This window comes from Flavipsychrobacter stenotrophus (genome assembly GCF_002954265.1).
GTDB lineage: Bacteria > Bacteroidota > Bacteroidia > Chitinophagales > Chitinophagaceae > Flavipsychrobacter > Flavipsychrobacter stenotrophus.
In genome coordinates this window covers 461,372-519,042 of the sequence record NZ_PPSL01000001.1, presented here as the reverse complement: position 1 = coordinate 519,042, position 57,671 = coordinate 461,372, and the positions used below count along the sequence as shown (strand labels likewise).

Here is a 57,671-nt window from a genome sequence, read left to right as displayed (position 1 = left end):
CCGAAAACGAATACGTCCAAACGTGAGATTGCTTCGCGAAGCGCTCGCAATGACACGCCTATTTTTTGCTTCCTGTCATTGGATCATGATTGTGGGGCCACCCAAATACCCGCTCGCAATGACTGATCAAAGTGGGATTCAATTCACGGATCGTCATCTCTCTACAGTATCAATGAGCGTCGATCAAAACAAATGACTCAATGATTAATCCAAATGCACATCAACATCTACATTCAATCCCGGACGGAGATCCTTCAGGTACTGATCATCCATAGTAAACTCTATTTTAATAGGCAGACGCTGAACTGTCTTTACGAAATTACCTGAAGCATTATCCGGTGGAAGCAACGCAAAGCGTGAGCCCGTAGCAGGAGACAATGAAGTAACCTTTGCCTGGAAATCATGACCAGGGTAAGCATCGATATGTACTACCACTTTCTGACCTACATGTATCTTTTCGAGCTGCGTTTCTTTAAAGTTGGCAACTACCCATGGAGCACCTGCGCCTACCACTGTGAATAATGACTGACCTGCTGATAAGAACTGACCTACCTGCGCATTGATCTTAGACACAACACCATCGCTTGGCGCAAGTATAGCAGTGTAAGAAAGATTCAATTTTGCATTTTCAAGATCTGCCTGGCGCTGCTGAATAGTAGCGTTAGCTACACCGATCTGCTGACTGGTAGCATTGCTCTGCGATGTTGCTGCACTTGTCTGGCGCATAGCAGCATTCTTCTGTCCACGCAATACTGCCAACTGGCGCTCTGCACTTTGTTTTGCAGCTTCTGCCTGCTCAAACTGCTGCTGAGTGATCGAATGGTCCTTGATCAGATTAGCATAACGGTCGTAGTCCTGAGATGCACGACGCAGCGTCACCTGTGCCGCTTCTATCTGTGCATCAACTGTTGTTATGTTAGCTTCGTAAGAAGCAATATTAGCTTTAGATGAGCTGGTATTAGCCTGCGCAACACCAAGGCTGTTCTGCGCTGCTGTTAGCGCTGCCTGGGCCTGCTCTACTGCTATTGTACCTGCACGATTATCCAGTATAACCAATGTATCGCCTGCCTTTACCTTCTGATTATCCTTTACACGGATCTCGGTTACATAACCCGATATGCGTGGTATTACCGGGCTGATGCTGGCATCTAACTGTGCATCATCGGTTTCTTCATGGTGCTGTGAGTGTATATATTTGGTCAAGCCAAATCCACCACCTACTACCACCAGTGCTGCAAGCACTATAATAAAGCCTTTACTCTTTTTCTTAGGTGCTTCGGCTTCAGGTGTTTGCTGTGCTGTATTTATTTCGTTCTGTGCCATATATGTTTGTGTTATTCGTTTATGTTTTGAGTGGTATGTTGCTATTTACTAATTACTATCTACTATTATCTTGTTGCCTGAAAATCGTCTGCCAATGTACCGGCTGTCTGCTGCAGCTTCTTGTATGCTACAACAGCATCAGCCTTTGCAAATGTATAATTCAGTTTTGCCTGTAACTGTGCAACGTCGGCATCAAGCAGATCTGTTGTGTTCACCATGTGATTATCATACTTATTCTTGGTAATGCGGTAATTCTCATTGGCCTGTTCAATTGCCTTTGCATAGACATCTATCTTTCTGCGGCTTAATATATAATTCTGATAAGCCTGATTGATCTGCAGATGTAAGCGATCATTCATCAATTCTTCAGACGCCTGCAACTGATGCAAACGGGCAGTAGCCACATTAACTTTAGCGCCTGTCTTCCAGATACTACCCAGGTTATATTGCAAGCCTACACCTACATTCAGTGCTGCTTTCAAGGTAAGCACATCAGGTACATAAGCACCAATGTAGCCGCCGGTCAATGCCACACCCGGATAATACTCACCCTTGGTAGCTTTGATACCCGCCATTGCTGCCTTCTCTTTAAATCCAAGAGACTGGAGGTCTTTCCTGTTCTTCAATGCCGATACTTCCCAGTTGGCAATTGTACCATCTTCATATTGTTTGGCATATGCCGCAGAGTCAGGGATCAGCTGAGCATCTTCAGGTAAACCCAGCATCAGGTTCATATTGATGCACGCGATATTGTAATTGTTCTGTGCATCCAACAATGTCAGTTCAATGTTCGACTGCTGCAACTGCACCTTCAACAGATCGTTGCGCGCTATCAAACCATTCTTTTCCAGGTTAGAGAAATCTGCTACACGCTGTTCCTGCTGTTTCAGATTTTCTTTAATGAGATCAATGGTCTTCAATGACTTGTACAAGTTACTGTAAGCATTGATCGTATTCTGAATCACTTCTTCTTTGTCGGTTTCTGCATCTAGCTTAGCAGCCTGTTCCAGATACTTGGCTGACTCTACGCCGTACTTGATACGCAGACCTGAGAACAAAGGCATTGTAGCTGTAGCCATGGCGTATGCAGCCTGGTTTACTTCCACACCCTTACTTGTTCCAGAGGTTTTAGTGGTGTCGGAAGAACTACTGCCGGGCAATTTAATTTTTAGGTCTATCGTCGGATTATTCAACCTCAGATAAGTTGCCGAAACTTTAAGATCGGGCAGGTGATTATTCCACATCTCATGCCTGTTGGCTACAGCCTCATCTACTTTTGCCGCGCTAAGCTTTAATTCCTTGCTGTTCTTAAGGCTAAGATCAATAGCCTCGGTCATGGAAAGGTTCCTGGTGGTTTGTGCTGAAACATTACCGCCGGCTATAATGGCCAGCGCTGCGGCAATACTCAGTTTATATATGCTATTACTCATTGGTAATCATTTGTTTAAAAAGGTTCTTTAAATGTGTGCTTAACTTCTTTCTTATATGGCGCTGAAACTCCATGTCGTCCATGTGCTCCATATTATTGAGCGTTCGGTAAAAGTGCTGTGAGGTGAGCATCTGGCTAACAGTACCTACCATCGTGGTCATCATCAGCACTATGTCAATGTTCTTTTTGAAAGCGCCTGTTTTTTGCCCTTCCTGTATCAGCGTCCTTATTGATTCCAGGTTTTTCTTTTTCAGTTCGTGAATAAGTGCCGCAACGGGAGTATGCTTATTGATCATCTGTTCCCTCATCATGATCTTATGAAACTGCTGCTGATGAATGAATTTATCTACGTAGTCATCAATAAGAATATACACCTTTTGTATTGGGGTTATACTCTTGTCCTGCAACAGGTTCTCTACTTTGAGTTTGATATTCACCGTCCTTTCTTCGAAAACGGCTTCCATCAGTTTTTCTTTGGAACCAAAATAATACGATATCATCGCCACATTCACATCAGCCTCCTGAGCTATATCCCTCACCGATGCGCCGTCGAAACCCTTTTCAGCAAACAGCTTCTCAGCAGCGTTAATGATCGCTATCTGCTTTTCGCTATATTCTATTGGAGTTCTCATTTCGGACACAAAACTAAACAAACGTTTAAAACTAAACAAACGTTTAATTAATTTTTCGGATAAAATTTTGCTAATAACGCTATAGTAAAAACCTATTCTTTTAGAAGAAATTGATTTTCAATTATTTACGGGAGCAACGCTATTTCTGATAATGATAACTTAATTTTAGACCAATAAATCCTGTATCATATCAGCGACTTACTGACGCAATTGAGGAATGGTAATGAAAGTGCCTTCAGACAACTGGTAGAAACGTATCAGCAGAAGGTGCTTAACACCGCTGTGGGCATGGTGCAGGATATGGGTGCAGCAGAAGACATATCGCAGGAAGTATTTGTAACTGTTTACAAGAATATTCTTTCATTTAAGGAACAATCGTCCCTATCGACCTGGATATACAGAATTACTGTAAACAAGTGCCTGGACCATATGCGCACCAAAACCCGTCAGAAAAGAGGGGGACTGTTATCTCAACTATTCAACCGGGCAGACGGCACCCTCCCCGACAACCCCGACTTCGTCCACCCCGGCGTGGTACTCGAAAACCGCGAAAAAGCAAAATACCTATTTAAAGCCATCAATACCCTACCCGAAAACCAACGTACAGTATTTGTATTGGTTCACATAGAAGATCTTCCCCAAAAAGAAGTAGCCGAAATAATGAACATGACCGTCAAAGCCATTGAATCGTTGTTGCAAAGAGCTAAGGCTAATTTAAGGAAGGTGTTGGGAGAGATGAGGTAATGACTTAATAGTATGCTGTTCCGCTCATTAATTAATGATGAATAAAATAACCAGAGTGACATAATGAGTCAGATAGCACTACCACAAAATATTAAGGAAATATTCTTTAAAACTATCAAAGGAGAGATAGCCATCCTCGATTTTGAACAGTGGTTATATGCCGACAAAGAGATCGAAAACTATCTGACTGAAGACGACTACCTCGACTTAATATCATTAAATTTCAAAAAGAGCGGCGCAAAATATGAGCTTTGGGAACTGCTCAAAAAACATATTGATCTTGGCGAATTCGAAACATACAAAATGCTTAGGCTTCTGAAGGACGCACAAGAAAAAAACAATAACCTTCCGGAAATATTAATGGATTTTTATGATCTCTATTGTAGAGGGTATAATTTTCTGGATGATTTGGGAATGGGATTCGGTCTTGCTTTGGAAGTTCCGATGGTAAGAAACATTAATGCTGAAACATGGGATGAACTCACACCTACCCAACAACAGAATTTATTAGATAGCTTTTCACCACGATTAGAAAAAAGTATAGAAAACGCAATTAATTGGCTGGAAACCGGCAAGATCATCTTAACCGGTAAAATTGACGAAATTGGACATTATGGATATAATGACCATAGAACAGAGGATGAGAGAAAATCGATATTTCAAGTAAAAGTGCCGGAACTTAAAACTGCTGGCAGTTGTAAAAAATGGTGGATGTTTTGGAAATGATATTTGCTATTATTGAGACCGCTTGCAAATATGAGAATGTCTCCTCTTTTCTTCATTGTCTCTATCTACCAGAATACTGAATACCATCAAATAAATTATTTAAGATAGCTTCGTCTTCTTCATTTGTATATGTAAATACACAAACTAAAACCTCATTACCATTCGGCTTATGGCCTTTAAGATGCCAACAATCATCAGCATACATAATTGATGCTTTTGAATTAGAAAAACTTGAGCCTAATAGAGAGTTATTCCCCTTGACAATAAGAATGGAGAAATACAAAACACGGCTTCCATCAGCGTTAGTAAACTGCACAGACTTATCATTGTCAATGCGTTCGTACGACAGATCGATAGGTATGCGCCAATTACGAAGGATATCCTTATTCTTTTCTACTTTCTTGAAAAATTTCGCAATCTTACCAAACATAAAATAAAGGTAAAATAATTTTCGCCGATGTCTGTCTTCTGACCGACCTCCAACCAGACGTATTCGTTTTCGGACACAGTGCATTGATGACAATAACCTTTTTGTAAAGCCAAATATTCTCTAGCTTTACATAACTATGCGTTTCTTCCTCATCTATATTACTCTTAGTTGCATTATCATATCCTGTGGCACGAAAAAGACCACCAATGATCTGAGAGCTCTTTTAGCTAATCACTCGCATGAAATAAACGGCACTTCATTGAAGTTGGAGGAAGATGATGACATAAAGAAACTGACACCTGCCGATACCGTCTTTGTTCGTTTGCTCGCTAAGTTTGGCGTATTAGAGCCCGACCACCTTAGAGATGAAGGTTGCTTTAACCAGTTGTATTATTATGGCCATTTCAAAATGGATAACGAATTTACAGGACTGGTTTTCGCCTATTCAATTTGTAATTGTTGTGGTGATGATCAGTTAATATTAGCCATCGCCGACAACAATGGAATGATCGTATCTGCCATAAAAGCTGCCGAATTTACTCACCCATCAGAATGTATCATAAAGACCGCCACAAAAGTGCAAGCATCTTCTTTAGTTATAGCAACAACCGAAGACTGCGCCATTCTTGAAGGTGCCGACGAGGGCAAAGCCAGTTTTGACAGTGTTACCAATTATTATGACGTTACCCAAAGTGGACAACTAAAATTTGCAAAAAAAGACAGTGTAAACCTGACAAGATAACAATACCAGTCCGCTCAAAATGTTTAGTCAAATTACCATCACAAACAGTCAAGTTGACTACAACTTAACAAACCTGCCCATTTGCGAATGATTAATTCTTACATGATACACACCAGCTGGTAACCTATTAATGTCCAATTATGCGCTATTTCTATTATTACCGCTTTGCATAAATAACTTTCCTAGCACATCTAAAACCTCCCCCCTGGGTTATGTCAAATGGAGCGGAAATTGTCAACTGATTATTCGCAGGATTTGGAAATATCGAACAAATCGATGTCCCATATTACTATACTTTGTCCACCTGTCAACAAAGCTTGAAATATTCAACTATCGCTTCCTACTTCTTAAACCGAATAGTAAAGATAGTCCCCACATTTTCTTCACTACTTATTTCCACAGTACCATTCATAGATTCGATCTGTGAGCGGACCAGATATAGGCCTATTCCGGTAGCATCCGTGTTACCATGGAATGTCTCATACATACCAAACAGTTTTTCGCCATTAGTTGCCAGATTAATACCTCTCCCATTATCCGCTATGGTCAAAACCAGTTCACTTTCTGTGTTTTGTGCATCTACCGTTATTATGGGGTCACGGTCTGCATGTTTATACTTGATTGCATTACTAAGGAAATTGAGGAAAATACTATCCATGTACGCCGGGTTACCATCAAAAATTAAATGGCTATCAACATTATTCGCAATCGTGGCATTTGAGTTCTTTATTTCTATGTGTAATGTATCGATCGCTCTTTTGATATAATCATACAAAACAAGCGGCACCCTTTTTATTTCAAGTCTGTTTTGCGTATCAACAATATCTGAGAGATGAACAATCGTTGTGGTAAAACCCTCAGCGATCTCCTGCAGAAAGCCAAGCATCCTTTCCTTTTCAGATTGCTTATCTGCTATAATGTACAATTCCAGAATCACACCCAAATTATGTGCGTAAGATTTTAGATTATGCGTAACAATGTTTGCAAAGTTGACCAACCTTTTATTTTGTTCTTTCACCTTGTCGCTGGTCTCCCTGATCTCGACTTCCAGTAGTTTTTGCGGTGTAATGTCTGCAACGTGTACAAAAAAACCGTTGACTTCTCCGCCTACAATATGCGGAAAATAATTGGCCAGTGAATATCGGGTGCCTTTCCCATCAGGAAGAGGAATTTCTCTTTCAAATGTCTGCACATGACCTGCCAGAACACCGTCGATGTAGGGCTTATTCTTCTCGTACAGTGGCCCTAGTAATTCTATAATGGTGATCTTGTTGATCATCTCTTCCCTCGATCTTCCAAACCATTGCAGATAGGCACTGTTAGCAAAACGACAAACCAGGTCTTTATCCCAGTAAGCCAACATCGCTGAAAGATTATCTGCAGTCAATGCCAATACTTCCCGGCTATCAGACAGTGATTTCACTTCCTCAAAACTGGCCTTTAGTATTTTTTCTGTTTTCTTCTTTTCTGTTATATCCTGTACTGTGCCTCGTATCGCCAGAGGCTTACCCTTACTGTCAAACGTAAATTCCTTTGTTATGAACATGGTCTTCCGCACCCCATCAACAGTAATTATATCGATCTCATCCATACCCGACGTAAGATCTCCATTTACTACATTCTTTAATGAAGCTTCGGCAGATGCGCGATGTTCAGGTACAATGTAGTCGCTAAGCGATGGGATACTATCAGGATTTGTAATCTTGTCAAAACCAATTAGCGCATACAAGCCTTCAGACCAATATCTCTTGCCGTTAAGCAAATTGATCTCCCAACATCCCAGACGTGATAATTTTTCTGCTTTATGAAATCTGTCTATCAGCTGCACCACTGAAGTGGCATCTACTCTGATAGTGAACAGTTTGATGATCTCTTTACTTTCATTCAAGTATGGGATCACTGATAGGTTACTCCATGAAACATCCCCCTTCTTACTAATGTTCTTAATTGTATCCCTGAAGATATTCCCCTTTGAGACTGCATCAAATATTCTTTTGTTCACATCCTCTGAAATATCTGCCAGGGCGATAGCACTATAATTCTTACCGACTATTTCATGTTCGGGGAGCCCGGTAAGGGCGCAGTATTTCTCGTTAGCGTATTCAAAATTGCTCTCTTTATCAAAGACAGCCACCGCAGCTATCTCATCCAGAGCACTCCTGAAAAAGTTTGTCTGCTTTTGGTTAAGCTTCAACTCTAACAATGTCATTACCGATCTTGACAATATAGCCAATGATCGTTTCTGACTGTCTGTTAATTGATGAGACTGCGTATGTATGACACACAATGTTCCTAACGATTGACCGTCGCTGGTAACTAATGGCGCTCCGGCGTAGTATCTTATATTTGGATACCCGGTGACAAATGGATTATCAGCAAAGGAAGGATCGTTGACCGGGTCAGTAACTTCAAATAGCTCGCTACCTTCAATAGCACGTGCGCAAAAAGAAACATCGCGGCTTGTTTCAGAAATATCAAGCCCGATCTTCGATTTGAACCATTGTCTGTTTTCATCAACGATGGTAATAAGCGCTATAGGAGTTTTACAAATTTCTGCAGCAAGCGTAGCAATATCGTCATATTCCTGTTCTTGAATAGTGTCTAATATTTCGTACAACTTTACTGCCTCAAGCCGCTTGTTCTCCCCCTCAATTCCTTTATGTAACATGCTTACTTGCCTTTGATAGCAAATCTATGTGTTACGGGTCGAAATACAAATTATCTATTTGCATAAAATGTGCCACATACTACATATACTGCCCCGTATAGCTCTCCTTCACCTTCTTCAATCCGTCAGGCGGACCTTCATACAGTAGCATACCACCACCCTTGCCCCCTTCCGGACCGAGATCTATTACCCAGTCTGCACACTTGATCACGTCAGTATTATGCTCTATTACAATTATGGAATGGCCTTGATCTATCAGTGCATCAAAAGAACCCAACAATTTCTTTATATCATGCATGTGCAGACCTGTAGTGGGTTCATCAAAGATGAACAACACCTTGCTGCTTGGCCTGCCCTTACCCAGGAATGATGCCAGCTTCACACGTTGCGCCTCACCACCGCTCAGGGTATCACTGCTCTGTCCCAACTTTATATAGCCCAGCCCAACATCGCTCAATGGTTGCATGGCAGCGGCCAGTTTCTTCTCATCTTCAAAGAACTGTATCGACTCATCAACACTCATCTCCAGCACATCATAAATGCTCTTGCCCCTGTAGGTAACCTCCAGCACTTCATCCTTAAAACGCTTCCCCCTGCACGATTCACACAGCAAGTGTACATCAGCCAGGAACTGCATTTCTACTATCACTTCACCTTCTCCCTTACATGTATCACAACGGCCACCATCGGTATTGAACGAAAAATGTTTCTCAACAAATCCCCTCATCTTGGCTACCGGTTGCTTGGCATACAGCTTACGGATCTCGTCATACGCTTTAATGTAGGTAACCGGATTACTGCGAGATGATTTACCTATCGGATTTTGATCCACCATTTCTATATGGCCTATGCTCTTCAGGTCGCCATCCAGCTTACGGAAAGCCCCCGGCCTGTCTGCACCTTCACCATAATGCTTTTGCAACGCAGGATACAACGTTTGTTTCACCAGCGTGGTCTTACCACTACCGCTCACGCCTGTTACTACACATAGCACATTCAGCGGAAAATCTACACTAACATCTTTCAGGTTATTCTGCTTACAACCCTCTATACGGATCTTACCCGTTGGCTTTCTCCTTACCTTAGGTGGCGTTATCTCCATTGCCCCGCTCAGGTATTTGCCGGTAAGGCTTGCCTTATTTTTGATCAGTTCTTTGTACGGACCTGCCGCCACAACCTCACCACCCAGGTGACTGGCCAACGGCCCCATATCTATAATATAGTCGGCCTGGCGCATCATCATTTCATCATGCTCTACCACCACTACCGTATTGCCCAGGTCGCGCAGGTTCTTCAATACATTGATCAGTCGCTCGGTATCTCTGCTATGCAGGCCTATGCTGGGCTCGTCTAATATGTAAAGAGAATCAGTAAGATTGCTGCCCAAAAATTTGGTCAACTGTATACGTTGGCTCTCGCCACCAGATAAAGTATTAGCCAGTCGGTTCAGGTTCAGATAACCCAATCCCACATCCAGCAATGTCTTCATTCTCTGGTTGATTTCCAGCATGATACGCTTGGCTATCGTCTCTTCATTTTCTGTCAGCTTCATGGTAGTGAACCAGGTGTATAACTCATCGCATGGCTTAAACATCAGCTCGGCAATGGTTACCCCGCTCACTTTCACAAACATCGCTTCCTTTCTTAATCTCGATCCTTTGCAAGCCGGGCAAACTGTCCGACCACGATAGCGCGCCTGCATAACACGGTATTGCACCTTATACAGGTTCTGCTCCACCATCTTAAAGAAGTCACGAATACCGCCTACTCTGCTATTACCTTCCCAAAGTAGTTCCAGTTCCTGGTCACCCAATTCAGCCACAGGCGTATGAATAGGGAAACCCAACTTACCGGCACTACGCATAAAGTCATCTTTCCACTCACTCATCTTCTCACCGCGCCATGGTGCTACTGCACTCTCAAATACACTCAACTGCTTATTAGGTATCACTAGCTCTTCATCTATCCCCAGCACCTGCCCAAAGCCTTCACATACCGGGCATGCACCATATGGGTTGTTGAAAGAAAACAGGTTGGGTGTAGGCTCATCGAACAAAATGCCATCGGCCTCAAATCGATTATTAAAGGTGGTTATCTTACTGCCGTCTACCTCTACCAGGCATTCCCCTTCACTCTCATAAAAGGCGGTCTGAATACTGTCGGCAAGGCGGTGCAGATCATCTTCATCAAATACATCCTTTACTACTATACGGTCTATCAGCAGGTTGATGGCGGCATTACCCACACTCACAGTGCCTGCCAGCACATCTTCTATTCGTATTGGCTTTTCATCGGCAGCGGGCGCATAGATACGGCTAAAGCCCTTCTGCATCAATATGTTCAATTCCTCCTCTACCGTGCGCTGATAGCGGGTAACAAGCGGGACTATAAATTGCACCTTACTACCCTTCGGCAAGCCCTGCACAAACTGCACCACATCCGTCACCGTATCTTTCTTAACCTCACGGCCACTTACCGGTGAAAACGTCTTACCCACACGGGCAAACAACAACCTCAGGTAATCATATATCTCCGTCATGCTACCCACAGTACTGCGGGGCGTGCGCGTAGTTACTTTCTGTTCTATAGCTATAGCCGGACAAATACCCCTTATGTAATCCACATCAGGCTTATCCATACGCATCAGGAACTGGCGGGCATAGGCACTCAGGCTCTCGGCATACCTGCGCTGCCCCTCGGCAAACAAAGTATCCATGGTCAGCGATGATTTACCACTGCCGCTCACCCCTGTTACCACCACCAGCTGATTACGTGGAATATGCACATCCACATTCTTCAGGTTGTGCATACGCGCGCCCTTTATGAATATGCTGTCCTTCCCGTCCTCCGGGTTACTTTCGTCATTGGGGTCATGTTCCACTTCAGGCTCAGAGATACCCTCTATCCCATGTATAGGTGCCATGCTTTTTTCCAATACCTCTTTCTTCTTACTTTTTGCGGTGGTAACTTTCTTTTCTGCCATAAAAACTCCTGTGCCAAAGTTAAGATATTGGCAGGTGAAAGATTATGCCATGATATTAATTTGGTGGGGAGGGAAAATTGCATTTTCAATAAATACCCCAATTTGGTAGAGGACGCAATGTGATCCTGAGCTCGCAGAAGGATTGCGTCTTTTCATCTGGCGAAAATTTCATCATGTACTTAGGCGGCAGCTACACTTTTGGTGTCAATACGCTGGTTATGTTGTATGGTACAGGCAGTCTGTTTTGATCGTCAGCTATTTTAACAAACCTTTAAATTTGGCATAGCATTTGTAAGGTAATAATGAACTGAAGTTTAATTCAACTATTAAATCCTACAATATGAAACACTTTATTCGCACGTTCGTTTGTTTGCTCCTCGCATTTTCTGGCAATAGTTCCTATGCATCGCATATTGTTGGAGCAGATCTGTACTATACACACATTAGTGACAGTACCTATAAAATCTCAATAGCCTTATATGGCGACTGCGGAGCAGGTAGTTCAGCAGCTTTTTCATTATTACCAACTGCAACTCCCCGCATCTGCCTTTATGATGGTTCGCTATCAGACACTACCTTATATCTGGCCATTGACACACCAACAGCAGGTATCGAAATTACAAATGCTTGTTCCGGTGCTTTTATTACACAATGCACAGACGTCTCATCTACACTCCCTGGAATAAAAAAATTCACGTACAGCCGGGTATACACATTACCCCACAATTCCGCAAACTGGCAATTCAAATTTTCCGGAGACCTTGGTAGCACTACAGCCGGGCGGGCAGCAGCCATCACCAATATTAGCAATGCGGGTGCGACCACAATGTTCCTCACAGCATCGCTAAATAGTAATTTGGGCAATTCCAGCCCTTCGCTTACCGTATCTCAACAAAGCTATTTTTGTTTAAATATTCCGCAAACATATGGGCCTGCTGCGGTTGATCCCGATGGAGACCTGCTATCAATTCATTTGGTATCTGCCACCAATGGAACAGGCTCCTCATCTTGCACAAGCGTCACTGCTCCGGTTACCTATGCCACTCCTTATACCGGTGCAGCCCCCCTGTCCTGCACCGCCGGCTCATTCATATTCGACACTTTAAGCGGAATAATGAACTTCACTGCAGATATATTGCAAAGAGGGGTGATCGCTTATAATATCGAAGAACGCAGAGGAGGAATATTGGTAGGTACAAGCCAAAGAGAAATGACAGTACATATTATAACCTGCGCAGGCGGACCTTGCGGCAGCAGTGCGGGCACGAATGACGTAGTTAAAGAAAATGCGGTGATCATGTACCCCAATCCTGCTAACGACGATTTAATTATAGAAATGATAGGCGCCGACTATAATGAAATGACAATCACAAATGCAATTGGTAGTGTTTTATTTAGCCAGACGCTTTCCGCAACAAACACCACCATCGCTACAGATAGGTACCCTGCCGGCATATACCATCTGTCGTTGAAAGGACCCGCTTCAACTAAAATACTGAAACTCATCATTAGTCACTAAAGGGTATAATTTTTCCTGCGTGATCCATTGGGTATATTGTGGCATTTTGGAGCGTTTTGTACGACTACTTGATTGTCCGCGTTAAAAAACACATGATGGGTGGGTAATGTAAATTGTAAACAATTGGAATAATAACAGCGTCTTTCCTTTTCTTGTTTCTTCCATTTCCCCATCCATCCTTATCTTAGCAACATGTTTATTAAAAAAGCACTGCTGGGTGCCGCATTGTCGTTACTTGCTTTCACCAATACTTATGCACAGAAAACAGATTTCTGTGATGCGGTGAGCGCCATACTCAAAGACGGACCAAACGAATTCAAAAACATTCGCCACCCCGACGCTGAGCGTAGCGGAGGAAATGGACTGGTGTACAAAAGCAACATCAATGTCCCTGGATCGATCATATCGAGGTTCGTTGCATCTATGGGATTGTTCTATGAAGGCGCACTAAAACAGGCACCAACAACCGATCTGATCAAACCGGAGTATGATCGCATTATAGCTGAACTGAATAGTTGCCTTGTACCAAAGGGGTATGTAATGAGGTCTGTACCCAATTACATTAAAGGACTGGAGAGCTTTAAGAAGATCATGTTCATGCCCGATTTTAAGGCCACCTCTCCACCGGTAGGCCACATAACCCTTGAGGTTGACTATAATAAGGATTCCAAACAATACACACTTATCCTATACATATTTCAAAAATAAGACCCATGCCTGAAAACATAGATTACGTAGCCACCAATAAAGCCCTGTGGAACGAAAAAACGAAGCACCACATTACGTCTGACTTTTACCGCAACGAGCTGTTTATGGCCGGTGAATCTTCGCTCAACGACATAGAATTATCACTACTGGGAGATGTGAAGGGTAAGACCGTCCTGCACCTGCAATGCCACTTTGGACAAGATTCTTTGTCACTGGCACGCATGGGGGCTAAAGTAACTGGTATCGATCTATCTGACGCAGCCATAGCGCAGGCCCGCAAAATGAATGATGAACTGGGACTTGATGCGGAATTCATCTGCACCGATATCTTCAAACTTCCGGAGGTACTGGATCGTAAGTTTGATATTGTCTTTACCTCATATGGCACCATCTGCTGGTTGCCCGACATGGCTAAGTGGGCTTCTATAGTTGGTCGATATGTACAACCGGGTGGTATGTTTGTGTTTGCTGACTTCCACCCTACACTTTGGATGTTCGACAATCACTTTAAATATGTACAGTATTCTTACTTCAACAGGCAGGAGATAAATGAAGTAGAATCAGGTACTTATGCAGACCAGTCAGCACCCATCAACCTTAACTCGGTTACCTGGAATCATGATCAGGCGGAGGTGATACAAAACTTGTTAGATCAGAACCTGCAACTGGTAAAACTGGCTGAGTACGACTATTCTCCATACGCCTGTTTCCCCGAGACAATTGAAATTGCCCCACGCAAATACCAGATACCCGGCATGGAAGGTAAACTGCCTATGGTCTATGCGTTGAAAATGATAAAGCGGTAATGAGTGTTCGACAGTTAACTTATTATCTTGAAGATATAACAATATAACTTCCTACTGATTATTGAGTAAATTGCACACGAATATAATATTACCCGAAAAATATGCTATTTAATTCTATTGAATTCTTTATCTTCTTAGTACTGGTTTATGCAATTTACTGGTTTGCGTTTTCAAAGAATTTAAAATTACAGAATACTTTCCTATTAGTTGTCAGCTATATTTTCTACGGTTGGTGGGATTGGCGTTTTGTATTCCTGTTAATGCTATCCACTATCATAGATTACACGTTCGGCATACTCATACATACTAAGAAGAATAAGAAACTATACTTGTGGCTAAGCATATTTAATAACCTTGCGGTGTTGGGCGTCTTTAAATATTATAATTTCTTTGCACATTCTTTCCAGGATATGGTGGCAAACATAGGTTTTCATGTAGATCCTTACTTCCTGGCAATAGTGCTTCCGGTCGGCATCTCTTTCTATACATTCCACGGCATGTCATATGTTTTTGATATATGTCGGGAACGATCGGTACCGGAACGGAATTTTGTTGATTACTCACTATTCGTATGTTTCTTCCCTTTATTAGTTGCAGGCCCTATTGAGCGCGCGTCACATCTGTTGCCTCAAGTAGTTAAAAAAAGGAATTTTGACTACAAACAATCGGTTCATGGTCTGCGACTCATGCTTTGGGGTATGTTCAAAAAAGTAGTGATAGCAGATGGTTTGGCTCCATCAGTAAATAGCATTTATGCCGACTATTCTCATATGTCGGGTCTTTCACTGCTCATTGGTGCCTTTTATTTCGCATTCCAGATCTATGCCGATTTTAGTGGTTATTCAGATATAGCACGTGGTACTGCCAAATTATTCGGATTTGAATTATTGATCAATTTCAGATTTCCATATTTTTCCAGAGATATAGCAGAGTTCTGGCGAAGGTGGCACATATCACTGTCCTCATGGTTTAGAGACTATTTGTATATTCCATTAGGTGGTAGCAAAAACGGGTTGGCTAAGTCAGTAAGAAATACATTTATCATATTTATAGTAAGTGGTTTCTGGCACGGCGCCAACTGGACGTTTATAATATGGGGAGCGCTTCATGCACTATATTTTTTACCGCTCTTATTGGGTAACAAAAACCGCAGAAATACCGGCGAAATCGCTCCGGGCAGGTTCCTCCCCGGAATAAGAGAAGGGTTCCAGATGTTGCTTACGTTCGGGATGGTATGCCTTGCATGGATATTTTTCAGGGCAGCAAACTTCAGCGAAGCCATACATTACATCTCTTCCATCTTCACCAACAAATTCAGATCAGGAATGGAGGTAAAGCAGTTTATTGCTCCTTATGTATTCCCTGTTATTGGTTTTATGCTGCTGATAGAGTGGCTAAGTCGCAATTCCGACGTCGATGCATTTTTCGATACTATATCCAACAAAACACTGCGTTATTCTACCTACTTCCTTATATTTTTTATCATATTGATGTTTGGCTCTTTCCAGAAAGCATCTTTTATCTATTTTCAATTTTAAAGTATGAAAAAATTTCTGTTAAAAGCAGTCAGCTTTTTCGCAATTTTCATAATCGCATATGTCGTTTGCCTGTTTTGTTTTTGCAACATAATGCCAAAGAAATTACAGAAAAATGTACTCTACCTAAAAAATAGCACCGGACACCTATCTACACGGCTTGCAGAAGCCGATACTTGTAGTCAAGTAGACGTTCTGGCACTTGGATCTTCACATACTTATAGGGGATTTGATCCCAGAATTTTCAGAAGACACGGTATCTCGTTGTTCAATCTAGGTTCTTCAGCCCAATCGCCGATACAAACGGAATATCTGGTTAAAAAGTATATAGATAAGATTCATCCACGAGTCGTTGTTTTTGATATGTACTATACCATACTACAATGCGATGGCACTGAAAGCGCCCTGGATCTTTTTTCAAATTCTCCAGGAATTGATAAAGGACTGTTTGAAATGGCTCTAAAGGTAAATACCATTCCTGCTTACAATACGTTTGTTTACTCATGGTTTAAAACACTTAATAGACAAAATATTAAAGAGCCGGCAATAAAAAACAACGACACTTATATACCTGGCGGATTTGTTGAAAGGACAATAAATAACAATCAATATCACGGACAGCATATTGCACCTGCTCATTTTGAGATTAACGAGTTGCAACTTAAGTCTTTGCAGAACATTGTTAAGATACTCAAAGAAAAGAACATAAGATTGATATTGGTGCAGACACCGTATGCACCTGATAGTTACAGGTCGGTGGTCAACCGCGATAGTTTGGATCGTTATCTTTCGTCATTAAAAGACGCTGAATACTATAACTTTAACGATACAAATATTTTCAAAAATGATTACTTTTTTGACTTTAGTCACCTCAACTCTAAGGGAGTGGAAGTCTACGATAGTATCCTTATTAATAAACTGTTCCCGGGAGGGCATTTATAGCTGTTTATGATGCCAATAGGCCTGCCAAGCACAGGTAGATAAAAATTCAATATTAAAGGCCAATAATATCATTTTTGAGGACAATTTCAGTGATGATACGGTAGGGAAATTACCACAAAAATGGGAGGAGACCAAAACAAAACCTGCCACTAAAGTCTTTGTAACGGCTAATGATGGTGAGCATGGGCATACCTGAAGAAGGAAATAGAGCTCCACCCTTTAATTCAACCACTGTCCAATACAGGTGATGGATTAAAACAGTAGTTTGATTGATTATAAACCAGATTCTTATTGTTGGTATTTTAGGTATTGCACTGTTCGGACAGGACGGATCAAAGAATGGCAACTTTCTTTATTTATATAACTACGAAAGTGTAACGTTTCAGGTGTTCAGGGGTGAACATATTTGAAAAACAGAAAGTTTACTCAGTTGGCTGCCAACAAGTGGTATAAGATTACATAATTTATTAAAAAAGAACTACTGCTCGTATGTATAGATACAACTTGTTACTATCTACAAAATGACCGGGTGAGTATAGCAGAGATATCGAAAGTCAAACTAGGTTTTGGAGTGCAGTCTACCGTTAAAAACGTAAAAATTTCTGCAGTTTATAAAACTCGTGATTTTAGCACGCCTGTTTTCCTCAACCTTAGAGATAGCCCCACGCAAATACCTGATACCCGGCATGGAAGGAAAGCTGCCGATTGTCTATGCGTTGAAAATGACCAGATAATTTGACAAATGGCAAAAAAATTGCGCACCCAATACTTCTGCGATATAAAGGGTTAACTTTATATTCATGAAACGAAGTGCCCTCATGCTTTTAATTTGTTCCCTGATCGGAATCACCGCCAAGGCACAAAACCGCTTTGGTATTGACGTGGGTATAGGCTGCCCGCCAGGATACGGACCTGGACTTAATTTTTCTTCTGATTCACATGAGATACAAACATCGAAGCTGTTGCCTTGCGCCGGAATATACTATGAGCGGAAGATAACACAGCATTTATACCTTGGAGGTAAACTATTTTTCCAGCGCTATAATTTTAATAATAACAGAAGTACAATAAGTAATTTATTTGACCTGATGTTTGGTGGCACGACCGACACCACCAACGGTGTCCAGGTAAACTGTAAAAGCAGTTACATCTGTCTGGCACCAATATTGGATATAGGGCTAGGTAAAAAGCAGGTCATTCACCTGTTTTTTATGCCGGGTATAGGCCGAATGATAGACGGCACTATGACTACAACATATTACAGAACTTATAGTGCGGGTAAATTTGTGGATTACAGTTACACCTACAATACCACTTCAGCACTTCATCCTGTCATCTTTCCAGTAAGTTATGGGATGGCCGAACATATTACGCTCTCAAAACTCTGGCATCTTACATTTACGGAGACCATATGCAATATGGTCGGCAACCCAATTGCTGATGAAAAATGGACAGACCAAGTACCACTTAAACCTAGTTATGTGAGCTTGCAGGTTGGGGTAATGCGCAAACACCATCCTAAAAAATTAAAAGAAAAAAGCTAGCAGCTGAGTATCACTACCGCAGTTATCCTTATCTTGTAACCACAATTTTATACTATGAAATTTCTGAAATTGGTGATAGTGTTTATAGCTATGGCTATCGTTGCCCAGGCACAGGTAGATAAAACTTCAACACTAAAGGCTAATAATATCATTTTTGAAGATGATTTCAGTGGTGATACGGTAGGGAAATTCCCGCAAAAATGGGAGGAGACCAAAACAAAACCTGCAACTAAAGTCTTTGTAACGGCTAATGATGGTGAGCATGGGCTATACCTTGAGAAGGAAATAGAGCTTCACCCGTTAATTGAACCACTTTCCAATACAGGTGATGGATTAAAACTGGAGTTTGATTATAAACCAGATTCTATTGTTGGTCTTTTAGGTATAGCACTATTCGGACAGTACGACTCAAAGAATGGCAGCTTCCTGTATTTATATAACCACGAAAGCGTAACGTTTCAGGTATTCAGAGGCGGGCATGTTTCAAAAACTGACAATTTTACGCAGTTGGCACCCAGCAAGTGGTATAAGATTACATACTTTATTAAGAAAGACCTGCTGCTATTATGTATAGATTCATCTTGTTACTATATACAAAATGACCTGGTGAGTATACCAGAGATATCGAAACTCAAACTTGCCTTTGGAGGGCAGTCTACCATTAAAAACGTAAAAATTTCTACAGTGAATAATACCCGTGAGTTTAGCATCATTAATACTGAAAAGAAACTGGTTACTCATGCAATTGATTTTGAAAAAGGGACAAAGACCATCACTCTTTTCAGCAACGCTTACATTAAAGATCTGGCTTACTGGATAAAAGCTAATCCTACCGCAGAATTGGAAATAGACGGACATACAGATGATGATGGTAACAAAGAACTGAACGCTGCTTTATCGCTAGCAAGAGCCAATGAAGTAAAAATAGCATTGATAATAAACGGCGTTGCTGCTTCAAGGCTCACCACACAAGGTTACGGATCTGACAAGCCAATAGGACAGTGCCAATACACCGGCAGCTAAGCCAATGAATAGAAGAGTTGAGTTTATAAAGACTAAATAATAACGTAGATCTATCGTGTATTTGGATATCAATCCTTTCCCCAATTATCTTCCATATACCGGTAAGATTCTTTGCTTACAGTATACTCACATGCTTCGCGAGATATGGTTTTATCACGGCGGAGATGGTTGGCACTTACTGTCAAGCTCTTTATGCCTGACTTAATTTTATTGTCCCTGGTCGACTTCTTTGCTTCCTTACCCATGGCGCATGATTTAATTTATAGTTAATAAAACTATACCATAAATATATAAACAAAAACTATAAATCAGGTATTTCCATTAAAGAATAATAAACGGGCTTACAATACAATTTCCAATATCAATGCTTCCACAGTGTATAGCAAGTTGCCTTGTCTTCTCCCAACCAATGTATCTTAAGCGTATCCTTATTTAAAGCAACAATGTTTCCTTCCTGAATGAAATCATTATAATATATTTTCAGTTTACTACCAGATAACACATACGGCATAGCGGCGTCACCTTCATAATCAACCACAAAAAAAGATACTCCTGAAAATACGAAATCGGCATGAGGTCCATTTGGGTCACTTGTCCATATTCTAAATAGCAGAGACGTATCAAGTGTTGTACTTATCGTGCATGCCGTCGGTCGTTGAATATTTTCACTACCCATGTTGTCCTGATTGTACTCTGACCTAGTAAATGCCTTACGCCCGGCTGAGTTAGCTAGTTCATTATATCCATGATCAGCAGTATCTACCGTACCTTTCGGGGTTTTGTTATTTGTGTTATTACATGACAACAGCACTTGAAATGCAACCAAAATAAAAACCGGTAATATTAGCCTCATAATACACCTCATTTATCTCATTGCCTGCTCCAGATCCCCAATTATATCTTCCACATTTTCAATGCCCACACTCATACGTATCATACCATCAGTAATGCCGAATTTAAGGCGTTGCTCGCGGGCTACACCCATGTGGGTAGTAGATGCAGGGTGAGAAATAAGCGTGTCGCATGTACCGAGCGATACTGCATTCAGGCATATCTTCAACGAGTTCATGAACTTTACACCTGCATCAAATCCACCCTTCAGCTCAAAGCTCAGCATAGCGCCGGGGTGCTTCATTTGCTTCATGCCTATTGCATGGTCGGGGTGGTCAGCAAGGCCAAGATAATTGACCACTCCCACCGCAGGATGATCGTGCAGGAACTGTGCTACTTTTTCAGCATTAGCACAATGTCTATCCATACGCACACTAAGTGTACGGAGTCCATTGACCAGCAAGAACGCATCAAAGGCATTACTGTTACCACCCAGCAGGCGGTGCGTTTTGGTCAACGCAGTGCTCATTCGCGCTATGTCTTTACCCACCAATATACCGCCAATAGCAGTACCATGGCCATTAAGGAATTTGGTTGTAGAGTGTACCACATAGTCAGCTCCAAATGCAAAAGGCTGCTGCAGGTAAGGCGTCGCGAAAGTATTATCTACACACACTACTACCCCATGTGCCTTTGCCAATGCTATAAGTTCTGCAAGGTCCACACACTGCAAAGTGGGGTTTGCAGGCGTTTCTATATGCATCATTCGGATCGTCTTATCTGTCTGTAGCGCTTGCTCCACGGCCTTCAGATCATGAAAGTCAACTATCACCGCACCAATACTAAAATCGGGCAGTATCTTTTCTATGATCTCATGCGTACCACCGTACAAGGATTGATGCGTGAGTATCTTCTCCCCAGCCTTCACATTGCCCATGAAAGCTGTAGATATGGCCGCCATACCAGAAGCATGGAGGATTGCTTTTAGCTTCAACTGCTCACCATTAGCGTCTTTCAACCCAAAGGCTTCCAGCATGGCTATGCGCTCCTCGGCTTCTGCAATGGTAGGATTACCCCAACGGCCATAGATATATCCCTTCTCTTCTCCTCTGAAAATGGCTGCCGCCTGTTCCGCACTGTCGAACTCGTAAGTGCTCGATGCATAGATAGGCGTAAGGTGGGCGCGATTGCTTTCGGTAACGTGGCCGCCATGCAAACAAAGGGTATCAAATCCCGGATTGGTGTTATTATCAGTCATGTAATTGAGTATTTTCGCAGATAAAGATACAAGTTACCATGAAGCAAATACTCACCCAATACGCGCAATATAATCTATGGGCCAATAGGCTCGTTATTGAAGCCATGCTGGCATTACCTACCCGCTCACTGAACATTGAAATAGAAAGCAGCTTCCCTACAATTAAGGAAACCGCTCTGCATATATGGAGCGCAGAATATATATGGCTGGAGCGACTGAAACAAAACCCCGAACCACTTTGGGTACAAGGTATATTTATAGGACTGGCCAAAGAAATGTGCAACAATTGGCAGCGCACATCAACTGAATTGATGACCTACATAGAAGGGCTGGACGACACCTCACTAAACGCTATTTGCTCTTATTCTGATCGCAAAGGAAATACCTACACCACACCTGTATGGCAGGTACTACATCATGTATTTAACCACTGCACCTACCACCGTGGCCAGCTCATCACCATGCTCCGCCAGGCCGGTGCAACAGCCATACCGGGAACTGATTTTATTGGGTTTGTGAGGATGCAGTAGATAGTAGATAGATCTGATATAAATTAGTTCTAAGTATCCTACTTATCAAGGGCAATTAACCATATTTCCCGACAAGTAAACGATCGTTTTATGGTCAATTAAAAAATACACACAAGCAGGAGCCCATTGCGGTTTGGTGCTATTGTGAGATTGGAAGACTGTGTTCATGTTATATTTATCAGTTACTCCGACAACCTCATAAGCAATACTATTAGGACCAAATGTGCAGTTGCCGGGAAATTTTTTAAGCAACCCGTTATAGGTTACACTGTCCACCTCCTTAGCAAACGCCACATCGTCCCAGTCAGTAGTCTTATGTACGATCTTCCCATGCTCCGGGAATTTGACCTTCATATCATTATAAAAGGCGTCCTTATAATAACTATCGTATGGCCATATTTCCCCAACAATTTCATACACCAGAAAACAGGAAACAGCCAAAAAGCTAAATCCGACAACCTTTGCCGATCTCAACTTGCCTTTATCTTTAAGGCGGTAATACCATCTATGAATTAACGCTGGAATTAATACGATTATAAATACTATTACGATGATGCAGATAACTACCAATAATGTACGCCAATCCATATGCTTCTCTTATTGGTCTGTTGCGATTTTTATAATCATTTACAACCATCTGTTCTAACTACTATCCCCTACCTCCCACCCAACTCTATCACCTCACAGTCCTTCATTCTGTCACCATCTATCACAAAACGGATAAGGGTCCGCACCTTGTGCCAGCCATGCTTACCGGCCGCACCGGGGTTCATGTGGAGGCATTGCATTTTTTCGTCGTAGAGTACTTTAAGAATGTGGGAGTGACCACAGATAAATAGCTTAGGTTGCTCAGCCAATAGTTCTGCCCGCACGCCAGGCACATACTTAGGTGAATAACCGCCTATATGGGTCATAAAGACTTTCACATCTTCACACTTCCAGATCAGTTTTTCAGGGTATTCATCTCTTATATCGCGGCCATCAATATTACCATATACACCTTTAAATGGTTTGAATGCCTTGAGCTTGTCTGCTACCTCGGCTGCAGTCCCAAAGTCACCCGCATGCCACACCTCATCACATTGATCAAAGTGTTTGAAAACTGCGTCGTCAAGGTAGTTATGGGTATCAGATATAAGGCCTATACGGGTCATAGCGCTGTGTTTAGGCCATCTCTGCCTCACGAGCGTAGAATGTCCGGATATCATCAAAGATGTGCTCAATCTCATCTACACTATCTGTGGTGACCAGGCGGGTCCTGAACTCACGTACATGATTCAGCCCCTTAAGATAGCTGGCATAGTGCGGGCGCATTTCGCATACGCCTGTCCTTGTACCTTTCCAGGCAAGCGCGCCATGCAGGTGTTTACGCACTGCGGTTAAACGTTCTTCAATAGTTGGCGGCGCGAGCACTTCGCCGGTAGCCATATAGTGCTTAATTTCTCTGAATATCCAAGGGTATCCTATGGCGGCACGGCCTATCATTATACCATCTACACCATAACGGTTCTTATACTCAACAGCCTTTTGTGGACTGTCAATATCACCATTACCAAAGATGGGTATATGTATTCGTGGGTTGTTCTTTACTTTGGCAATCAATGTCCAGTCTGCCTCTCCGCGATACAATTGTGCACGGGTGCGGCCATGTATGGTCAGTGCCTTTATTCCCACATCCTGCAGGCGCTCGGCTACTTCTTCAATATTTTTGGTATCATCATCCCAGCCGAGACGGGTTTTTACGGTTACCGGCAACGATGTACTGCGTACACACGCTTTGGTAAGGCGTACCATCAGGTCTATATCTCTCAACACACCCGCACCGGCACCCTTGCAAACCACCTTCTTTACCGGGCAGCCGAAATTAATATCCAGCAGATCGGGAGCAGTACTATCTACGATCTTAGCAGATAGCGCCATTGCATCCTCATCACCGCCGAATATCTGTATACCAATTGGTTTTTCGTAATCGAAAATATCCAGTTTCTGGCGGCTCTTTATGGCATCACGTATCAATCCCTCAGAAGAAATGAACTCGGTGTACATAAGATCTGCACCATTTTCCTTACACACTGCCCTGAATGGCGGATCACTAACGTCCTCCATAGGTGCCAGCAACAACGGAAATTCCCCCAACTCTATATTATCGATCTTTACCATAAATAAGGCCGCAAAGTTAGGGCATTTTTTGTGTAAACAGAAGTGCCACACCTTTTGGGTGTGGCACTTCTACGCAATTATTAATTTCACTTATTTATGACAAACTGCACGTATTCAACTGCTACGCTGCTTCGCAAACGGAGTATATAATGACCGGAAGCAACACTGACCGAAGACATCTCCATTTGATGGTGAATTACTCCATTAACAGGAATAGAAGCACTGCTGTATAAAACCTTCCCTGTCATATCCATTACGTCAACATGGACAGCCTCATTATCAGATGAACTGATCATACCTGATAAAACAAAACAGCCATTATTAGGATTAGGATACAAGGAAAGATTGCCAGTTGATGATTGAGTTGCATGAATTCCCGTAGTCAGATAATCTGCGTAAATAATTAATGTATTACTGGTGTCGATATTGGTAGTTGCACAAGGTGAGTTACAATGATTCACACAATAAAAAGTGTCGTTAGTGAAAACAGCAGCGGAATAAAAAGTGTTAGTAGCGCCCAAAATAATTATCCCATTTTTATACCATTGATAAGTACCCGATACACAATACGAAATAGTGGAGTTGATGGATACTATTTGCCCTGAATAACTGACAGAGTCTCCGATAGAAGTAGAGATCACGTCAGTTGGGGTAACCGTTGGAATCACCAGCATAGCAGTGTTTGTAGACGCAACTGTATCTGGTGCCGGGCATTGCTCACTACTTATTAAAGTGCAGCTGATAACATCTCCCAATGCAGGAACATAACTATAGGAAGAACCGGATGCCACAATAGCTGTGAACCTTTTCCACTGGTAAACCGGCGTAGCACCACCATTGACTACTGTTGAAGTAAAGGTTACTGAATCTCCGGCACAAACAGTATCACTTGGGTGCACAGCGGTAGTAATAGAAGGTGTAACCAATGGCAATATGGTTAGTGCACGACGAGCTATTGCCGCACCACACATGTTGGTAACAGTGTAGACAGCGGTATCCACACCTACTGTGACTCCGGTAATTGAAGCACTAGAATGGGATGCATGTGTATTGGTAAGCGTCCAAATACCACCGGTTGCAGGATTGGACAGGGTAACGGAAGCCCCGAGGCATACTGATACAGGACCGGTAATTGTACCTGCAAAAGGCAATGGGTTGATAGTGATCGGGAATGTTGCAATTGAAGTACCGCATGCATTGGTAACGGAGTATAAGACAGTGTCGGGGCCGGCAGTTACACCGGTAATAGTGCCTGACGACATCGTTGCATGGCTATTGGTAATACCCCATGTACCTGGAAATACAGTTTCAAACACTGCAATAGAATTAGCGGGGCAAACCGAAACAGGCCCCGATATAATACCGGGATTTGGCAAGCCTCTGTTGACGAGCACTATCCTGTTTGATGTTGTATGGATACTATCATCCATTATGCTGGTCATGATACAAATAACTGTATCGCCACCCATACCTACTGGAAGTGTGAAGCCCGTACTATCTGTCCCCATGCTGACGGCATTAACATACCACTGAAAATGAGGTGTATTAACTGAATGTGGAATAGCATTGAAATGCGCGGAATTACCATTGCATATAGTATCGCTAATGCTGGATGCAATAACTACATTAGGAACGAGTATTTTATTAAAAGCTGTATCTGTAAGTACAACAGGATTATCGTCAAAAAATATACCGGCATGAGTAAGCAAGTCTGTGCCATCGCTGAGCCCTGTCTTTGTATTGATGGTATACATCACCTGCCCGGTACAATGGCCATGGTGGGTGCTATCTGGTAATTTAATGCCGGGAAAATCAAATTTTATAATGTTATGACCACCAGAATGCAGGATCGCGATTTTCATCGCAGCACTGGCACCCACCATACGCAATGAGGAAAGATTAAGGGCATCGGAAAGGGTGTCCATTACATAGATATTTTGTGCAGTGTCGTTTCCGTCGTTCTCAAACTCTATTGTAAAATGTAGCTTCGTGCCGTTGAGTACGTTGCCCTGTGGTGACACCTCTACATGATTAGGATCGAAAGAAGATTTCACTGTGTCAATTCTGATTCTGATATTATTGGTCGTATCCGCATCGCCTGTATTAGGGAATACAGATATCGTGTTATGTACGGTATCTCCCGGAATAAGCCATGTTGGGGTTGCTACTTCAAGATTATATACAATAAACGGCGGGATATTACTTGCATCTACTCCCGTAAAATTCCATGTTACTCGATTACCTACTACAGACGTAGGGGTTGGCGATGTCCAGTAGGCAACAGGGTTAAGGATATATTTGGGGCTGATATCCAGTGTCACTATGGCGTTCTGCGGCGTGCACCGATTATTAGCTATTGCTATAGAACCATACGCTTTGTGCCTTCCCGCTACAATGAAGGTTTGCTGCGACAGATCGAAACCCGGCAGTGAAGAACAACTTAACGCTATATTCTTGTTTTTTGTTCCGGTGCCTGACGATAGCAAAGTGTCAAATACTATACCTGATGCAGGACAGGAAAAATGTAACGGAGAATCTACTCCAAACACCCGAAAAGAATACACTGCACCTGTGCTGCCCCAGGTAGAATAATAGATACCGCTTGTTGCTGAGATAGTGTCTTTTGGAACACCATTTGAATCTATCGCAACGCGCAGTGGCAAGTAATTGAGATGCTCACTCGCAGTGTCGAAAGTACAATTGTCATTGTTGTCTATATAGAGCGACACCGCTATATCATGGCACAAGAAGTGTTGGTATGAATAGTTGACCGAATCTATAGCTATCGCACCATTGTACAATACCTGGCGAATACTATACATACCTGAAGTATTATAGCCGTGAGTAAATGTAGTAAGTGCATCCACACCCGATGATGGAATAGTAGTAGTGTCTATATGATTGTCGCCATAGTTAGTTACCAATTTGAATGTGGTACCATGAGCAGGAACACTAACCCCAAATTGCGGTGCTGCACAAGCTCTGTTTACAAAGGCTGAGAATCCGGTAGAAATAGCACCAATTTCGGGAGGGGTTACTGTTATAACCCTCGAATCATATGATCCGCCACATGAATTGTAGGCATTATGATTTAGCGTAGCACTCCCAACGGCTAAACCAGATACCTGAACCGATGGTCCTACCGATGCAATTGAAGTATTACTAATGGTCCAGCTTTCTGTTGTTGGTGAGCCATTCCAATAATAGGATTGAGAGTAAGGTTGGGTTGTACCCAGCATTATGCTTGCTGGCCCGGTCATGGCAAATAAATGTGGTTGGGCAGCAGTAACTACATATGCCTGAACAGCTGATGCACATCTAAGTAAGCTGTAAACCGTATGATATATAGGTATATAAGTACCATATCCTGTCATATAAGTATTAACTACACCGGTATTACCGCCGGGTCCTGATCCTGTAACGGTTGCACTCCACAAATCTCCACACGTCCAGGTAGGCGTAAAACCCATTGCTCCCGTACTTAATAAATTAATAGTTGCGCCCGCACATACAGTAACCCCTCCACCTGTTATTGTGCCGGCATACGGCAATGTATCCATGTGTACCCTTACAGAATCACATATCAAGTTACAATATTGCGACGCAAAAATGATCTTGGTAACACCTTGCCCCACTCCATATACCAATGTACTATCCGTATATGGGTTTAATATTTTAGCTACCATTGTATCTCGCGATAACCAGATAACAGGAGTTGTGGTGTCATTGAGCTCAATACTCGTATTGCCGCAAATGATGGTATCAGTAGAGGTTAGGTGACCTACCGATGTAATATTGGCAACTTTAACAGTGTCGGAGGCAACATATGGTACACTAGACAAGGTGTATGCATAACTGATCACGCTGTAGCCGGTGTCAAGGCCCGTCATAAAACCGGTAAGACTATTTATCGAAACCTTAGATGGTCTGCTACTACTCCACACCCCGGTGGCCAACGTGTCTCGCATAGTTGCCGTATCGGACAGGCAGATCTTTGTACGCCCTTTAAAACTCGTTATAACACTTATTGATCTGATTGCTCTGCATGTAGGCGAGGTAGCGTAGGTGATAGTTATGGTTCCTCTGGATTTCCCTTTCAGCACGCCGGTCGAGGAATTTATGAGTGCAACATTTGTATCACTGCTGCTCCAGGTCCCACCAACAGATGTGTCGGTAAGGGAAATTGCTGTACCAATCGTTACTTTGTTTAAACCCGTTATTGCACCAACCGTGCACTGCCCCTTTGCAGCGAGTGTGGTGAGTATAATCACTATAGAAAGCAATAGATTTTTCATAGATAACCGATACGTTTTGTAAAGTGTGAATGTGTGCAGTAAAGATATCTATCTGATTTTCTTTACATTGAAAAAACTCACCAACGGTCGAAAAACTTTACTAACGGTCATTTCTAAAAAAAATAGCACACCATCAAGGTGCGCTATATCTAAGTATAAAATTCTAAAATATTACTCCGCTACATACGTCTTAATCACTTTCTCCTCCCCTTCCTGCTCCGGAACCCGGATGAGGGTAAGGAAATCTTTACCATTATTGGTACGGGAGAATTCGGCGTAATAGCTGTGCTCCCCTATCTGGATAATGATGTTATTGTCTTTCATGTATTCACCGGTAGCCAGCCACCATTTTACAGGCGGTTTCGTACTGTTATATCTACGGTCGCCCTCCACTACTGTGTGGTTCATATTGAACGTAAGCGTGGTAGTGTTCTCCGCAGCGGTTCTGGTGTAGATATTGGCACCTACCCATTTCTTACTTTTAGCATTACACAGCTGAAAACTGATATCTTGCGCAGCAACTACAAGTGAAGAGAACAAAAGGGCTATGGCTACTAAATATTTCATATAGTCTGGTTGTTATGGCAAATATACGGTGGCGAGGGGATATTTTATAATCGGAGTATTATAACTAAAGAAGCTACCCCTTTGCAAGGATAGCTTCAGTTATATTCTATTCCAACTAAAATTAGTTAGACTTTGTATTCATCATTTTCTTGGCTTCGATGCTTAATGTAGCATGTGGCACTGCACGCAAACGTGCCTTTTCAATAAGCTTACCTGTAACGCGACATACACCGTATGTTTTATTCTCGATACGGATCAAAGCCTTTTCCAGGTGATTCATAAACTGTATCTGGCGGCTGGCCAACTGCACAAGTTGCTCACGCTCCATTGCACCGCTACCATCTTCTACGCTCATATACCTGTTCTCTGTATCTTCTGTTCCGGTTTCGTCTTTACGAGTAATAACTCCCTGCAGATACAACAACTCTTTACGGGCTGCTTCTAACCTGTTAGAGATCAATTCCTTGAACTCCTGCAGATCTTCGTCAGGATACCTGTAGATGGTTATCGGCTCTACCGGTGCATCATCAAGCAAAGACCTGTATACCTCAGTCTTATAGTTTGGTGATGTTTCATCTTCCGTCGTATGCTTAGATTTATTCTCCAGGCGACGGTGAGCAATAACAACAACCGGCTTCTTTTCAATAGAGCGGGCTGCAGGAGTAGCTGTAGGCTTAGGCATTGGTGCCAATACCGGCTTACCCAGATTAGCTCTTTTATCTACAGATCCTGGTTTAATGATCTTCTTCACCGGCTCTTTGCCCTTCTTAGGTTCGGCCTTTTTTGGTTCTGCTTTTACAACAGGTGCTGGCGCCGGAGCCGGAACTGGTTTCGCTACTACTTTTTCTACAGGTTTCTTAGCTACAGGAGCAGGTGCTGCCTTTACAGGCGCTGCCTTCACCGGTGCTGCTTTTACGGGAGCTGCTTTCTTTACAGGCGCTGCCTTTTTTGCAGGCGCTGCTACTTTCTTAGCAGGGGCCGCCTTTTTTACCGGCGCCGGTGCTGCTTTCTTTACTGGTGCTGCTTTCTTCACGGGTATTTTTTGCTCTATTTTAGGTTTGTTAATGGGCGCTGATTTCTTGGCCGGTGCTGCTTTTTTTACCGGTGCACTTTTAGCAGGTGCGGCTTTCTTAGGTACTACTTTTTGGGGTGCCGACTTGGCCACTGGTTTAGAAACTGGCTTGGCTGGTGCTGCCTTTGCTGCCGGTTTTACTGGCGCTTTGGGAGCTGGTTTAGCCGGTGCCTTCTTCGCAGCCACTTTTGCAGGAGCAATTTTGGCTGCCTGTTTTGCAGGTGCGGCTTTAGCACTTTTTGATGCCGCGGCACTTTTAGCCGGCGCAGTTTTATTCGCTGTCTTTACGTTTTTAACTGGCTGCTTTGCTGCCGCTTGTTTCTTTGTGGTCATGATCTGTTATGTTTTTAATATTGATATTTTAAGAACTATATCATTAACATCAATCTCTATACCGTCTTGAATATCAGCAGAAATATTAATACTATCTGCCAAAATTTCCGCGCAAATATAATCATTGAAATTAATTATTGCACTCTTTAATGCTTCACGCTCTTCAATATTCACAATAATCCTATCTGTCACTTCAAATCCACTTTCCTTCCTTATTTTCTGTACCCGGTTCACTATTTCACGGGCATTACCTTCGTCCTGCAACTTCTCTGTAATAGTTATATCCAGCGCAATTGTGATATTATCTTTATTAGCTACAGACCACCCCGGCACATCTTCCGCTATTATATCTACATCTTCCATGCCAATAGCTATCTGCTCACCATCAACGGTCAGCACATAACTTCTGTCTTGCTCCAATATATTGATGTCATTCTGCTGCATCAGGTTGATCGCTGCGGCAACACTCTTCATCTTAGCACCCATGCGGGCACCCAAAGACTTAAAGTTTGGTTTTATCTTCTTTTTGATAAATCCATCATTATCAGTAAGATACTCTATCTCTTTTATGTTCACTTCGCTCTTGATAAGCTCAGCTATTTTCTCTATCTGCTCCTTAATGTGCGGATCCATTACCGGTATCAGTATACGCTGCAGTGGCTGACGCACCTTGATATTTACCTTTTTACGGATAGACAATACTATAGAACATACATCCTGTGCCAGGTGCATACGCTCTTCAAGATCTGCATCTATGTACGTTTCGTTAGCTAAAGGGAAGTCGGCAAGATGAGCAGACACGCTGTTATTCCTACCCGACACCTTGTTCAGGTTCTGGTACATCCAGTCGGCAAAGAATGGTGCTATCGGAGCTGTCAGTAATGACAATGTTTCAAGGCACTCATATAATGTCTGGTAAGCGCATATCTTATCAAACTCATACTCACCCTTCCAGAACCGGCGACGGCACAAACGCACATACCAGTTACTGAGTTGCTCATCAAGGAAGTATTCCATTGCCCTACCTGCCTGTGTAGGCTCGTAGTCATTCAGGAATCTTGTAACATCCTTTACTAATGTATGCAAACTGGAAAGTATCCAACGATCTATTTCAGGACGCTGACTAACCGGTATATAATCTTCCTTAAATGTGAAATTATCTACATTGGCATAAAGCGCAAAGAACTGGTAAGTGTTGTACAATGTACCAAAATATTTCCGCTGAACCTCCTTAATACCTTCAAGATCAAACTTTAAGCTATCCCAAGGCGATGCATTGGTAACAAGGTACCAACGTGTAGCATCTGCGCTATATTTCTCTATTGTAGCAAAAGGATCAACAACGTTGCCCTTGCTTTTGCTCATTTTGTTACCCTTACTGTCCAGCACAAGGCCATTACTTACTACTGCTTTGTAGGCTACACTGTCGAACAGCATAACGCCCAACGCATGTAGCGTATAGAACCAACCACGGGTTTGGTCTACACCTTCAGCAATGAAATCGGCAGGGAAATTGCGTTTCAGCATATCCAGTGGATTCTGCTCAAACGGATAGTGCAACTGCGCATATGGCATAGCACCACTGTCAAACCATACGTCTACCAGGTCCGGTTCACGGCGCATAGGCTTACCGCTGTCAGACACCAATATTATATTGTCGGCATATGGTTTGTGCATATCCAGTCCTTCCCTGGTCAATACCTGGTTAGTACCCAGTTTTTCATTGGCCTTATTCACTTCCGCTATCAGCTCGTCAATACTGCCTATGCACTTTAGTTCGTCTCTTTCTTCAGTAGCCCATATTGGCAATGGAGTACCCCAGTAGCGGCTGCGACTCAGGTTCCAATCCACCATATTTTCTAACCAATTGCCAAAACGACCCTCGCCGGTAGATTTTGGCTTCCAGTTGATCGTTTTGTTCAATTCGATCATCCTATCCTTTACTGCAGTAGTTCTTATGAACCATGCATCAAGGGGATAATACAAAACGGGTTTGTCGGTTCTCCAGCAATGAGGATAAGTATGTTCGTACTTCTCTACTTTGAAGGCGTTACCGCTGATCTTCATTTTTACTGCAATATCCACATCCACGTCCTTATAATCAGGATCATCTTTGTAGTTTTTAACGTATCGACCGCTGAATTCGCCGGTAAAGTCGTTAAACTTACCCTGCCTGTCCACCATGGTCAATATGCCTATATTGTTCTTTTTGCCAACCCTGTTGTCATCCGCACCAAATGCCGGGGCAGTATGAACGATACCTGTACCATCTTCGGTAGTTACGAAATCGCCGACTATTACCCTGAACGGATCACCACCGGCTATCTCGCGGGTATTACCATCAAATGGCAATAACTGGTTGTACCTCAGGCCTTCCAGTTCGCTACCCTTAAATTCTGCCAGTATATGCCACGGTATTGCCTTGGTATCGGTCGTATAAAGTGTCAGGTCACCACTTTGCGCTTCAGGCTTGAAGTATTTACCCAACAATCCCTTCGCCAATATTACATTTGTTGGCTGATGTGTGTAAGGATTAAAAGTCTGAACTAATACATATTCTATATTTGGTCCTACGGTCAAACCGCAGTTACTTGGCAATGTCCATGGAGTAGTCGTCCAGGCCATGAAGTAAACCTCAGCCGCTTTTTCTGCAGCCAGCAATCCGCCGCCTATTGGCAGATTTACAAATGGTTCCCATGCATTACGCGCGGTTTCATGCAATGTGGTCTGTAAAGTATGCAAGGTAAAACCGGATAGTGTTGCCGGCGCAGCCAGACTGAACATGGCAACCACGGTTGTATCCTTCACATCCTTATAAGTGCCGGGCATATTCAGCTCAGCACTGCTCAGCCCGGTGCCGGCCGCCGGCGAATATGGCTGAATGCTCACACTCTTGTACAACAGATCTTTGTTGTACAATTCCTTAAGCGCCCACCACAATGTTTCTATGTAATTATTATCAAATGTCACATAAGGATTGCTCATATCCACCCAATAACCCATCTTCTCGGTTATCTCTTCCCACTTATCCTTGTAGCGCATTACTACCTCGCGGCACTTATTGTTGTAATCCTCTACGCTTATCTTCTTACCTATATCTTCCTTAGTAATACCCAGTTCCTTCTCAACAAACAGTTCAATAGGCAAGCCATGAGTATCCCAGCCGGCTTTACGCTCTACCAGGTAACCCTGCATGGTCTTAAACCTGCAGAACATATCTTTTATAGTACGCGAAATAACGTGATGTATACCCGGCATACCATTAGCACTTGGCGGCCCTTCGTAAAAAACGAACGATTCGTTTTCCCGACGCTGATCCATGCTTTTCTTAAAATAATCACCAGCCTTCCATGTAGCAAGCATATCCTGCTCTATGGACGGCATATTCAAACCCTTGTATTCACTATATTTACTCATTAAATAAACTCCTTATAATATCGTGGCGAATTAAAAAAATATAGACAGACCTCGCCCAATCTATCAAAAAAAATCTGCGCAAAGGTAGGTAGATTTTTTGATTGCCAATCATTACAATAAAGAGTTATACACCGGGTATGCACATATTCATAACACCCCGTTCGCGCCGAGTGCTGAGCGTACGTCTCCGACTACGCTCGCACAGTCGCCGGTCTCCGACCGGCTTATCGGGCCGTCTCTCTTTGAGACCTTGCTAAGTAGCATCCACCAAAATAGAAGCATAAAAACCAAAAATATACGTCACTTCAAATAACCTCACCTAACCCATTGATCCATTAAAACTTAGACTGAATTATCCACAAAAATGTGGATATGTTTATTTGTCAAGTATAAATCCACGCATTAATTTGCACCCAAAATGGGCACTTTGCCCCTCGTTCTTTGACATCTATGAACCCATCACACCCAGGTGAAAAACCACTTCGGAAATCAATAAATCATCTGCTGCAACGATGTCTTGTCCTGAAATAGGTTTACGAACTTTGTAAATCATGATTAGGAAAAAATCAGTTGGGAATAAGTCCCAGATCATCTCAGAATACCTTAGCGGAGACTCAACGTTCCTTCAGCTTGAACACAAGCACGGTGTTGCAGCACGCACAATACAGTCGTGGGTGCGTGCATTCAGGCTTAAAAATCCAGTAGCTACCCCAAGTTCTGACAACGTCGATGACGTAAAGAAATTGAAGAGGCAGCTCGCAGATGCACAGTTGAAAAATGAGCTTTTAGAGGAGATGTTACGTCTTTCGGAAGAGCAAACAGGGCTGGATCTGCGAAAAAAGTTTGGCCCCAGGCAGTCATGAATATAGGGCAAACGAGAGGCCGGAAGATTACCGCTCTTTGCTCACTGCTTGGTTACAGCCGGCAAGCTTTCTACCAAAATATCCAATCGTCTGAGCAGAAAGTCTTAGGTGAGGAACTCATAATTCAAGAGGTTTTGCACATACGGGAGCGACAAAAAAGGGTAGGTACCCGTAGTTGCTGCTGATGCTGGAACCCTTCCTGGAGCAACACAAATTACAGATAGGACGCGATGGTCTTTTTGACCTGTTGGGTACACATAGGCTTTTGATCCGTATCAGAAAAAGCAGAGTTCCGCGCACGACATTCTCTAACCATTGGATGCACAAATACCCAAATCTGATAATAGGGATGGCCGTACCAGCACCGGATAAGTTGTGGGTAAGCGATATTACCTATATCACATTAAAGGACGATTTTGCTTACCTGAGCTTGCTTACAGACGCATATTCGAGGCTAATAACGGGTTACTGCCTAAGCAAGACCCTGCATGCCGAAGGGTGTGTAAAGGCACTTAAAATGGCTATTAAGCGCCTGCCGGAAGGCAGCAAGGTAATACACCATTCAGACAGAGGGAGCCAATATTGCTGCTATGAATATGTTGAAATATTGAAGGCAAACCATGTATCGATCAGCATGACCCAGAACTCTGATCCCAGGGAAAATGCCATAGCGGAAAGGGTTAATGGCATTATAAAGCAAGAATTTTTATCGGGCAGCTATGACACTTTTACCCAAGCTGTCACGGCCGTAAAAGAGGCAATAAATATCTACAATAATGAACGCAGACACAGTAGTATAGATATGCTCACACCACACGAAGCCCATAGTATGACAGGCGAATTAAAGCGGCACTGGAAGAACTATTACTATAAAAAGCAGGAGGTAACCATGACATAATGAGTTTTCTTAGGCATCGGGCATAAAGTAAATAAGACCCAATAGCCTTAGCTAAAATGAGCCTTATTTACGTAATTTACTTCTTGCCGTAGGGTTAATCCTGACAGGTTGCTCTCCAGCAGAGCCCGTTTCCGCTTTACCACTACGCAACAAATGTAAACCGTATTCAGGATTAATCTAAATTTGTAAACGGGTAGCAGGACTACCACTAAAAACTGTCAACTTATTTTAGGACGATACACGAATGAGCATCATGAAAATCCTTTAATCCTATAAATCATGGTTCAGACAAAAAAGCCATAAACAAATGCAGGGATTATCTAACAAACATTTAAATATATTTTGGGACGAGGCAGGGGGAATGCAGGACCGGAAAGACCAAAAGTTTGGCGGAAACTAGCGAAAAAACTGCGGGAAACTGCGGAAACTGGTGGTTTTCGAAATCCACCGAAACCCTTTCTGATAAGGCCGTCTACAGGAAACGCACTAAAAATAAATGCCGGAAACGCGAAAAATCACCAATGGCGGAAATGCACTAAATGTCTGTAATGATGCCGAAGGTATCGCATGTCGCACCAAACGCCCCCCCTTACTCCACAAATAAAAACCCACCCGGCCCTACCCCCGTCACAAACGATTTATGCAAACTGCCATCCTGCCTATATATGGAAACTGTCCCCTTCTGGTTAAACCCCTTGGGATCACCAACATAGATATAACCGGTTGCCGGATCAATACCCAACGCCCAGAAATACTGGTACTGAAGAGCTGCAACAAACGGCAAAGCGGGCAAAGCAGACTCATGAATACCCATTCGATAGATACCATTATCGCTGGTACCGCCTGAATAATTGGCTTCGATAAAGTAGAGCGTATCTTTTGTTTTGTTGAAGACAGGCTTAATGGGCTCAGCTGAGGCAGGAAATTGATACGACGCAAGGATACTGCCGGTTGATGGATCAATACGCGTCCAATAAGATTGTTTGCTCCTGGCCTGATTACCCGATAACACCCAAAGCATCTGCTCCTTATCTACTAATATATTGTGCGGTGCGTACCCTGCCACATTAATAGTCTGGGTAACTGTGTTGGTTGTAGGATCTATTTTATAGATACTTCGCGATGCAGTATCCCATGCGGCCACAAATACGTCGGTGCCATAAGCACATAGAGATTCCGTATTGGTAGCGGGGATTGTTATGGAGTCGGTTAGCACCAGCATCCCTGTATTAATTACATACACCTTGTTATGATACAAAGATGAAATATAGGCTTTACCACCGCTGATTGGTAAAATGTACCTGGGAGACGGGACAGTAATAGTAGCTACAGTTCTGAGATCTGACGAGTTAATGACGACTACCTTATCAGAATGATTGACTGCGAGAAACAGCTTGTCTCCAATTGAGGTTACGCTTTGCAGTACATCGCCTAATTGCTGGCCGTTCACATTAAGATACAGATCGCCAAAGACACTGTCGGATAAAGGCTTGTAGAGGTAGAGAGAAGAATTACCGACTGTAAACTGCCCCTCGCAGGCTATGTATACCCCCGATTTATTAGATGGTGTTCCGGTATTTCTGTCTACAGGTTTATCCTTTAGACAAGAAGCAAGCAAACAGCACGATATGATTAACGCTTTATAACTTTTGCTACCCATTTGCTTCCGTTTGCATCCTGTAATATAAGATAATACATACCTGTTGGAAATAGCTCCATATCTACTTTATTGCGCTCTCCTAACGACTTGCTTTGATACACCACTACTCCGCTTATAGATGTTATAGTCGCTGAAAACCCGTCTGCTAAACCCTTAATATCAAAGAACAGCTTATCAGAAACCGGATTAGGATAGGTACTCAGGGTAATATCATTTGCAATTGCAGTTACATTAGCAGTACCGAGGTGATGTATCACCCCCACCGCATCGAGATCAAAACCGCCGGTAGGAAAGTTAGTCGGGAATGGATCATTGATAATACGACCAGAACTGTCATGAGTAGAATGCCCACTAATAGAACCCACAACATCTACAATACGAACATGAGTAATATTATTTATATCCAGATTAGGTGCGCCGGCCAGTTCACTAAGGTCGAAAGGAGTGCCATAGCCCGCTCCATACTTACCTGCAAGGTTATTGAGCTGATTGGCATACATATATTGTCCGCTTCCTGCAATTTGTGTATTTGTCTGAGTGAGCGACTGCGCAGGAAATCGGGTATAATAAATACCATCTGAACTAACCTCTACAAAAGCCAGTTCAAGGTAGGCTTGTGAATCATTGGCCGGATTGATAAAGCCATTTTCAAATACCGCGAAATCTGCTCCCGGACCATCATAGATCATTCCCGGAAAGGTAAGATCCGCTACCCCACTATCGCCCAGGCTAACTACAGAGTGGTCAACAGCACCAATAGCCATACTGCTGTCACCATAAGATGTCACACCTAACAATGGAGAATCTATACGAATATACCCCCGTCGCAATGTACAGCCGGTGGCCCAGCGCACAAATACGCCACTTGTGGCGCTTATAGCTGTACTCCCCGGTAATCCCTGCTGCGGCGCGTATTGCGCCACAGCAAAAAATGAACCGAACAAAAAAACCAATATGTAAAAAAAATATCTCATTAACTTATGCAAACTAATCAGTCTTGAAAACTATGCTCTTTTTAGTTGCCACGACCTTTAGGTCGTGGTGTAATGCAATAAAATGATCGGCTTTAGCCAAATCTCCGCGCCGCTAATACAACAGCCCCACTTTCCTGTTTGGGCTAAAGCCACTCGAATATAGTCTTTACCCACGGCCTGAAGGCCGTGGCAACTATGACCTGGAACCTTAATGCTTACTCCTTGATAAAACGCATTGTTGCATTGCTCGTACCCGATAACTTCAGGATATATGCACCCGATGGCAAAGATGAAGTATTTATTTCAATATGCTTTGATGTGATATTTTCACTAAACACAACACTACCCTTCATGTCTATTATAGAAACTATCTGGCTATTATCATCCATCAGGTCAATATTCAACACTGTAGTTGCAGGATTAGGATATATCCTTGCTGCAACTGGCTGAACAGAAGCAACACCAACACCGGTTTCATTAGTAGTGAAATTATCGATGCAGAAATAAGCAGGTGTCTTCATACCAAATGCATTATTGTCTGATGAACTCATAGTAAACGTAACGCTATCCACATGACCCAATGGCAACAAATTCACCCACTGCCAGGTATTCACTATATGATCTGTACCGGTTGCACCGCGGAAATCCGCGAGGTAAAACTCCACAGTGTCCAAATTCACTACGCCTGCTTTATAACCATGTATCAGCACTTTGCACCAATCAGGAGCAGTACCCTGTCCTGTGGTCAAGCCTGTACCAGTAGTGTCTCCAAACTGCTTGGCAAAACCATCGCCATCCCTCATGCTGTTATAAGCATAGGTGCTGTTGGTGATATAAAATCCGTTTACAGACTGGCCCGCGGCAGCGCCCTGCAACTTTAAAGAATTAACTATGCCATACGCCACCGCATACTTAGCCGAACCGCCATATCCAATACCGGTTTTAGCGGAATACTGGTTCATGTAACCACTGGTAACAGTATCGGTCATATTAGAATATGCGAAACCATAGCTCCAGTACTGGGCACCAAAGCCTGTATCGTATACGCATGGATAGTAAACAAGACCGTTAGTGAAACCAACATCATTGCCCGGGTTGGAATAGTTGATGTAGGCAGTGTCGGTGCCAACAAGAGTAAGTGCTTCGAAACTAGAAGCGGTCTGTGCATTCGCAACAATGGCGAAAGCAAGAGCAGTAACAAGCAAAGTAAATTTGCGCATATATCAATTGGTTTTAAATACAATCTCAAATGCTACAACAGGAAATATACAGATATGAGAATACACTGCTATGCACATGTATTCCTGTTTATCTGTGCCTTTTACCCGAAAGCAGCGATAATTATGATATACAATGGCAGGTCTTCTGACTTACTTCACCTTTTTGCGGCCTTCCCATTGCTTAGCGCAACAGTGGCATTCTAGGTAGCAAAAGGCTAAAAATGAAGCTTACAGCATCGGGAAATGTCCTGGAATTACACCTGGTTCCCTTTTAATTCCACCCTAAGGTGAAAACCGTTGTGACGCAAAAGTAGGGAATAAATAGGAATGACAAAAAATAAAATGAGAGGGCGATAAAATGTCATGTAATTCTTTAAAAAGAGTAAATTCGATAGCATAAGTGGTATCAAAAAATTAGCAGTAAAGCAATGAAAAATATAATAGATAAGGAAGAGGCGTTAGCGACATTTGAAGATGCCGCAAATGGACATGGAGAAGCGACTGAACAGGGGAATTATAAACTGGGGAATATTTGTTATAACAAGATCATTCTCGCAGTAACATTCTTAAAGGAAAATAATGGCATCCCCTTATTGCTCCCTTTTCTACGCCACGACTCAATAGGTGTTCGAATTTGGGCCGCTTCTTACCTATTGTAAGTATACGAGCGAGAGAGTATAGAAACGCTGGAACTGGTAGCTGCAAATCAAGGCGCAAACGCTTTTACAGCAAAAATCACATTAGAAGAATGGAGAAAGGGAACCCTTCAATTTTAGCTTGTCCAATTGCAGAATTGCCCCATTTGTCAAATTGTCGAATTGATCGCCGCCATCGCACATCTTTCCCCATCAATCGCCGCCGATATAATACCACCTGCATAACCAGCCCCTTCGGCGCACGGATACAAGCCCTTTATCTGTATATGCTGCAAGGTGTCTTTATCGCGGGGTATACGTACCGGCGAGCTGGTACGGGATTCGGTAGCTACCATTACAGCTTCATTGGTGTAATAGCCCTTCATCTTTTTACCAAAATCTACCATAGCCTTTTGCAGGGCCGCTGATACTTCTTTGGGTAGCACTTCTTTCAGCGATACGCTATTCAATCCGGGCAGGTAAGAACAGTCTGGCAAGGTGCTGGACACCTTATCATTCACAAAGTCGGACAAGCGCTGGGCAGGTGCAACCAGCTTGCCTCCACCGGCATCAAAAGATGCCTGCTCCACCATTTGCTGGTAATGCATTGCCGCCAATGGACCGGTGAATTTATACTTGGCAAAGTCGCGCTTGTCAACCGCAACCACGGTACCCGAGTTGGCGTAAGGGTTATTGCGTTTAGATGGCGACCAACCATTCACCACCAACTCACCGGGGGCTGTTGCTGCAGGGGCTATGATACCACCAGGGCACATGCAGAAGGAAAATACCCCACGTCCATACTCCTGTGCCACCAACGAATAACTGGCAGGTGGCAGGTACATATCGCGTGTGGTGCAATGGTATTGTGCGCTATCTATCAATGCCTGTGGGTGCTCTATGCGCACACCCAGTGCAAATGGCTTGCACTCTACAATGATCTGCTTTTCATGCAGTAGCGTGAAAATATCCCTTGCCGAATGACCTGTTGCCAGTATAACCTTATCGCAAACTATGGTATCACCATCGCCCGTTTTTACACCTTTTATAGCGTCACCGTCCAGCAGAATGTCGGTTAATTTTTTATTGAATAGCACCTCGCCACCACACTCCACTATAGCTTCGCGCATAGCGGTTATTATCTGTGGTAGTTTATTGGTACCAATATGCGGATGGGCATCAAAAAGGATATTCTGCTCGGCGCCAAAGTGTTTGAACAGTTGCAGTATACGGCCTACATCTCCGCGTTTGGTAGATCGCGTATAGAGCTTACCATCGCTGTAGGTACCTGCCCCACCCTCGCCAAAGCAATAGTTGCTTTCAGGGTTTACAACGCCTTCCTTGTTCAGTGCAGCCAGGTCACGACGGCGGCTACGGACATCTTTACCGCGCTCCAGAACAATAGGTTTGTAGCCTTGTTCTATCAGTTTCAGCGCAGCAAATAACCCTGCGGGCCCGGCACCAACTATCACCACATGGAGTGCATTGGTTACGTTTTGTAGCTTGGGGTCAAAAGGTAATTCTTCCGCAACTGCCCCATCAATGAACACCTGCAATGAGAGTAGTATCAGCGGCTGTCTTGGCCGGGCATCTATTGATCTTTTCTTTATGGAATAGCCTGTTATTCGGGAAGGATTCACCGCACACTCGGAAGCTATGGCCTGCCTTACTGATTCATCATCGGCCGCTGCTGATGGCAGCAGTGAAATGGAAATATCTTTGATCATACGCGTTAGGTTTTTATCCTAAAATGGTATTTCGCAAGCGGGACGCTTGCATATGTTAGGACGAAGCGAGACGCTTCGTCCAGTGCTTTTGTAGGTGTTATATAGGTGTTATGTGGAGACGCAACCCTTCTGTAAACTCAGGATGACATTGCGTCTCTACGAACACCTGCGTCTTCACTCCGCTCTCCGCCCCCTTTCACCGCTCTGCTACTGGTGGCTTTTCTTATAATTCTCTTTTACCTTATCCAGATGCTTTACAAACTTGTCTACATCGGGGTCATAGCTGTAACCACCTTCGATCAGTTTATTGCCATTTTCATCTACATAGAAGTAAAACGGCTGAGAGTTAGCGCCAAACTTCACCACCTGCAGATCGGTATTCTTCTGACCCACACTTTCTATCTGCACATTCTGCTCTTTTGAGAAGTATTGCTGATCTTTAGGTAGTTTCAATTTATTGAAATCGCAATACAGAGACACCACAATGAAGTCTTCCTTCAACCTCTTAGCCACTTCCGGCTTAGACCAAACTTGCGACTCCATCTTGCGGCAGTTAACGCAGTTGATGCCGGTAAAGTCGAGCATGATAGGCTTCTTCAGCTTCTTTGCTGCGGCCAATGCCTCGTCATAATCGAAGTATGTTTCCAGTCCAAGGGTTGTTACTACCTGTGGTTCAAAGCGCTTCATATCACTTACGTACTTTATTGGTCGTACACCATTGTCTTCATGCGCAACAGCAGGAGCGGAACTACCACCGAATGCATCGAAAGTACCCATTGGAGGTACGAATGCACTTACCCCATTGAGTGGCGCACCCCACATACCCGGGAACAGATAGACAGCAAAGGCGAACGCGCCAATAGCCATAAACAACTTAGGAATAGAGACAAACTCCTGTCCGTAAACATTTTCAACAGGCTTATCATCGTGCGACATTTTGATCTTACCCAACAGGTAGAAGCCAATAAGCACTGCCAATACGATCCATAGGGCTACAAATACTTCCCTGTCCAGCAATCTCCAACCTTGTGAAAGATCTGCGTTGGAGAAGAATTTCAATGCCAGCATCAGCTCTATAAAACCGAGTACCACTTTTACCTGGTTCAACCAGCCGCCTGAAGAGGCGATCTTATTGAGCATACCCGGGAAGATGGCAAACAAAGCAAATGGCAATGCAAGGCCCACAGAGAAACCAAACATACCCACAGCAGGTCCGGCTATACCACCCTTACCTGCCGCTACCAGTAGCGGACCAACAATAGGACCGGTACAAGAGAATGACACAATAACCAGTGTCAATGCCATGAAGAAGATACCACTGAAGCTGCCTACGCCTGCTTTAGAATCGGTAGCATTGGTCCATGAAGAAGGTAATGTGATCTCAAATGCGCCAAGGAAGGAGATACCAAACACTACGAACACGACAAAGAAGAACATGTTGGCGATCCAGTTGGTGGACAATGAATTAAGCGCTCCGGCACCGAATATCAGCGATACCAACACACCCAATACTGTAAAGATCATGATGATGGATGCAGCATAATATAATGCATTGCGAATACCCTCTTTACGGCTCTTGCTCCTCTTGGTGAAGAAACTTACCGTAATAGGTATCATAGAATAAACACATGGCGTAATAACAGCAGCCAATCCACCTATGAACGCAGCAAGAAATAGCCACAGCAGTGATTTCTGTTCTTCTGCTTTCTGTTCCTTCTTCTCTTGTGCTACTGTTATATCGCTGTCTTTCTTTGTAATATCAGGGGTAGATGCAGCCATAGCTCCGGCAGTCGCTGCTGTTGTGTCAGCGGGAGGCGCAGCAGTTGCTGTATCTGCGGCAGCTATTTCACCACCGGCATCTGTAATGGTAATGGCGAACTTCTTATTGGGTGTCTGCGGCAGACACATATGATCATCACATATCTGGTAATTGTAGAAACCGGCTACTACAGTATTTGACTGAATGGTTGCTTTTTGAACATAGTCTACATTGCCCTTAAAGAAATTAACTATGCCGTCAATCCCATCCATTGTCTCACTGATCAACTTACCTTTTTCAACGAGGGGACCAACGAGTTTTACTTTATCATTGCCTTTAAAAACGATCTCAGGAGGGATCTCCATACCATCTCCACCCGGCTTTAAGGAATAAATATGCCAGTCTTTTGGCAGTTGTAAGTGAACGATCAGTTCATAGTTGTTTCCTGATTTCTTCTTCGCTTCAAAACTCCATTTGCTATTATCCTTGGTGATCTGACCAAAACCTGCATATGCCAGCAACGACAAACAAACGATCAGTGAAACTTTGAAAAACCTCATGGAAATATATTTATTTAGAAATTAGTATGTGTGAATTTTCATAGGGGTTTGCTGCCAGGTTACTTTACCGCTACCTTAAACTGTTTGGTAGTTGGTGGCAGGCACATCATATCATTACATATCTGGTATTCATAACTGCCGGTAATAGTGGTAGGACCGGTGATAGTAGCAGTTTGTACATAATCTACCGTGCCGCTGTACATGTTCACCTTGCCTTTTATCCCCTCCAGGTTCTGAGATATCAGCTTGCCTTTTTCTTTTACTGTACCAGTAAGTTTTACCGCCGGATTAGCATTGTAAGTAATAGATGGCGCTATCAGCGTTCCATCCCCACCGGGCTTCATGGCATATATATGCCATCCTTTTTCCAGTTTCAGGTGAGTGATCAGCTCATATTGATTGCCCGATTTCTTTTTAGCCTCAAATGTCCATGCACTTTTATCCATGGTCATCTGGCTGTAGCCTGCCACAGCAAGGAAAGAAAAACAAACCGTGAGCATCACTTTAAACCACTTCATAAGCAATTGTTTAATTCGTTATTTCTTACACAAACCTCCACAAACCACAGGCAGCTTATTGTCGGGAAAACGACCTTTTGCTCCTTTTAACACAATCTTTTACTTCATTATAAAGGCAAACTTCTCCTTTTTTATGGCCAGACACTTTTCACTATTACACACCTGGTAGGTATACCATCCGCTTATTTTAGTGTCAGGCTTAGCCTCTATTTGCTGCTTGTACAATACCTTATAGCTATACACATCGTACTTCACACTATCTATGGTCACTTTCTCCCTTATACCTTCCTGCTGCATATCGCCAACCAGTTTCAACTCTTCGTTGCGGGTGAAGCTGAATTCAGGTGAACGGAAAATGGTGTCGCCTTTGTCCAATATCCTTACATGCCAGCCGCGTTCCAGTTCCAGGTGAAAGATCAGATCCGTTTCGCCTGTAGTATTACGCTTCAGGTTATAACGCCACTTGGCCGGATACCTTTCGGTTTGCGCCATAACAGAGGTATAACCTGTCATTAATGCTACTAACAATAATAGACATTTGCCTGCATTCATACGTATAGAATTTTGTTAAATCATTAGTTCATATGCGTCAGTGCCTCCAGTATAGCCCGGCCATCAATGTTGTTCAACACATCAGATGTGGCTCTTTCGGGGTGCGGCATCATACCAAACACATTGCGGCCTTCATTGCAGATGCCGGCTATGTTGTTGATAGCGCCATTAGGATTTGAATTGATATGTACTTCGCCATGCTCATCGCAGTAGCGGAACACGATCTGTTTGTTATCCTGTAGTTTCTTCAGCGTTTCAGCATCTGCATGATACCTGCCTTCGCCATGCGCTACAGGTATTCTCAGTGCCTTATTGCCTACATGTCCGCCTATCAGATTTTCTGTGCTTTCGCCCTTTATATATACGTTCTTGCAGGTAAATTTCTGATGATCGTTCTGCAACAATACACCCGGCAGCAACCCAGCCTCACAGAGAATCTGGAAGCCATTACATACACCCAACACCTTACCGCCATTGTTGGCAAACTCTATTACCTGCTCCATCATAGGAGAGAAACGAGCCAATGCACCACAACGCAGGTAGTCGCCATAAGAGAAACCGCCCGGCAAAACGATACAATCGTCTTTGGTGAACATGCTGAGGTCGCGGTCTTTATGCCAAAGCATGACCACTTCCTGTTTCAGATCATCGCGCAAGGCGTGCATCATGTCTCTGTCGCAATTAGAACCCGGGAAAACAATAATTCCAAATTTCATTAATAGTTATTTATTAGCCCAAAGGCAAAAAACAAGGAAAATAAGAGAGAAATAAAAGATAAAGTTACTAAACCGTTTGTTTTTTTCAAGCGCCATGGCATGAGTACAAATAATACTGAGCGGTGGCAATGCCAGCAGCCAGGCGCTTTCTACAGCCTTATCGGTAAGAAAGGCCACCATCATAGATATAATAAGATAAAATGACAATGCTATCCAATCTCTCCTTATATATATATTGCTCATGGGCACATTTTTGCGCATGGCAAATATCCCGCTTACGAGCAAGATGAATAACCCCATCATGGTAGCGATCAACGACCCTACCGAATTTTTTAACGGAGAAATAGAGAAACCTATATGCGGCCAATGGGTAAATAAATACAGTTTATTGACCAAAAACAGAATAGATACTAAGAAATAGATAGGTGTTATATACCCCAGCAGTGCCACCGACCACTCGCCCAGATTGCCCGGCCTGAACATGACCATACCTATAAGCAACAACAAAACAAAAGCCAACCCGGTAAACTGAAACAGCGCCGCCAATGAAAACAGCAACGCGGCATTATAGATGAGCTTGCGTGGTTGCGTGGTTTGGGTAAAGCTGAACATGATATCTATAGCGCCCAGCAGCAGCCAGTTGAATATGATGGTCTCATTAAAAAAGCTGAACCGCGGATAAATAGAAGTGAGCAACAGGTACACAAACGCGGTCATGTAACTGTTGCGCGGAAACAGCTTGTGCCTTACGGCAATACTATTAAGGTATATGGACTGGATAAAAATGAGGATGATGCTGAGCATGGTATAGGCAAAAGCCGCACGGCCAAACACCACCTGCATACCCCTGAGCACATAGTTATATAAGAAATGCCCCGGTATCATTACCGGCACAGCAGGATGTAGCAGCACATTCATCTTAGCCACCAGGGCAAAAATGAACAGGAAAATGACAGCAAAAGGACTATTATTTCTTAATAAACGGAACACTTATTTGTTGGAAGTTGTGTGCCTGCAAAGTAACAAACTTATTTTGGGTTTTTAAGGGGGATGTGGGAATGAGGGAATTTCAATTTAGCAAATAGGCCAGGACAAATGCTGCAAAAAACTTGTATGAAAATCTTAACTTTGAGAGTAAAATACAGTTATGACAATAACCGAAGAAAAAGACGATATAATAAAGCGCATAACAGAGGAGGGTGATTTATCGGTGATACATGCTATAAAAGACCTTACGGACACCATTCATGACGAAGCACTTGAAAAGGAACTGAATATTGCCATTACAGAAGCAGATAATGGACTGGGCATACCTCATGAGGAAGTTTGGGCGGACATAAAAAACCGGTACAAACTATGAAATACGCTTTAGTGTGGATGCCTAGAAGCGGACAAAATAGCTAAATAGCTGGTCTGTCAGTTTTATTTTCAAAAGCAACTGTGCTAGCGCTTTATATTTTCGATAATAATTGTTATCTTAGAGCATGGCACAATGCACAGCACCATCCCGAGGTCATCGCACATCAAGCGCAGCAGCAGCATGCCCAGCATGCAGAGGTCGCAGCCGTTACGGCAGCTACAGTAATAACTATAACAGCTACCGTTCGGATTCATATCCTTCCTATTCTTCATCGGGTGGCAGCAGTTTATCTAGTAGAAGCGCAAGGCCACGTTGGTCGCAAGTCGGCTCATCTGTGTTGTACACACCCGCCGAGGTGCAGACCCTCACGCCTTTCCGCGAAACCGTCGAAAAGCAAGCAAATAAGCCTGACCTTAGAGATATCTTTCTATGCCATGCATGGGACGACAGAGGAGGAGCTGCCAAGGAGTTGCACGATTTGCTCGAATCGCGTGGTGTCTCTGTTTGGTTTAGTGAGAAGGATGTCGCTCTCGGTACCCCCTTGCTTCGCGAAATTGACCGGGGACTAGCGAAGTCACGTGTCGGCATTGTGCTAGTGACCCCGGCACTACTACGCCGTATCCAAGCCCAAGGCATCGCCGACAAAGAGTTATCGGTACTCTTAGCGCGTGACCAGCTCATACCTATTGTGCATGGGACGACTTATGAAGCTCTCCGTGAAATTAGCCCCATGCTCGCCTCACGAAGCGGTTTGAGTACTGGCGAGAATCTAATGGCAGATGTCGCAGCCAAACTCGCCGAACTAGTTACCCTCGAGGATGAAGTACGAAATTCTTAGTACAAGTTAAGCGCTTTAAATCTTACACAAAGTAGATTCGACTCAAGTCCAATCATATTTCCTTGTTTCTTACGTTAATTATTCTTTCCTAGAGGCAGAATTTATGAGAATTCAGATGGATATTGTTCAACTCCATCTCGCTTCCATTCCCAAATACCATGGTTAACTTCGTTGTTTGAAGCACTAAAGCCAATCCAACGCCCATAAAGAGTGTTCGCATTTATATTGATGATCAATTGAAATGCACCGGAATATGTCGGGCCATTTTCGATATCACGCCAAAAGCCTGTAATAAATCTCATTTGTTCGATAACGCCTTCAAAAAGATATGTTCTGTTATTGAATTTGAATTGTGCTTTTAGAGTATTTTCAAATTGTTCTATAAATACTTCTTTGTCCTCAAAGTGAACTGGGTTCTTTTCTCTGTCTACAGCCCACCAACGTTCCGACCATTTGCCATCGAGGGAGAGCATACCATTGTTTTTGACCTCTTTTATCTGTTTCAAAATTTGCGTACAAAATGGCGACACAATCGCCCGAAAGTTCTCATCAGTTCTTTTATCATCATAATCTCCAATTGAAATACCTAATAAATCAGAAGGTATGTGTATCTCTTTGATTGAGCGCGGCTTTAGGATAAAGACCTTCCTTTTGTCTCCAAATTTTCCAATGAAAAGCCCTAATTCAAATACAACATTATCCTTAACAGTTGGTTGTTCTGTACCTCTAATATTCGTAATATCTTCAGGATTGAAAATAAATATTGCAAATTCGAACTTTTTTGTTGCGATGATTAAGTCATCAAGAGCTGTGCTTGTAAGTTTAAAAATATCTTGTGTCCATATAGTTACATATGCGTGCTTTTCAAGTTCAATTTGAATTGCTTTTGCAAGTTCTAGGCTTTCAAGAGAAGATCCTATAAATATGTTTTGTTTCATTTTGGGAGTGGTTTACACATGACACCGTTAACTTATAGGTATACACACCTATACAATCGATATTATTGAGCTAATATAAATAACCTTTTTGTATATTCCTATCTATATCTAAGCAACACCTCGATACTTTGAACAAACTTGTTCCAGATTTCCACTGTCGAATACTCTCGATATAAATCTCAATAGTTATTACCTGCCTCCATTTTACCAAACAAATAATAGGCACATCCCCTACCTTTATCCCCCAAAACAATCCACCCCATGAAACGTCCCACCCTCCTCCTTCTTTCCATTCTCGTCAGCCTTATTGCCACAGCACAAAAGCCATTTGTTTTAGGTGAGACAGTAGAGATACAATCTAAAGAATTGGGAGAAAAACGGGTACTCAATATTTACCTGCCTGAGGGATATAAAAAAAGTGATACAGCCAGATACCGCGTGATATACTTGCTCGATGGCTCTGGTAATGAGGACTTCCCGCATATAGCAGGGTTGGTGCAGTTTTATGAGATGATGCGGCTGATGCCTAAAACAATAGTAGTAGGCATAGCCAATGTAGACAGGAAACGTGATTTTACTTATCCCGTTACTGTGGCAATTGACAAAAAGAAACCTCAAGACACAGGAAAGGCGGCCGATCTAAAAGCTTTTTTTGAACAGGCAATGCAAAACCCTAAGGCAGGACACTCGGAAAAGTTTATGGCATTTGTGGAGAAGGAATTGCAGCCATATGTTACCAGTCATTACCGTACAGGTCTGCGCACCATTATAGGCCAGTCGCTGGGCGGATTGATGGCTACTGAGTTTCTGGTGAGAAAGCCACTGTTGTTTGATGATTATATCATTGTCAGCCCCAGCCTTTGGTGGAACTATGAGTCGCTGCTGAGGTTGGTAGATCCACAGAAAATATCGGGCAAAACCGTGTACATAGCTGTAGGTCATGAAGGCGATGTGATGGAACATGATGCCCATCAACTGGCTGATAAGCTGAAGGAAAACAAATCAGCCAATATCATCTTCCGTCCGTTTGAGCGGGAAACACATGCTACCATACTGCACAATGCGGTGTATGAGGCATTCCGTGCATTGTATGGCAAGAATTATATGGGGGAAGAGTAGTAAAGGATTATGTAATGGCTTTGTACAGCATCCACTACCCACTATTCAAACAGGGCAAGCACATTAAAGTGTCAAATCTATAACCCCAAAACTCCAGGGTTGCTGCAAAAAACAAAAACAAACTAAGGCGGCTATAGTCCTTTTTTCGAACCCAAACACTCAATCCAAACCACCCTAATAGCACAGAAAAGAAATAGAATAGCATACCCAAAAGATGCCCATTACGCATATGCGAATTTGTCGCTTTTTGTGCATCAGGTAACAACCAAAAGTAGGTGAACAGGTTAACCACTATAAGTGCAATGAATATGTAAATGTTCCTTTTGCTCATGCTGATTATCTCATAGCGATTCAAGTACCTTCTTTAACCTTTTATCAAAATTTGCAGTGTTTTTGCCCAGCTGATCTTCAACACAGATCTTCAATTCATTCTTTAATTCCGGGTATTTAGCTGTTAGGTTGTGTAAAGCAGACATAGAGTATGTTTTTGTCGATACGGTAATATTCGCATCCAACAACCATCTGAACATATCGTCAATGGCCTCTCCTTCTATCTCCGGGGGTACACCCGCCAGCCAGAACATCTTAGCCAGGCTGCGGTCGTAGTTGGCAAAAACAACTTCATGGCGTTTTGAATAAAAATAGGCAACTGAAGGGGAAACGATCTCTGGTGCCTGCTCACACAGACCTCCAATAAGCCATGTAAATCTCATTGATACTGTTCTTTCAGCATCAAGCACAGCATGCAGCGTGTGTAGCGCTATGTTATGGTCAATAATATAGCCCACCCATTTTCTGATGTTGGCTTCGCTGCTGTCACTTTTTAACGATGTTTCAAGTGCTGTGGATATATTGGTCATTTTAACCGAATTGCTCCGTGAAATTAAGGAATGTAGCAACTTGGTGCAATGTCATATTTGCAACGAAGACACAACAAAATATCAATAATATATCCCCACATCAATTAATGATCTCCCCCTTAGTATTAGCCAGTTTTTCGCGGAATTGCTGCAAAGCTTCGGGCGATAGCCTTACCCATTCGGTTACCTCGCCAATAATTTTCATTGGTTCGCGGGTTCTGTAAGAACGTGTGGGGTTGCCGGGAAATTTCTTGTCAGTTACATTCGGGTCATTTTCGTAGCTACCTTTCGGCTCTACTATATAAACACGTTCGTGCCCCTCGCCTTTTGCCAGTGCCGCTGCAAATCCTGCGCCATTTACCATAGCCGTGAAATAAATATGGTTCATGATCACATCAGCATGATAGTTAGACAAGCGTCCCGCTGTAAGCATATCGCCCACCTGCAGATCGGCCCTGGTACCATGATAAAATGGCCCTTTGTCCGATGGATTGGCAGCAAATGAGGCTGACAGGTCATTATTCTTTTTGGCATTATCCGCGTCACCAAGTTGTTCGTAACACCGCGCAATGTGTTGATACAGCGCGGGAAAGGCACTGTTCACTGCATCGTCATTTACCTTAAGTGCATATTGCAGGGCTGTTTGCAGCCACCTTAGTTTGTCGACAACGGTATTCTGATGCCGGACCACATAGTGGGCAGCAGTGAACTTTTCAAAGTCGTCGGTTACTTCGTTAAAGGCCTGCAGGAAGATGGTAAGTGCCTCTTCAGGCTTTCCGTTGTCTTCCATGTTCATTCCCTGAAGGCAGAGTTTTATGACCGGATTGGCGGGGCTGAATTCCATGGCAGGTGAGTTTTGATGTGATAATTATTGCTTACTGGCCGAGTTAGGGCAATGTAATTAAGCTCTGAAAGAGGGTATTTACATAGGAGTACCCTCTTTCAGAGCTTAATTCCGGAATGATATAAACGTAGGACTAACGCCAACAAGTTCACTAAGTTTATAAGGTATTGTCTTTCAATTTTTTACAAGCATTTCAGTTGTTATAATATCTATTTAATACTGACTTATGGATACATTAACAATCAAAATTTGATTGAAAGGTCATACAAAATAGATAAAAGGCCCAATAATGAACGAAATGGTTATTTTTCTCAATCCAGGTTTCGAACACTTATCGGTAACGCCCCACGTTATTGTGTTTGCACTTTCAGAGCGATACATTTTTAGCATAAAAACCTTTAGTCAATGAAATTGCCAGTAACGTGCAAAATCTACATTATATCTATTTTATATACCCCAGTATCTTCAGCATGCTCTGCGGGGTCTGTTCCTTGGCGTAGAGCCAGTCTTCGAGGTTGCCTTCTTTGTCGTATTCTACTACAATATGCTTTGGCGATGGGATCATACAGTGTTTGATACCGCCATAGCCGGCCAGCTGATCCTGATACGCACCTGTATGGAAGAAGCCGATATATAATGGTTCTTTGGACTTTTCTTTATCTATCTTGGGCAGGAACACGGCATTGATGTGTTCTTCTGATGTATAGAAATCATGGCTATCGCAGGTCAATCCTCCGAGATGTACCTCCTGGTACTCGTTTTCCCACTTGTTTATGGGCAGCATGAGGAACTTCTCCCCTATGCCCCAGGTGTCGGGCAAGGTGGTGATGAATGAACTATCTATCATGTACCAGATCTCACGGTCGTTCTGCTGCTTCTCGTCGAGCACGCTGTAAACTACCGCCCCAGTCTCGCCAATGGTGAATGAACCAAACTCGGTATAGATATCGGGAACATCGACCTTGTTCTTCTTGCAAACATTTTTTATGGTGAGTACAATTTCATTGATCATGTAATTGTAGTCGTACTCAAAATTGAGGGAGTGCTTGATGGGTAAACCACCGCCAATATTCAGGGCTTTCAATTCAGGGCAGATCTTCTTCAGCTGGCAATACAGGTTCAATACCTTGTTCAGCTCACTCCAATAGTACACATCATCTTTGATACCCTTGTTCATAAAGAAGTGGAGCATCTTCAGACGGAACTTCTCGTTGTCCTTTATCTTATCGATATAGAACTCGAGAATATCTCTGCTGCGAATACCCAAACGAGAAGTATAAAAGTCGAATGTAGGCTCTTCTTCTGTAGCTATTCTCAGGCCAATATTTACCGGCTCTTTAGAACGGATAGATTTTTTGTAGTCTTCAAACTCGCTTTTATTATCAAGAATTGGAATAACATTTTTAAAGCCGTCGTTGATAAGCGATGCAATACTACGGGTATAGGCCCTGGTCTTGAATCCATTGCAGATAATGAACGTCTCTTTGTTGATCTTCTTTTTGGCATACAACTGCTTGATGATATCGATATCATAAGCAAATGAAGTTTCCAGATGCACATTGTGCTTCAGCGTCTCCTCAACAATAAACGAGAAGTGCGAGCTTTTGGTGCAATAACAATAGAAATACTCACCACCGTACTTATGCTTTTTAATAGCATCACCAAACATCTTCTTGGCCTTAGCCACCTGCATACCTATCTTGGGCAGGAAAGTCATTTTGAAGGGCGTTCCGTATTTATCAATAAGTGCCTTGATGTCTACATTGTTAAACAGGAGCGTGTTTTTGTCGTTGGTATCAAATCCTTCTTGTGGGAAGTGGAAGGTCTGGTGTACGAGATCGTTGTAAGTATTATTCATTTATCGCGAAAAATGGCAATGATTAATATTGTTAGGAATAGTAAGAATCTAAACAAAATTAGCTATTTGCCAGAATCTTGAAAGAATTTATTTTAAGGCAACATAAAATTAATGTTACGCTCGATTGGCTTCTGCGGGGTTCACGCAAAGGACGCAAAGATCAGCCGCAAAGAACGCAGAGATTAGGTTTATTTAAGAGAGCGCAAAAGGGTTAAGCGGGTTCTTACATTTATGGCAAGCAGAGCGCAGACAACTGAAATAATAAGGTTCATTACTTTATCTACCTTGGTTAGCCTAAGTTTGCACAGATTTAAAAGATGAAAAAAGCGTTAATACAAATGAACCTGGCAGTATTGCTATGGGGATTTACAGGTGTACTGGGCAGGGCAATTTCACTTGATGCGCCAATGCTGGTATGGTACCGAATGCTGTTCACTGCACTAATAATGGCAGGAATACTCACCTACCGCAAGCAGTGGACGCCTGTAAGCAGGCGGGATATGATACAGCTGATATCTGTAGGCTGCCTGATGGGCCTGCATTGGGTGGCGTTTTATGGGGCTATTAAGTTCACTAATGCGTCTATTGCTCTGGTTTGTTTATCCACAGCCAGTGTGTTTACCTGTTTGCTTGACCCGTTAGTAAATAAGGGGAAATTCGACTACAAAGAAATATTGTTAGGGTTGCTGGCATTGCTTGGTGTATATATTATCTACCATTTTCAACCAGCCGACACCACCAATAGTAATGGTACGCAGGCATTTACCAATTATGGATTAGGTATTTTGTTTGGTGTGGTAGCTGCCATCCTTAGCTCTGTTTTTACGGTGCTGAATAAGAAAGTGGCCAGTAAATACCCTGCAAGGACCATGGTATTCTATGAGATGACTACAGGGTGGATGTTCATTACGCTGTTGTTACCCTTAGTGTTTTACTACCTGCCAGATACCAAGTTCTTTCCGCGAACAACGAATATGCTGAGTGAGGACTGGACTAAAAATGACTGGTTGTGGCTGATTGTTTTGAGCCTGTGCTGTACGGTGTGGGCACAATCTCTGGCACTGACCGCGCTGAAAAAGCTATCATCATTCATCGTTACGCTATCTGTAAACCTGGAGCCCATTTATGGTATGATACTGGCTTTTTTATTATACAATGAAAGTAAAGACCTGGGCAATGGGTTCTTTATTGGGGTTTCGCTTATTATCTTGTCGGTTGTCTTGCAGGTGTTACGAATGTTGAAACCGAAGCCGGTATTATCTCCGGGGTTTATTGAGGAGAAGGGAGGGATAGATTAGGGCTGAGAACGGTTCCGCTATTTATGAAAATTACGATTGGACGCGAATCTACGGCTCGCGAACTAAAAGAAGATTTTACTTGCTATAAACCTTTTGCTACCTAAGGGGGCAATGATATGATGCAAATGTTTTACTGGGTTACCCCAAGAAAGTTGTTTCGCCGCTTCAGGGCTTTGAGTTTTATGCGCAAGTTTACCGAGGGCTTCACCCTCGGCTGTTATCTTTCGCCCTTTCAGGGCTTGCTCCTGTGATCGAGTCAATAGCGGCAGTTACCGAAATGAAAGTTGCCTCAGGCATAAAAAAGGGAAGAACAAATCTATCCGATCAATGTTCTTCCCTTAAATAATTTATAAATACAGACCTTAGTTAAGGTGCATTTTATCTTTTTTGGCCAGTAGTTCGTCTACTGTTTCGCGGTACATTTCGTCTGGTACGCAGCAATCTACCGGGCAAACGGCGGCACACTGCGGCTCGTCGTGAAAGCCCTGACACTCGGTACACTTGTTGGGTGTGATATAGTAAGTGTCGACAGCCACCGGTGCATGAGCAGCGTGAGCATCAGTTACCGTACCATCCATAAGAGTATAAGTACCTTTTACTTCAGTACCGTCGGCTATAGCCCATTCTACTCCACCCTCGTATATTGCATTATTAGGACATTCAGGTTCGCAGGCTCCACAATTAATGCACTCATCAGTTATTTTAATAGCCATTGTTATAGTTGTTTTAAGTTAGAATAGTGTATCTGTTGTTAATAATACAAGTAAAGTTACAAATAGACCCTGAAATGACAATACAATTTCGCCATAAAAGAACATAGAATATTATTACACATTCCTTCTCCCCAATTGTTATAGTTATATAATATGCAACCTGTCTTTCTTCGCCAGCAGATCTCCAACAGTCTCCATATACATTTCATCGGGGACTCAACAATCTACAGGGCAAACGGCGGCGCACTGAGGTTCATCATGAAAGCCCTGACATTCGGTGCACTTATCGGGAACGATATAATATACGCTTTCGGCCCGGGCAGAATGAAAGCCGACTGCATTGGTTACCACACCATCCATAAGCGTGTATGTACCTATCACGCCAGTACCCTCTGCCATAGACCACTCTGCCCCACCCTCGTATATGGCCTGGTTAGGACATTCGGGACGGCACAGGTCACAATTGATGCACAGATCTGTAATGGTGATGGCCATGATATAAAGATACAAATGCGCCGTGAACTATGTTCACAGCGCATTTGAGTATTAAAAATTAAATTTAAGCATTCTTGATAGCTGCGATTCCCGGAAGTTCCTTTCCTTCAAAGTACTCCAGCATAGCACCACCACCTGTAGATACATAGCTTACCTTATCAGCGAAGCCAAACTTATTTACCGCAGCAACGCTGTCGCCACCACCTACTAATGAGAAGGCACCCTTAGCAGTAGCAGCGACAACTGCCTCAGCAATAGCCTTGGTTCCGTGCTGGAATTTCTCCATTTCAAATACACCCATAGGGCCATTCCAGAGAATGGTCTTAGCATTACCAATCACTTTTTTGAAATGCTCGCAAGCCATAACGCTGATGTCGAGGCCCATCCAACCGGCAGGGATTTCATTACTTAATGCAGATGATGTATTGGCATCGGCAGCGAACCTGTCGGCTATGATGCTGTCAGCAGGAAGGTGTATGCAAACGCCCTTAGCTTCTGCTTTCTTCAATAAATCTAAAGCCATATCCATACGGTCGTCTTCGCAAAGTGAATTGCCGATGTGGCCACCTTCTGCCTTGAAGAATGTGTAAGCCATACCACCACCAATAATGATATCTGTAGCTCTCTCCAGGAGATTCTCGATGATCATGATCTTATCAGACACCTTAGCACCACCTACGATAGCTACGAATGGCTTTTCATTAGCATGCATTACTTTTTCAGCGGCTGCTACCTCGCCTTCCATCAACAGGCCGAACATCTTCTTGTCACCAGGGAAGAACTGCGCTATGATAGCTGTAGAAGCATGTGCACGGTGAGCGGTACCGAAGGCATCGTTCACATAAACATCGCCATACTTAGATAATTTTTCTGCAAAATCTTTGTCGCCCTTTTCTTCCTGTTTGTAGTAGCGGAGGTTTTCTAAAAGCAATACCTGGCCGGGCTTCAGGTTCTTAGCCATATCTGCAGCTTCGTCGCTGATGCAATCATCGGCAAACTTAACGTCTATACCTAACAACTTAGAGAGATGCTCCGCAACTGGTCTCAGG

Annotated in this window: 51 protein-coding genes and 1 riboswitch (1 of these 52 cut by a window edge); of the genes, 18 read left to right on the top strand and 33 right to left on the bottom strand. The window is 43.0% G+C overall.

The annotated features are described in order from the left end of the window. Positions 1-204 precede the first annotated feature (204 nt). The 3 genes from CJD36_RS02355 to CJD36_RS02345 form a co-directional block, all read right to left on the bottom strand. The gene (locus CJD36_RS02355) at positions 205-1,323 is read right to left on the bottom strand and encodes an HlyD family secretion protein (RefSeq protein WP_105037491.1); all 1,119 of its coding nucleotides are present in this window, start codon (positions 1,321-1,323) and stop codon (positions 205-207) included. A gap of 65 nt (positions 1,324-1,388) precedes the next feature. Then, positions 1,389-2,753 (bottom strand): TolC family protein, encoded by a 1,365-nt coding sequence (locus CJD36_RS02350; protein WP_105037490.1) that lies wholly within the window; start codon positions 2,751-2,753, stop codon positions 1,389-1,391. Then, a complete protein-coding gene (locus tag CJD36_RS02345; protein ID WP_205685542.1) occupies positions 2,746-3,384 on the bottom strand; it encodes a TetR/AcrR family transcriptional regulator in 639 nt (212 codons plus the stop codon). Before CJD36_RS02345 ends, CJD36_RS02350 begins: the two co-directional genes overlap by 8 nt. A gap of 177 nt (positions 3,385-3,561) precedes the next feature. Here CJD36_RS02345 and CJD36_RS02340 point away from each other — a divergent pair, with 177 nt between their 5' ends. Then, positions 3,562-4,128: an RNA polymerase sigma factor gene (locus CJD36_RS02340; RefSeq protein ID WP_317047160.1), complete on the top strand. Its 567-nt coding sequence runs from the start codon at positions 3,562-3,564 to the stop codon at positions 4,126-4,128. 63 nt (positions 4,129-4,191) lie between these two features. Continuing rightward, the gene (locus CJD36_RS02335; RefSeq protein WP_105037488.1) at positions 4,192-4,854 is read left to right on the top strand and encodes a hypothetical protein; all 663 of its coding nucleotides are present in this window, start codon (positions 4,192-4,194) and stop codon (positions 4,852-4,854) included. A 61-nt stretch (positions 4,855-4,915) separates the two neighbouring features. Here the strand turns inward: CJD36_RS02335 and CJD36_RS02330 are convergent, their stop codons facing one another. Then, positions 4,916-5,284 (bottom strand): hypothetical protein, encoded by a 369-nt coding sequence (locus CJD36_RS02330; protein ID WP_105037487.1) that lies wholly within the window; start codon positions 5,282-5,284, stop codon positions 4,916-4,918. A 136-nt stretch (positions 5,285-5,420) separates the two neighbouring features. Here CJD36_RS02330 and CJD36_RS02325 point away from each other — a divergent pair, with 136 nt between their 5' ends. After that, positions 5,421-6,026, top strand: coding sequence for a hypothetical protein (locus CJD36_RS02325; RefSeq protein WP_105037486.1), 606 nt, complete (start codon positions 5,421-5,423; stop codon positions 6,024-6,026). Positions 6,027-6,366: 340 nt separating this feature from the next. Here the strand turns inward: CJD36_RS02325 and CJD36_RS02320 are convergent, their stop codons facing one another. Further along, positions 6,367-8,694, bottom strand: coding sequence for a PAS domain-containing protein (locus CJD36_RS02320; RefSeq protein WP_105037485.1), 2,328 nt, complete (start codon positions 8,692-8,694; stop codon positions 6,367-6,369). 79 nt (positions 8,695-8,773) lie between these two features. Beyond that, entirely contained in the window at positions 8,774-11,503 is a 2,730-nt protein-coding gene (gene uvrA, locus CJD36_RS02315; protein ID WP_240609301.1) for an excinuclease ABC subunit UvrA, read from the bottom strand. A 514-nt stretch (positions 11,504-12,017) separates the two neighbouring features. Between uvrA and CJD36_RS02310 the strand changes: the two genes are divergently transcribed. From CJD36_RS02310 to CJD36_RS02280, 7 genes are all read left to right on the top strand, one after another. Beyond that, entirely contained in the window at positions 12,018-13,196 is a 1,179-nt protein-coding gene (locus CJD36_RS02310; RefSeq protein ID WP_105037484.1) for a T9SS type A sorting domain-containing protein, read from the top strand. A 192-nt stretch (positions 13,197-13,388) separates the two neighbouring features. Then, positions 13,389-13,904, top strand: coding sequence for a hypothetical protein (locus tag CJD36_RS02305; protein ID WP_105037483.1), 516 nt, complete (start codon positions 13,389-13,391; stop codon positions 13,902-13,904). A 5-nt stretch (positions 13,905-13,909) separates the two neighbouring features. Next, positions 13,910-14,710: a class I SAM-dependent methyltransferase gene (locus CJD36_RS02300; protein WP_105037482.1), complete on the top strand. Its 801-nt coding sequence runs from the start codon at positions 13,910-13,912 to the stop codon at positions 14,708-14,710. 260 nt (positions 14,711-14,970) lie between these two features. After that, positions 14,971-16,248, top strand: a complete 1,278-nt coding sequence (locus tag CJD36_RS02295) for an MBOAT family O-acyltransferase (RefSeq protein WP_240609278.1) — start codon at positions 14,971-14,973, stop codon at positions 16,246-16,248. A 3-nt stretch (positions 16,249-16,251) separates the two neighbouring features. Next, positions 16,252-17,187: a hypothetical protein gene (locus CJD36_RS02290; protein ID WP_133162458.1), complete on the top strand. Its 936-nt coding sequence runs from the start codon at positions 16,252-16,254 to the stop codon at positions 17,185-17,187. An 800-nt stretch (positions 17,188-17,987) separates the two neighbouring features. Next, on the top strand, positions 17,988-18,731 hold the full coding sequence (locus CJD36_RS02285) for a hypothetical protein (RefSeq protein ID WP_133162457.1): 744 nt from the start codon (positions 17,988-17,990) through the stop codon (positions 18,729-18,731). Between the two features lie 54 nt (positions 18,732-18,785). Further along, the gene (locus CJD36_RS02280; RefSeq protein WP_105037478.1) at positions 18,786-19,754 is read left to right on the top strand and encodes an OmpA family protein; all 969 of its coding nucleotides are present in this window, start codon (positions 18,786-18,788) and stop codon (positions 19,752-19,754) included. A 68-nt stretch (positions 19,755-19,822) separates the two neighbouring features. Here the strand turns inward: CJD36_RS02280 and CJD36_RS23115 are convergent, their stop codons facing one another. From CJD36_RS23115 to CJD36_RS02270, 3 genes are all read right to left on the bottom strand, one after another. Further along, on the bottom strand, positions 19,823-19,999 hold the full coding sequence (locus CJD36_RS23115; RefSeq protein ID WP_161499178.1) for a hypothetical protein: 177 nt from the start codon (positions 19,997-19,999) through the stop codon (positions 19,823-19,825). A 116-nt stretch (positions 20,000-20,115) separates the two neighbouring features. Further along, the gene (locus CJD36_RS02275) at positions 20,116-20,607 is read right to left on the bottom strand and encodes a hypothetical protein (protein ID WP_133162456.1); all 492 of its coding nucleotides are present in this window, start codon (positions 20,605-20,607) and stop codon (positions 20,116-20,118) included. A 12-nt stretch (positions 20,608-20,619) separates the two neighbouring features. Next, positions 20,620-21,843 (bottom strand): trans-sulfuration enzyme family protein, encoded by a 1,224-nt coding sequence (locus tag CJD36_RS02270; protein WP_105037476.1) that lies wholly within the window; start codon positions 21,841-21,843, stop codon positions 20,620-20,622. A 38-nt stretch (positions 21,844-21,881) separates the two neighbouring features. Here CJD36_RS02270 and CJD36_RS02265 point away from each other — a divergent pair, with 38 nt between their 5' ends. Next, positions 21,882-22,373, top strand: coding sequence for a DinB family protein (locus CJD36_RS02265; RefSeq protein ID WP_105037475.1), 492 nt, complete (start codon positions 21,882-21,884; stop codon positions 22,371-22,373). A 45-nt stretch (positions 22,374-22,418) separates the two neighbouring features. Here CJD36_RS02265 and CJD36_RS02260 read toward each other — a convergent pair whose 3' ends face one another. From CJD36_RS02260 to ileS, 7 genes are all read right to left on the bottom strand, one after another. Next, positions 22,419-22,961, bottom strand: coding sequence for a hypothetical protein (locus CJD36_RS02260; protein WP_105037474.1), 543 nt, complete (start codon positions 22,959-22,961; stop codon positions 22,419-22,421). Positions 22,962-23,029: 68 nt separating this feature from the next. Continuing rightward, the gene (locus CJD36_RS02255; protein WP_105038038.1) at positions 23,030-23,527 is read right to left on the bottom strand and encodes a metallophosphoesterase family protein; all 498 of its coding nucleotides are present in this window, start codon (positions 23,525-23,527) and stop codon (positions 23,030-23,032) included. A 10-nt stretch (positions 23,528-23,537) separates the two neighbouring features. Beyond that, on the bottom strand, positions 23,538-24,533 hold the full coding sequence (gene dusB / locus CJD36_RS02250; protein WP_105037473.1) for a tRNA dihydrouridine synthase DusB: 996 nt from the start codon (positions 24,531-24,533) through the stop codon (positions 23,538-23,540). Positions 24,534-24,619: 86 nt separating this feature from the next. After that, entirely contained in the window at positions 24,620-28,828 is a 4,209-nt protein-coding gene (locus CJD36_RS02245) for a T9SS type A sorting domain-containing protein (protein ID WP_105037472.1), read from the bottom strand. A gap of 171 nt (positions 28,829-28,999) precedes the next feature. After that, complete coding sequence (locus CJD36_RS02240; protein ID WP_105037471.1) at positions 29,000-29,395, bottom strand: hypothetical protein; 396 nt, start codon at positions 29,393-29,395, stop codon at positions 29,000-29,002. Positions 29,396-29,516: 121 nt separating this feature from the next. Next, complete coding sequence (locus tag CJD36_RS23430) at positions 29,517-30,800, bottom strand: TraR/DksA family transcriptional regulator (RefSeq protein WP_205685541.1); 1,284 nt, start codon at positions 30,798-30,800, stop codon at positions 29,517-29,519. A 6-nt stretch (positions 30,801-30,806) separates the two neighbouring features. Continuing rightward, positions 30,807-34,217 (bottom strand): isoleucine--tRNA ligase, encoded by a 3,411-nt coding sequence (ileS, locus tag CJD36_RS02225; protein WP_105037469.1) that lies wholly within the window; start codon positions 34,215-34,217, stop codon positions 30,807-30,809. Between the two features lie 551 nt (positions 34,218-34,768). On the opposite strand from ileS, the gene CJD36_RS23390 reads away from it, so the two are divergent. Further along, positions 34,769-35,080 (top strand): hypothetical protein, encoded by a 312-nt coding sequence (locus CJD36_RS23390; protein ID WP_105037468.1) that lies wholly within the window; start codon positions 34,769-34,771, stop codon positions 35,078-35,080. Positions 35,081-35,264: 184 nt separating this feature from the next. Next, positions 35,265-35,978 (top strand): IS3 family transposase, encoded by a 714-nt coding sequence (locus CJD36_RS02215; RefSeq protein WP_105037467.1) that lies wholly within the window; start codon positions 35,265-35,267, stop codon positions 35,976-35,978. 589 nt (positions 35,979-36,567) lie between these two features. Here the strand turns inward: CJD36_RS02215 and CJD36_RS02210 are convergent. From CJD36_RS02210 to CJD36_RS02200, 3 genes are all read right to left on the bottom strand, one after another. Continuing rightward, positions 36,568-37,596 (bottom strand): DUF5074 domain-containing protein, encoded by a 1,029-nt coding sequence (locus CJD36_RS02210; RefSeq protein ID WP_133162455.1) that lies wholly within the window; start codon positions 37,594-37,596, stop codon positions 36,568-36,570. A gap of 14 nt (positions 37,597-37,610) precedes the next feature. Beyond that, positions 37,611-38,582, bottom strand: coding sequence for a T9SS type A sorting domain-containing protein (locus tag CJD36_RS02205; RefSeq protein WP_205685540.1), 972 nt, complete (start codon positions 38,580-38,582; stop codon positions 37,611-37,613). A gap of 245 nt (positions 38,583-38,827) precedes the next feature. Next, on the bottom strand, positions 38,828-39,832 hold the full coding sequence (locus tag CJD36_RS02200; RefSeq protein ID WP_105037464.1) for a T9SS type A sorting domain-containing protein: 1,005 nt from the start codon (positions 39,830-39,832) through the stop codon (positions 38,828-38,830). Positions 39,833-39,950: 118 nt separating this feature from the next. Further along, a riboswitch (cobalamin riboswitch) is annotated at positions 39,951-40,146 on the bottom strand. Between the two features lie 114 nt (positions 40,147-40,260). On the opposite strand from CJD36_RS02200, the gene CJD36_RS02195 reads away from it, so the two are divergent. Then, entirely contained in the window at positions 40,261-40,491 is a 231-nt protein-coding gene (locus CJD36_RS02195; protein WP_105037463.1) for a hypothetical protein, read from the top strand. Between the two features lie 146 nt (positions 40,492-40,637). On the opposite strand, the gene CJD36_RS02190 is transcribed toward CJD36_RS02195, so the two are convergent. From CJD36_RS02190 to CJD36_RS02165, 6 genes are all read right to left on the bottom strand, one after another. Further along, the gene (locus CJD36_RS02190) at positions 40,638-42,194 is read right to left on the bottom strand and encodes an NAD(P)/FAD-dependent oxidoreductase (RefSeq protein WP_105037462.1); all 1,557 of its coding nucleotides are present in this window, start codon (positions 42,192-42,194) and stop codon (positions 40,638-40,640) included. 207 nt (positions 42,195-42,401) lie between these two features. Further along, positions 42,402-44,513, bottom strand: coding sequence for a protein-disulfide reductase DsbD family protein (locus CJD36_RS02185; protein WP_105037461.1), 2,112 nt, complete (start codon positions 44,511-44,513; stop codon positions 42,402-42,404). Positions 44,514-44,572: 59 nt separating this feature from the next. Continuing rightward, the gene (locus CJD36_RS02180; protein WP_105037460.1) at positions 44,573-45,031 is read right to left on the bottom strand and encodes a protein-disulfide reductase DsbD domain-containing protein; all 459 of its coding nucleotides are present in this window, start codon (positions 45,029-45,031) and stop codon (positions 44,573-44,575) included. A 99-nt stretch (positions 45,032-45,130) separates the two neighbouring features. Further along, the gene (locus tag CJD36_RS02175; RefSeq protein ID WP_133162454.1) at positions 45,131-45,583 is read right to left on the bottom strand and encodes a hypothetical protein; all 453 of its coding nucleotides are present in this window, start codon (positions 45,581-45,583) and stop codon (positions 45,131-45,133) included. 23 nt (positions 45,584-45,606) lie between these two features. After that, on the bottom strand, positions 45,607-46,299 hold the full coding sequence (gene purQ, locus CJD36_RS02170; protein ID WP_105037458.1) for a phosphoribosylformylglycinamidine synthase subunit PurQ: 693 nt from the start codon (positions 46,297-46,299) through the stop codon (positions 45,607-45,609). 6 nt (positions 46,300-46,305) lie between these two features. Beyond that, the gene (locus CJD36_RS02165) at positions 46,306-47,289 is read right to left on the bottom strand and encodes a hypothetical protein (RefSeq protein WP_133162453.1); all 984 of its coding nucleotides are present in this window, start codon (positions 47,287-47,289) and stop codon (positions 46,306-46,308) included. A gap of 157 nt (positions 47,290-47,446) precedes the next feature. On the opposite strand from CJD36_RS02165, the gene CJD36_RS02160 reads away from it, so the two are divergent. Further along, on the top strand, positions 47,447-47,659 hold the full coding sequence (locus tag CJD36_RS02160) for a hypothetical protein (RefSeq protein ID WP_105037456.1): 213 nt from the start codon (positions 47,447-47,449) through the stop codon (positions 47,657-47,659). Between the two features lie 83 nt (positions 47,660-47,742). Here CJD36_RS02160 and CJD36_RS23615 read toward each other — a convergent pair whose 3' ends face one another. Continuing rightward, positions 47,743-47,931, bottom strand: coding sequence for a hypothetical protein (locus CJD36_RS23615; RefSeq protein WP_240609277.1), 189 nt, complete (start codon positions 47,929-47,931; stop codon positions 47,743-47,745). Between the two features lie 83 nt (positions 47,932-48,014). Between CJD36_RS23615 and CJD36_RS02155 the strand changes: the two genes are divergently transcribed. Further along, complete coding sequence (locus tag CJD36_RS02155; RefSeq protein ID WP_240609276.1) at positions 48,015-48,497, top strand: toll/interleukin-1 receptor domain-containing protein; 483 nt, start codon at positions 48,015-48,017, stop codon at positions 48,495-48,497. A gap of 101 nt (positions 48,498-48,598) precedes the next feature. Here the strand turns inward: CJD36_RS02155 and CJD36_RS02150 are convergent, their stop codons facing one another. After that, positions 48,599-49,435: a nucleotide-binding protein gene (locus CJD36_RS02150; RefSeq protein WP_105037454.1), complete on the bottom strand. Its 837-nt coding sequence runs from the start codon at positions 49,433-49,435 to the stop codon at positions 48,599-48,601. A 261-nt stretch (positions 49,436-49,696) separates the two neighbouring features. On the opposite strand from CJD36_RS02150, the gene CJD36_RS02145 reads away from it, so the two are divergent. Further along, entirely contained in the window at positions 49,697-50,554 is an 858-nt protein-coding gene (locus CJD36_RS02145; protein WP_105037453.1) for an alpha/beta hydrolase, read from the top strand. 341 nt (positions 50,555-50,895) lie between these two features. Here CJD36_RS02145 and CJD36_RS02135 read toward each other — a convergent pair whose 3' ends face one another. The 3 genes from CJD36_RS02135 to CJD36_RS02125 form a co-directional block, all read right to left on the bottom strand. Further along, positions 50,896-51,414, bottom strand: a complete 519-nt coding sequence (locus CJD36_RS02135; RefSeq protein ID WP_105037451.1) for a hypothetical protein — start codon at positions 51,412-51,414, stop codon at positions 50,896-50,898. 100 nt (positions 51,415-51,514) lie between these two features. Beyond that, positions 51,515-51,928, bottom strand: a complete 414-nt coding sequence (gene arr, locus CJD36_RS23915; protein WP_394337884.1) for an NAD(+)--rifampin ADP-ribosyltransferase — start codon at positions 51,926-51,928, stop codon at positions 51,515-51,517. Between the two features lie 772 nt (positions 51,929-52,700). Next, complete coding sequence (locus CJD36_RS02125) at positions 52,701-54,116, bottom strand: type III PLP-dependent enzyme domain-containing protein (RefSeq protein WP_105037449.1); 1,416 nt, start codon at positions 54,114-54,116, stop codon at positions 52,701-52,703. A gap of 317 nt (positions 54,117-54,433) precedes the next feature. On the opposite strand from CJD36_RS02125, the gene CJD36_RS02120 reads away from it, so the two are divergent. After that, entirely contained in the window at positions 54,434-55,414 is a 981-nt protein-coding gene (locus CJD36_RS02120) for a DMT family transporter (protein ID WP_105037448.1), read from the top strand. Between the two features lie 362 nt (positions 55,415-55,776). On the opposite strand, the gene CJD36_RS02110 is transcribed toward CJD36_RS02120, so the two are convergent. From CJD36_RS02110 to CJD36_RS02100, 3 genes are all read right to left on the bottom strand, one after another. After that, positions 55,777-56,127 (bottom strand): 4Fe-4S dicluster domain-containing protein, encoded by a 351-nt coding sequence (locus CJD36_RS02110; protein ID WP_105037446.1) that lies wholly within the window; start codon positions 56,125-56,127, stop codon positions 55,777-55,779. A gap of 216 nt (positions 56,128-56,343) precedes the next feature. After that, positions 56,344-56,622, bottom strand: a complete 279-nt coding sequence (locus CJD36_RS23610) for a 4Fe-4S dicluster domain-containing protein (protein WP_262497492.1) — start codon at positions 56,620-56,622, stop codon at positions 56,344-56,346. A 64-nt stretch (positions 56,623-56,686) separates the two neighbouring features. Then, positions 56,687-57,671 carry the 3' portion of a phosphoglycerate kinase gene (locus CJD36_RS02100; RefSeq protein ID WP_105038036.1) on the bottom strand. Its footprint extends 230 nt past the window's final position, so only the last 985 of its 1,215 coding nucleotides appear in the window; its start codon lies beyond the right edge, outside the window — the gene reads right to left on this strand; its stop codon occupies positions 56,687-56,689.

What these genes read in the sequence shown, in the direction of transcription:
- CJD36_RS02355 (WP_105037491.1), bottom strand. Translation starts at nt 1,323, where the DNA reads ATGGCACAGAACGAAATAAATACAGCACAGCAAACACCTGAAGCCGAA.
- CJD36_RS02350 (WP_105037490.1), bottom strand. Translation starts at nt 2,753, where the DNA reads ATGAGTAATAGCATATATAAACTGAGTATTGCCGCAGCGCTGGCCATT.
- CJD36_RS02345 (WP_205685542.1), bottom strand. Translation starts at nt 3,384, where the DNA reads ATGAGAACTCCAATAGAATATAGCGAAAAGCAGATAGCGATCATTAAC.
- CJD36_RS02335 (WP_105037488.1), top strand. Translation starts at nt 4,192, where the DNA reads ATGAGTCAGATAGCACTACCACAAAATATTAAGGAAATATTCTTTAAA.
- CJD36_RS02330 (WP_105037487.1), bottom strand. Translation starts at nt 5,284, where the DNA reads ATGTTTGGTAAGATTGCGAAATTTTTCAAGAAAGTAGAAAAGAATAAG.
- CJD36_RS02325 (WP_105037486.1), top strand. Translation starts at nt 5,421, where the DNA reads ATGCGTTTCTTCCTCATCTATATTACTCTTAGTTGCATTATCATATCC.
- CJD36_RS02320 (WP_105037485.1), bottom strand. Translation starts at nt 8,694, where the DNA reads ATGTTACATAAAGGAATTGAGGGGGAGAACAAGCGGCTTGAGGCAGTA.
- uvrA (WP_240609301.1), bottom strand. Translation starts at nt 11,503, where the DNA reads ATGCACAACCTGAAGAATGTGGATGTGCATATTCCACGTAATCAGCTG.
- CJD36_RS02310 (WP_105037484.1), top strand. Translation starts at nt 12,018, where the DNA reads ATGAAACACTTTATTCGCACGTTCGTTTGTTTGCTCCTCGCATTTTCT.
- CJD36_RS02305 (WP_105037483.1), top strand. Translation starts at nt 13,389, where the DNA reads ATGTTTATTAAAAAAGCACTGCTGGGTGCCGCATTGTCGTTACTTGCT.
- CJD36_RS02300 (WP_105037482.1), top strand. Translation starts at nt 13,910, where the DNA reads ATGCCTGAAAACATAGATTACGTAGCCACCAATAAAGCCCTGTGGAAC.
- CJD36_RS02295 (WP_240609278.1), top strand. Translation starts at nt 14,971, where the DNA reads ATGCTATCCACTATCATAGATTACACGTTCGGCATACTCATACATACT.
- CJD36_RS02290 (WP_133162458.1), top strand. Translation starts at nt 16,252, where the DNA reads ATGAAAAAATTTCTGTTAAAAGCAGTCAGCTTTTTCGCAATTTTCATA.
- CJD36_RS02285 (WP_133162457.1), top strand. Translation starts at nt 17,988, where the DNA reads ATGAAACGAAGTGCCCTCATGCTTTTAATTTGTTCCCTGATCGGAATC.
- CJD36_RS02280 (WP_105037478.1), top strand. Translation starts at nt 18,786, where the DNA reads ATGAAATTTCTGAAATTGGTGATAGTGTTTATAGCTATGGCTATCGTT.
- CJD36_RS23115 (WP_161499178.1), bottom strand. Translation starts at nt 19,999, where the DNA reads ATGGGTAAGGAAGCAAAGAAGTCGACCAGGGACAATAAAATTAAGTCA.
- CJD36_RS02275 (WP_133162456.1), bottom strand. Translation starts at nt 20,607, where the DNA reads ATGAGGCTAATATTACCGGTTTTTATTTTGGTTGCATTTCAAGTGCTG.
- CJD36_RS02270 (WP_105037476.1), bottom strand. Translation starts at nt 21,843, where the DNA reads ATGACTGATAATAACACCAATCCGGGATTTGATACCCTTTGTTTGCAT.
- CJD36_RS02265 (WP_105037475.1), top strand. Translation starts at nt 21,882, where the DNA reads ATGAAGCAAATACTCACCCAATACGCGCAATATAATCTATGGGCCAAT.
- CJD36_RS02260 (WP_105037474.1), bottom strand. Translation starts at nt 22,961, where the DNA reads ATGGATTGGCGTACATTATTGGTAGTTATCTGCATCATCGTAATAGTA.
- CJD36_RS02255 (WP_105038038.1), bottom strand. Translation starts at nt 23,527, where the DNA reads ATGACCCGTATAGGCCTTATATCTGATACCCATAACTACCTTGACGAC.
- dusB (WP_105037473.1), bottom strand. Translation starts at nt 24,533, where the DNA reads ATGGTAAAGATCGATAATATAGAGTTGGGGGAATTTCCGTTGTTGCTG.
- CJD36_RS02245 (WP_105037472.1), bottom strand. Translation starts at nt 28,828, where the DNA reads ATGAAAAATCTATTGCTTTCTATAGTGATTATACTCACCACACTCGCT.
- CJD36_RS02240 (WP_105037471.1), bottom strand. Translation starts at nt 29,395, where the DNA reads ATGAAATATTTAGTAGCCATAGCCCTTTTGTTCTCTTCACTTGTAGTT.
- CJD36_RS23430 (WP_205685541.1), bottom strand. Translation starts at nt 30,800, where the DNA reads ATGACCACAAAGAAACAAGCGGCAGCAAAGCAGCCAGTTAAAAACGTA.
- ileS (WP_105037469.1), bottom strand. Translation starts at nt 34,217, where the DNA reads ATGAGTAAATATAGTGAATACAAGGGTTTGAATATGCCGTCCATAGAG.
- CJD36_RS23390 (WP_105037468.1), top strand. Translation starts at nt 34,769, where the DNA reads ATGATTAGGAAAAAATCAGTTGGGAATAAGTCCCAGATCATCTCAGAA.
- CJD36_RS02215 (WP_105037467.1), top strand. Translation starts at nt 35,265, where the DNA reads ATGCTGGAACCCTTCCTGGAGCAACACAAATTACAGATAGGACGCGAT.
- CJD36_RS02200 (WP_105037464.1), bottom strand. Translation starts at nt 39,832, where the DNA reads ATGCGCAAATTTACTTTGCTTGTTACTGCTCTTGCTTTCGCCATTGTT.
- CJD36_RS02195 (WP_105037463.1), top strand. Translation starts at nt 40,261, where the DNA reads ATGAAAAATATAATAGATAAGGAAGAGGCGTTAGCGACATTTGAAGAT.
- CJD36_RS02190 (WP_105037462.1), bottom strand. Translation starts at nt 42,194, where the DNA reads ATGATCAAAGATATTTCCATTTCACTGCTGCCATCAGCAGCGGCCGAT.
- CJD36_RS02185 (WP_105037461.1), bottom strand. Translation starts at nt 44,513, where the DNA reads ATGAGGTTTTTCAAAGTTTCACTGATCGTTTGTTTGTCGTTGCTGGCA.
- CJD36_RS02180 (WP_105037460.1), bottom strand. Translation starts at nt 45,031, where the DNA reads ATGAAGTGGTTTAAAGTGATGCTCACGGTTTGTTTTTCTTTCCTTGCT.
- CJD36_RS02175 (WP_133162454.1), bottom strand. Translation starts at nt 45,583, where the DNA reads ATGAATGCAGGCAAATGTCTATTATTGTTAGTAGCATTAATGACAGGT.
- purQ (WP_105037458.1), bottom strand. Translation starts at nt 46,299, where the DNA reads ATGAAATTTGGAATTATTGTTTTCCCGGGTTCTAATTGCGACAGAGAC.
- CJD36_RS02160 (WP_105037456.1), top strand. Translation starts at nt 47,447, where the DNA reads ATGACAATAACCGAAGAAAAAGACGATATAATAAAGCGCATAACAGAG.
- CJD36_RS23615 (WP_240609277.1), bottom strand. Translation starts at nt 47,931, where the DNA reads ATGAAGAATAGGAAGGATATGAATCCGAACGGTAGCTGTTATAGTTAT.
- CJD36_RS02150 (WP_105037454.1), bottom strand. Translation starts at nt 49,435, where the DNA reads ATGAAACAAAACATATTTATAGGATCTTCTCTTGAAAGCCTAGAACTT.
- CJD36_RS02145 (WP_105037453.1), top strand. Translation starts at nt 49,697, where the DNA reads ATGAAACGTCCCACCCTCCTCCTTCTTTCCATTCTCGTCAGCCTTATT.
- CJD36_RS02135 (WP_105037451.1), bottom strand. Translation starts at nt 51,414, where the DNA reads ATGACCAATATATCCACAGCACTTGAAACATCGTTAAAAAGTGACAGC.
- CJD36_RS02125 (WP_105037449.1), bottom strand. Translation starts at nt 54,116, where the DNA reads ATGAATAATACTTACAACGATCTCGTACACCAGACCTTCCACTTCCCA.
- CJD36_RS02120 (WP_105037448.1), top strand. Translation starts at nt 54,434, where the DNA reads ATGAAAAAAGCGTTAATACAAATGAACCTGGCAGTATTGCTATGGGGA.
- CJD36_RS02110 (WP_105037446.1), bottom strand. Translation starts at nt 56,127, where the DNA reads ATGGCTATTAAAATAACTGATGAGTGCATTAATTGTGGAGCCTGCGAA.
- CJD36_RS23610 (WP_262497492.1), bottom strand. Translation starts at nt 56,622, where the DNA reads ATGGCCATCACCATTACAGATCTGTGCATCAATTGTGACCTGTGCCGT.